Below are 57,671 nucleotides of genomic sequence, written 5' to 3'. Positions count from 1 at the left end.
TATAGCTAACCAATGGGAAGCGGTCAAGCTTCATATCTGAACGAGGCACGGCTGAAATTAGGCTGCGAGTGTATGAGTGGTCAGGATCGCCTAACACTTTTGCGGTTGGGCCAAACTCAACCAAATCGCCACGATACATAACCGCAACACGATCCGTTACGTTAGATACTACGCCCATATCGTGCGTAACCAGCATACAACCGACGTTGTTCTTGATACACAATTCGCGAATCAAGCTAAGGATTTGGTCTTGGATAGAAACATCAAGCGCGGTCGTTGGCTCGTCGGCAATGATGAGATCCGGTTCACCCGCAAGGGCAATGGCAATCACCACACGTTGACGCATACCACCAGAAAATTGGTGAGGATACTGTTTTAAGCGGTTCTCTGGTTGAGGAATCCCTACCTGCTCCATTAACGAAAGCGCGCGTTTATACGCTTCGTCGTCAGACACTTTCATATTGGCATGAATGGTCTCTTTGAGCTGCTGTTCTACGGTGAACAAAGGGTTTAGGGAAGTCATTGGGTCTTGGAAGATAAACCCAATTTTTGAACCACGAACTGAGCGCATCTGCTCTGGGTTTAACCCTGAGATTTGCTCGCCATCAAGATAAACATCACCGCTCGCGATTCGACCAGGAGGGCTAAGTAGGTCGATAACCGCGTTACCAACCGTTGATTTACCTGCACCTGATTCGCCAACTACGCCGACGATTTCGCCTCGCTCAATATTGAAAGAAAGCGATTTAACTGCGGCATGCACACCATGACGCGACGGGTACTCAATTCGAAGATTTTTAACTTCTAAAAGTGACATTACCAGACCTCTACTGCTTTGGCAGCTTTCTGCCCTGTCTGAAAAGTGAATCCATTCTTACCAGAATATCGTTCTGGCAATTTATAAGGTCATCAATTTGGCAAAAAATTCACAGAAAAGCAACAAATATAGAATAAAAAGTTGAGTTAGAACAAAAACCAAGCAGCTTATCAAAATAAATATGCAATAGAGTTAGATCATTGATTGGTACAACCTGTTGGATAACTTAATAAAACCCTAGCAATTACGTAACTTCTAGCTATTCGATAGACCTTTTGGCAACAAGGCGGAATGAATATAAATTCACAGACAAACTTAAAATAACAATTAACAAATATAAAACAAAAAACTTATTAGTGATTTATTTTTGGTTTATATGATTAGTTATAGGCCAATTACCAGAATTTATACAAATAAATAGTTACCAATAACAAACTCATGCACTAGCTTAAAATGCGTAACAGCGATATAAAGGAATGCTGATTCATGCTTAAGTATGAGGGTATGCAGTACGACAAGTCTGAAGGTTTAGCGTGACAAGAAAAGATGCAGAATCCGCAAGAGAGCGAACAAATTAGAGGCTCCAAGATAGAAAAAGAAGAGATTCCCTACTCCCTCATTCTTCGGTCTATGGAATGACGTTGAAAACACTAGAAAGTAAAAAGCCTCGTCATTTCTGAAGCGGACGGCCAGTCTAGGGCTTCAATAGTAATCCGGTGAAGAGCCATTTTTGAATATCAGGCGAACCCTACCTTGGATTCGAAAGCATTTGTGAATAGCTAGAAAGCAAAAAGCCTCGTCATTTCTGACGAGGCTTTTCAATAGTGGTCGGTGAAGAGGGATTCGAACCCCCGACCCTCTGGTCCCAAACCAGATGCGCTACCAAGCTGCGCTATTCACCGACTTATGTTTTGTTCCGAATCAAATCAGAACAGGAAACCGAAGTTACCTTAATCAATGGGGTGGCTAACGGGACTTGAACCCGCGACAACTGGAATCACAATCCAGGGCTCTACCAACTGAGCTATAGCCACCGCTATCTTTTTGTATAACCACTAAAGCGATTATTGAAATAGTGGTCGGTGAAGAGGGATTCGAACCCCCGACCCTCTGGTCCCAAACCAGATGCGCTACCAAGCTGCGCTATTCACCGACTTATGTTTTGTCCCGAATCGAATCAGAACAGGAAACCGAAGTTACCTAAATTAATGGGGTGGCTAACGGGACTTGAACCCGCGACAACTGGAATCACAATCCAGGGCTCTACCAACTGAGCTATAGCCACCACTGATTTTTTACCGATGTATTAACCTTCCGGAATATGGCACGCCCGAAAGGATTCGAACCTTCGACCTTTGGCTCCGGAGGCCAACGCTCTATCCAACTGAGCTACGGGCGCATGCCCCATCGGCGGAGTGGAATAATACGTATATCACACTATGCCGTCTAGTACTTTTTCAACTTTTTTTATCGTTTGGTTCCTTTTTCGACAATTAAAGTGTGATAAACCCCTATTTCCGATTAGATAACTGATATGAAGGGGGTAACTTGCTGTTTATTGCAACAAGTTAACAGGATATAATCACCCATTATTTACATTGATTTAACAGCAACTCGCGTATTTCACGTTGGTTGAGGTTGTTTATCAAGTCACACTCTAATAATGGGTAAGCACGAACTTACCTTCAGGAATGTAAAGTGAGTTTAATGGATATGTCTCGAAAAATGTTAACCGCTTTGGTCGCTGCGATCACTTTTTCTAGCGCCTCTTTTGCAGCAAGCGTAAGCCAAGAAGAATATGATTCAATTGCAGAACGTATTAAACCTGTTGGTGATGTTTACCTAGCAGGTGCAGAGCCAGTAAAAGCGGAGCCAACTGGCCCACGTGATGGCGCGTCTGTTTACGGTACTTTCTGTATTGCATGTCACGCATCTGGTGTAAGCGGTGCACCTAAGACAGGTGACGCAGGCGATTGGGCACCACGTATCGCTCAAGGTAAAGACGTTCTAGCGGATCACGCAATCAACGGCTTCAACGCGATGCCAGCGAAAGGTTCTTGTATGGACTGTTCAGATGACGAAATCATTGCTGCGATCGAGCACATGATTGAAGGTCTGTAATCCCTCTTTATATGGAAGAAGGGCTTGGTCAGTGACCAAGCCCTTCTTTTTTACACTTTATTCAATCCAACCAAACATTACTTCTTGTTAAACATCGCACGAATGTTGGCAATATGAGCCTGCCCTTTGGCCATGCGCTCTTCTTGCGTAACGGGCTTTTTCACCTGTTCCCACTCGACATCATCAAATGGCAATTCATCTAAGAAACGGCTTTGAGTCGGCTTAATTAACTCACCAAACTGACGACGTTCTTTACACATAGTAAAGGTCAATTCACGTTGAGCTCGAGTAATACCCACATACATGAGACGACGCTCTTCTTCGACGTTGTCTTCATCAATACTGGTTTGGTGCGGCAATATACCCTCTTCACTGCCAATCAAATACACGTAAGGAAACTCTAGGCCTTTCGAAGCGTGAAGCGTCATCAACTGCACCGCATCACTGTCATCGTCCTCTTCACCACGCTCCATCATGTCACGTAGCGTCAAACGTTGGACGACTTCTTTAATGCTCTTCTCTTCTTGGTCGTAGTTATCCCCTTCAAGGTCAGCCACGATCCAAGAGTAAAGGTCTGAGACATTCTTCATTCTCATTTCAGCCGCTTTCGGGCTGGCAGAAGTCTCGTATAGCCAGTCTTCGTAGTTGATATCACGGACCAAGGAGCGAACCGCTTCAACCGTATCCCCTCGTTCTGCTTGATCGGCAATTTTCACAAGCCAAGTGGTAAAGCGGCGTAAGTTTTCCAGACCTCGGCCTGAAAGCGATTGCTCTAAGCCCATTTCAAAACTGGCTTCGAATAAGCTTTTGCCACGCATGTTGGCGTAGCTGCCGAGCTTTTCTAACGTTACTGGACCAATTTCACGACGAGGCGTATTCACAATACGTAAAAAGGCATTGTCATCATCGGGGTTAACTAACACTCGCAAGTACGCCATGATGTCTTTAATTTCTGCACGAGCAAAGAAAGAGGTACCACCAGAAAGCTTGTATGGCACACGGTTCTGCATCAGGGATTTTTCAATCAAGCGAGATTGATGGTTTCCTCGGTAAAGCACGGCATAATCTTTGTACTCAGTACGATTAAGGAACTTGTGAGCAATCAACTCACCCGTAACGCGCTCCGCTTCATGTTCTTCATTTTTCGCCAACAACACTTTCAGCTTCTCACCGTCAGGGATTTCTGAGAATAGTGACTTCTCATAGACGTGTGGGTTGTTAGCAATCAAAATATTGGCCGCACGGAGGATTCGACTGGTTGAACGATAGTTCTGCTCTAGCTTGATTAGACGAAGGCTTGGGTAATCCTCACCTAGCAAGATAAGGTTTTGCGGCTTTGCACCACGCCAAGAGTAGATCGACTGATCATCATCACCAACGACAGTAAGACGGCCGCGCTCTCCGACGATTAACTTAACCAAATCGTACTGACTGGTGTTGGTATCTTGATACTCATCGACCAGCAAATAACGAATACGATTTTGCCAACGCTGACGCACTTCTTGGTTTGTTTTAAGCAGAAGTACCGGCAGAGAGATAAGGTCATCAAAGTCGAGTGCGTTATAGGCTTTCATCTGCTTTTGGTACATTTCAAAACAGAATGCGAATAACTGCTGCTGCTCACCTTTGGCCTGAGCTTTGGCTTGCTCAGGAGTCAGCATGTCATTTTTCCAGTTTGAAATGGTACTCAGAAGCTGACGCAGCAAATCTTTGTCACCATCAAGCTGCTTTTCAGTCAGCTCCTTCAAAAGTGCCATCTGGTCTTGATCGTCAAACAAAGAGAAGCCAGCTTTCAAACCGAGCGCTTTGTACTCACGCTTAATAATATTGAGACCCAAGGTGTGAAAGGTCGAGACCATCAAGCCCTTAGATTCATTTTTACCTAACGTTTGGCCGACACGCTCTTTCATTTCACGCGCGGCTTTATTAGTAAAGGTCACCGCTGCGATATTGCGAGCTTTGTAACCACACTGCTGAACCAGATAAGCAATCTTATTGGTAATCACACGAGTTTTACCTGAGCCCGCACCAGCAAGCACCAAACATGGGCCCGATACGTATTTCACAGCTTCATCTTGATTGGGGTTCAGCTTCATAGCTATCTCTGAGTACAAAAAGTTGGCGCATATAATAATAGTGCAATACGCAGATTGCTATGTTTAGTCTAAAAGCTAAACGCATATCAACCGATATGATTGACAATTTTTTTGCCTGAATCATGCATAGTTTGTTGCATAAGTGGTGACTCTTTAGGCTATAATGAATGAACGTTCATTCATTAACCTACTATATGTTAACTGTCTGGTTCTGATTTATGATAGATAAAAGACAAAAAATCATAGATGCCGCTGAAACTCTGATTGCAGAATCAGGCTTTCAAGGGCTCTCGATGCATAAGTTGGCCAAAGAAGCTGGGGTCGCAGCAGGAACGATTTATCGCTACTTCTCTGATAAAGAAGATCTCTTGCAACAAGTTCGTTTAGCCGTCGCAGAGCGCAACGCTGAAGCTATTCAGCGTGGTGTTGATAACGCGATGCCACTAAAAGAACGTTTTCGCAAAATGTGGTTAAACATTTTCGATCTCTCGGTGTCGAACATCGACAATTTAAAGAACCGTGCTCAGTACGACTCTTTACCTTGTGTTCGTAGCCATAAAACCAAAGAGATTGAACGCGAGATGTTTAGCAAAGTGGATCAACTGTTCACTGAAGGGCGAGAGACGGGGGTATTCAAACCTCTAAACAACCCAGTGTTGGCTGCGCTTAGTTTAGAAGTCAGTGTCACTCTGGCTCGTAAACAATCACTTGGATATTACCAACTGGACCAAGACGCCATTGAAGCGGCAATTGAAGCCAGTTGGGATGCAATCATTACACATTAACTTGGAGTTCTAACCAGAATGAAAAAGTGGACTTTTTTCATGTTACTTATCGCAATACTGCTGTTTGGCAGTGTGATAGGTTTCAATCTATTTAAACAGCAGAAGATCGCTGAATACATGGCAAATCGCCCTGAACCTGAGTTTCCGGTAACGGTAACTGAAGTTCAGCCGGTCGATTGGGTGCCAGTTATTGAAGCGATCGGTTTCATTGAACCAAACCAAGGTGTAACGGTTGCTAACGAAACAAGCGGCGTGATCGATAAGATTGCGTTTGAATCAGGTACGCAAGTAGAAGAAGGCCAGCCTTTAGTACTGCTTGATTCTGACGTTGAGAAAGCAAACCTAAAAAGTGCTCAAGCGAAGCTGCCTGCAGCTCAAGCGAAGTACAAGCGCTACCAAGGCCTGTACAAAAAAGGTTCTATCTCTAAAGAAGCGTATGATGAAGCTGAAGCAAACTACTTCTCACTACAAGCAGACATTGAGAGCCTAAAAGCATCGATTGACCGCCGTGAGATCAAAGCACCGTTCGCTGGCGTTGTCGGTATTCGTAATGTTTACCTAGGCCAATACCTTCAAGCAGGTACTGACATCGTTCGTCTAGAAGATACAAGTGTGATGCGCCTACGCTTCACTGTGCCACAGACAGACATCTCTCGTATCACGATTGATCAAGAAGTGGATATCTTTGTTGACGCTTACCCAGAGAAGCCATTTAAAGGTTCTATCTCTGCTATCGAGCCAGCAGTTAACATCCAAAGTGGTCTAATTCAGGTTCAAGCTGACATCCCGAACAGTGATGGCACGCTTCGTAGCGGTATGTTTGCACGTGCGAACATCATCCTACCTAAACTTGAAAACCAAGTGACTCTGCCACAAACGGCTATCACCTTCACTCTATACGGCGACAATGTTTACATTATCTCTGAAGAGAACGGTGAAAAACGCGTTAAGCAGCATGTAGTGAAAGTTGGCGAACGTACTCAAGATATCGCACACATCCTAGAAGGCGTAAAAGCTGGTGATGTTGTGGTGACTTCAGGTCAGGTTCGTCTAAGTAACGACGCGAAAGTTCGTGTAGTAGAAAGCGATGCGACTACTCCACCAGCTGAAACACCAATGCTGTAATTGGAGGCCTCATGCGCTTTACTGATGTTTTTATTAAACGTCCAGTTTTAGCGGTATCAATCAGTTTCTTGATCGCCTTGCTTGGCTTACAAGCGGTGTTCAAGATGCAGGTTCGAGAATACCCTGAAATGACAAACACGGTAGTAACGGTAACCACCAGTTACTACGGTGCAAGTGCGGACCTTATCCAAGGCTTTATTACTCAGCCCTTGGAACAAGCGGTCGCACAGGCGGACAATATCGATTACATGACGTCATCGTCTGTACTTGGTAGTTCGACGATTACCGTCAACATGAAGTTGAACACTGACCCGAATGCCGCCCTATCGGACATTTTGGCTAAGACAAACTCGGTTCGTTCTCAGCTTCCAAAAGAAGCGGAAGATCCAACCGTAACCATGTCGACAGGTTCCACGACCGCGGTACTCTACATTGGTTTCACCAGTGACGAGTTGTCTTCAAGCCAAATCACTGACTACCTTGAGCGTGTAATCAACCCGCAGCTATTCACCGTTAACGGTGTCTCTAAAGTTGACCTCTACGGTGGTATGAAATACGCACTGCGTATCTGGCTTGATCCAGCGAAGATGGCGGCACTGAACCTAACCGCAACCGACGTAATGAACGTACTGAACGCCAACAACTATCAGTCAGCGACTGGTCAGGCTGTGGGTGAGTTTGTTCTATACAACGGTAGTGCGGATACTCAGGTATCGAACGTTGAAGAGCTATCAAACCTCGTTGTTGCAACAGACGAAGGTGATGTGACTCGCTTGAGCGATATTGCCAAGGTAACGCTAGAGAAGAGCCACGATGTTTACCGTGCAAGTGCGAATGGTCAAGAAGCCGTTGTTGCAGCGATCAACGCAGCACCGAGTGCAAACCCGATCAACATCGCAGCGGATGTGCTAGACCTGCTACCTCAACTAGAGCGTAACTTGCCAAGCAACATCAAGATGAACGTGATGTACGACTCAACGATTGCGATTAACGAGTCGATCAACGAAGTTGTTAAAACGATTCTTGAAGCGGCACTGATCGTATTAGTGGTTATCACGCTATTCCTAGGCTCGTTCCGTGCGGTAATCATCCCTATCGTGACTATTCCACTCTCTTTGATTGGTGTAGCAATGGTAATGCAGGCGATGGGTTTCTCTTGGAACCTGATGACCCTGCTTGCGATGGTACTGGCTATCGGTCTGGTAGTAGATGATGCGATCGTTGTTCTTGAGAACGTCGACCGTCACGTTAAGCTGGGTGAATCACCATTCCGCGCGGCTATCATTGGTACTCGTGAGATCGCGGTACCGGTTATTGCCATGACATTAACGCTGGGTGCGGTATATGCGCCAATCGCGCTAATGGGTGGTATTACCGGCTCGCTGTTTAAAGAGTTCGCACTGACACTGGCAGGTGCGGTATTTGTGTCCGGTATCGTGGCACTGACGCTCTCGCCAATGATGTGTTCGAAGATGCTAAAAGCGAACGAAGAGCCAAGTAAGTTTGAACAAAAAGTTCACCACTTCCTTGACGGCATGACCAACCGCTACGCAAAAATGCTAGCCGCGGTTATGCAGCATCGTCCGGTAGTGATTGCGTTCGCACTGATCGTGTTCGGTAGCTTGCCAATGCTGTTTAAGTTCATCCCAAGTGAGCTTGCACCTTCTGAAGATAAAGGTGTAATCATGCTTATGGGTACGGCGCCGTCGAACTCGAACTTAGACTTCATGCAAAACACCATGAACGATGTAAACGCGATTCTGTCTGATCAGCCAGAAGTTGCTTTTGCTCAGGTGTTTACTGGTGTGCCTAACTCAAACCAAGCATTTGGTATTGCGTCTATGGTGCCTTGGAGTGAACGTGAAGCTAGCCAATCTGATGTGGCAAACCGCGTAGGTGGCTTAGTCGGTAATGTTCCTGGCATGGCAGTAACGGCGTTCCAGATGCCTGAACTACCAGGTGCAGGTTCAGGTCTACCGATTCAGTTCGTTATTACGACACCAAACGCATTTGAAAGCCTATTCACTATCGCGACTGATATTCTGACCGAAGTGAAATCGAACCCGCAGTTCGTCTACTCAGACCTTGATCTGAACTACGACTCGGCAACGATGAAAATCAACATCGACAAGGATAAAGCGGGTGCCTACGGCGTGACCATGCAAGACATTGGTATCACCCTAAGTACCATGATGGCTGATGGCTACGTTAACCGAATCGACCTTAATGGCCGTTCATACGAAGTTATCCCTCAGGTTGAGCGTAAATGGCGTCTAAACCCAGAGTCGATGAACAACTACTATGTTCGTAGCGCAGATGGTAAAGCGGTTCCGTTAGGCAGCTTGATCACGATTGATGTTGTCGCTGAGCCTCGCTCACTGCCTCACTTCAACCAGCTAAACTCAGCAACAATTGGTGCAGTACCTGCGCCAGGCGCAGCAATGGGTGATGCAATTAACTGGTTCGAAGGTATTGCAGCAGAGAAGCTTCCTGCAGGTTATAACCATGACTATATGGGTGAAGCACGTCAGTACGTGACAGAAGGTAGCGCACTGTACGCAACCTTCGGTCTTGCACTGGCGATCATCTTCTTGGTACTGGCGATTCAGTTTGAATCGGTTAAAGACCCACTGGTGATCATGGTGTCAGTACCATTGGCGATCTGTGGTGCTCTGATTGCCCTTGCTTGGGGCGCAGCTTCAATGAACATCTACTCTCAGGTAGGTCTGATTACTCTGGTTGGTCTTATCACCAAGCACGGTATCTTGATCTGTGAAGTAGCAAAAGAAGAGCAGCTGCACAACAAACTGAGCAAGACAGAAGCGGTAATGGAAGCGGCGAAAGTTCGTCTACGCCCTATCCTAATGACGACAGCAGCGATGATTGCTGGTCTTATCCCGCTTATGTACGCAACAGGTGCAGGTGCAGCGCAGCGCTTTAGTATTGGTATCGTAATCGTTGCAGGTCTTGCAATTGGTACTATCTTCACACTGTTCGTACTGCCTGTTATCTACAGCTACCTTGCTGAGAAACACAAGCCTCTACCAGTGTTTGTTGAAGACAAAGACTTAGAGAAGCTAGCGCGTGTTGATGAAGCAAAAGCCGCTCACCGCGAGCTTGCAGACAACAAATAATCACTGCGATTAGTCAAAGGCCACTTCGGTGGCCTTTTTTATTGTCCTTCATTGTCGATATAAGCTTCGAATTTTTACTCTCGAGGTAGCGACTTTCCCGTATCAATTACATAGAATGAGGACAAATCGAAAGGAGTTTTAGTCACATGTTTGACCCAAAGAAACTAGAGCAAATTGCTAAACAAATTCATGATTCAATGCCTGCGCCAGTAAAAGAGCTAGGTTCAGATGTTGATCAAAAGGTACGTCAAGTTATCCAAGGTCAGCTAAACAAGCTGGATGTGGTTAGCCGTGAAGAGTTCGACGTACAAACTCAAGTACTGCTTCGTACTCGTCAAAAACTGACAGAGATGGAAAAGAAGCTGGCGGATCTAGAAGAGAAGCTGGCAGATAAATAAGCTGGTCATTCACCACTTGTATTGAGGGTTGATGTTGACGCATCAACCCTTTTTATTATCAATAGAATACAGAAAGTCATTCCTCCTCTGCCTCCATTATCAAGTATCAAATAACTGCTAATCTATACTCAAGTTGCTAAAGCACAACTAGCGGCAAATTGAGTTCAACTGACTTTTATTGATTGATACCGGAGCATCCTATGACAACTTACTACTCAGTACTTGAAGTGACCCCTAACACTGACGCTTGGGTGGCAGATTATGTGCCTGTTTCCAATAAGCTGGTAACTAAGTATGGTGGTCAATACATTGCCCGCACTTCTGTCCACCAGCGTGTAGAAGGCGACCGTGAAGACCCAGCATTACGTATCATCATTTCATGGCCTTCAAAACAAGCTGCATTAGACTTTATGGCTGATCCTGAATACGCACCACACCTTGAAGCTCGTACGCAAGGCTCTGTAAGTCACCACGCCCTAATTGAAGGCATTGACCAACTGGCTTAACTCATCCAAGCAGAGACAAAAGAAAAGCCCTGAACACATTAGCATTCAGGGCTTTTTAATTAATGTTGTGTTTGTTTTTTGTATTTATTACCCCAGTCTGCCTGGAGTTTTTTGCAACCTAGAGTCTAGGTTACGAAGAAAATTACGCAGAGCTTAGTGTTCAAAGCTAAGAACTTAAGTTCGCGGAGGTAACATGGAGTTTGCGCTAGCAAATGAGTATTACCGACAAAGAAATTAAGCTCCTTAGCGAAGAAGATTAGCCGCCTACTGCGATGTTCTTCATATCAGTCATGTAACCACGTAGCTCTTCACCGATGTACTCAACTGGGTGGTTACGGATAGCTTCGTTTACAGCGATTAGCGTTGCGTTATCTACTTGGTTAGATGTTTCACCTAGACCTTTACCGATTACGTCAGTGTTTACTGAAGGCATGAACTTCTCACGTAGTAGCGGCGTTGCTACGTTAGCGAATAGGTAGTTACCGTATTCTGCTGTATCTGAGATTACTACGTTCATTTCGTATAGACGCTTACGTGCTACTGTGTTTGCGATTAGCGGCAGCTCGTGTAGAGATTCGTAGTACGCTGACTCATCGATGATACCTGATGCTGTCATTGCTTCGAATGCTAGCTCAACGCCGGCACGAACCATTGCAACCATTAGGATACCGTTGTCGAAGTACTCTTGCTCAGAGATTTCCACGTCGCTTGCTGGGTAGTTTTCAAATGCAGTTTCACCTGTCTCTGCACGCCAGCCTAGTAGGTTCACGTCGTCGTTCGCCCAGTCAGCCATCATAGTGCTTGAGAATTCACCCGTGATGATGTCATCCATGTGCTTGTTGTAAAGCGGACGCATTAGCTCTTTTAGCTCTTCAGAAAGCTCAAATGCTTTGATTTTAGCTGGGTTTGATAGACGGTCCATCATGTGAGTGATGCCACCGAATTTCAGTGCCTCTGTGATTGTTTCCCAACCGTATTGTAGAAGCTTACCTGCGTAGCTTGGGTCGATGCCATCAGCAATCATCTTCTCGTAAGATACGATAGAACCAGCTTGCAGCATGCCACATAGAATTGTTTGCTCGCCCATTAGGTCAGATTTTACTTCTGCCACGAATGAAGACTCTAGACAGCCCGCGCGGTGACCACCTGTACCTGCAGCCCATGCTTTCGCGATATCCCAGCCTTCACCTTTAGGGTCATTTTCTGGGTGAACAGCGATCAGTGTTGGAACACCGAAACCACGCTTGTACTCTTCGCGTACTTCAGAACCAGGACACTTAGGAGCAACCATTACAACAGTCAGGTCAGAACGTAGCTGCATACCTTCTTCAACAACGTTAAAGCCGTGAGAGTAACCCAGTGCTGCACCTTCTTTCATTAGAGGCATTACTGTTTCAACAACGTTAGTGTGTTGCTTGTCTGGAGTCAGGTTGATAACTAGGTCAGCTTGTGGGATTAGCGTTTCGTAGCTGCCTACAACAAAGCCATTCTCATCCGCGTTTTTGAAAGATTGACGTTTCTCATCAATCGCTGCTTGGCGTAGAGCGTAAGATACGTCTAGGCCAGAATCACGCATGTTTAGACCTTGGTTAAGACCTTGAGCACCACAGCCGACGATAACGATCTTCTTACCTTTTAGGTAGTCCGCTTCTGTCGCGAACTCTTCACGATCCATAAAGCGGCAGCGACCTAGTTGGTCTAGTTGTTCACGTAGGTTTAAAGTATTGAAATAGTTAGCCATGGTCGGGCTCTCCTTAAAAATTTTCCATTTGGTCGATATTTCACTATCGAATGACCTGATACTAATGCAGACTTTTCGTTGCTTAAAGTGATATATTCACAACTAGTAATTGCGTTTTTTGCAACAACCTATAAGTCAGTTAATTCTGTTATACCTCAAAGGGTATGGCATTCATATAGTAATCAAGCAAAAAGTCAGTTTTATTCTCTTTTCAAGATCGAAATATGAACATAAAAAGTCTGCAACTATTTATTCACTTGTGTGAGAGCCAAAATTTCTCAAAAACGGCAGCGGCGATGCACATCAGCCCATCGGCATTAAGTCGGCAGATTCAAAAGCTCGAAGATGAAATAGATCAAACCCTCTTCTTACGAGACAACCGCAGTGTGGAGCTGACGCCCGCGGCTAAAAAATTACTGCCGGTTGCGCTTAAAATCATCAGTGAATGGCAAAGTTATAACGCCCAAGTTCAAGGACATGAGGAAGAGCTACAAGGTGAGATTCGCCTGTTCTGTTCTGTGACGGCCAGCTATAGTCATTTGCCCGAGCTATTATCAGACTTTCGTATTCAGCACCCGCTGATTGAATTTAAACTGTCCACAGGCGACCCAGCTCAAGCAATCGAGAAGGTTCTGGCGGATGAGGTGGATATTGCGATCTCAGCCATGCCCGATCAGTTACCCGCCAGAATCGAGTTTGAAACCATCAGTGAAATCCCATTGTCGGTAATTGCCCCGTCTGGCGTGAGTAACTTTGCTGAGGAGCTACAAAAAGATCAGCCCGATTGGTCTAACATCCCTTTCATCGTGTCGGAATCTGGTACTGCACGGGAACGTGCCAATGCGTGGTTCAAAGCGATGAAGATAAAGCCCAACATTTATGCTCAAGTATCAGGACATGAGGCGATAGTGAGTATGGTCGCCCTAGGTTGTGGTGTGGGCATTGCACCCGACGTGGTGATTAATAACAGCCCAGTAAAAGAGAAGATACAACGCTTAAAGGTAGCATCAGTAAAACCCTTCAAGCTCGGTGTCTGCTGCAAACGTTCACAGCTCGACAACCCGCTAGTGAAAGCCCTGTGGGAAGTCGCACACGATACTTACATCGCCCCATAACTTTCCAACGGCCAGATACAACAAAGCCACCGCTTTTCAGAGATAAAGAAAGGCAGTGGCTTTAAATATTGGTAATTTTCAAAGTAGTTGGAGTCACAGCTAGGCGTCAAACAACCTTATTCCCATGAGCATAGTCCGCTATGTGATTGGGGCGGCCGGCGCTCCGGGAAGGTTGTAAAGACAACAACGCTGTGGCTTCAAATACGAAGAAAATTTAGATAACGCGAGAGAACTGCTGCTGCCTAGCCTTAGCTCTCAAATACTTATCGAAACACATACAGATATTACGAATCAGTAGGCGGCCACGCAGAGTCACACGGATTTCGCTTGCGTCGACTTCAACCAATTCATCGTTAATAAAGGTCTGAAGCAAATCTAGGTCTTCTTTGAAGTAATCGTTGAAGGTTACGCCAAACTCAGACTCAATCATGGTCTTATCTAGCTTGAAGTTACAGATAAGCTGCTTAATCACTTCACGGCGTAGTAAGTCATCACTATCAAGGGCAACACCTTTCCATAATGCATGGCGCAGTTCATCAACCTGAGCGTAGTACTTTTTCAGCTCTTTCTGGTTTTGTGCATAAGCATCACCAATCATCGAGATAGCGGATACACCAAAACCTACTAAGTCTGCTTCACCTTGAGTCGTGTAGCCTTGGAAGTTGCGGTGCAGCACGCCTTCACGCTGCGCCACAGCAAGCTCATCGTCTGGCAAGGCGAAGTGGTCCATACCGATAAACTGATAACCTGCACCCGTTAACGTTGCAATGGTGTCTTGTAGGATTGCCATCTTCTCTTCGGCAATTGGCAAGTCTTCATCTTTAATTTTACGCTGAGCCGCGAACAGCTGTGGCATATGAGCGTAGTTAAAGACTGACAGGCGACCCGGCTGCATCTCTAGCACTTGCTTTAGTGTTTCAGCAAACGACTCTTTAGTCTGCTTCGGCAGGCCGTAGATTAGGTCAAGGTTTGTTGAACGGAAACCAAGTTGCTTCGCTCGCTCAACCATAGCCACGATAAACGCTTCATCTTGTTCACGGTTAACCAGCTTCTGAACTTCTTTATTGAAGTCTTGAACACCGATGCTCAAACGGTTGAAGCCCTCTCCACGCAAGTGGTCAAGCATATCAAGCTCAATCTCACGAGGATCAACTTCAATACTAATTTCTGCACTGCCTTCGAAGTTGAATTCATCACGAAGGATGTTCATCACACGGCTAATCTGTGCTTTAGATAGGAAGGTTGGTGTCCCGCCCCCAAAGTGAAGCTGGGTCACTTTACGATTCTGCAGCAATGCAGCACGAGTACGAATCTCTTGCTCTAATACATCTAGGTACTCATCAGCTTTATGTGCGTGACGAGTGATGACCTTATTACAGCCACAGTAGTAGCAAAGCTTGTGACAGAAAGGGATGTGGATGTAGAGAGAAAGCGGTCGCTCTGGATACTGAGTACACGCCATATCATAATCTGACACCGTAAATGCTTCATGGAACTCTAAAGCAGTTGGGTATGAGGTGTAGCGAGGACCTGAATAGTTGTACTTATCAAGAACCGCTTGATCCCAGACAATTTGCTGGCTTGATACGACTGGCTGCGACATGATGGTATTCCGTTTGGGCTTTAGTGCTTATCGGCTGTTTGGGCCGTTATAAATTAGCAGGCTATTTTGCCACACCTGAATGAAGCTCGTTGGAGGGCGCTCTGCTTTTTGAGTAGTAATCATCAGAATTGATAACTCGATCACTACCCTTTAAGTGTAAGCGATCGAGCTATAATTTTTTTAAACTAGATCATCTGAATGTTGATCTGGTTGTTCAGAGGTTGAACCTTTTTCTGCAGGCGCTGTAATTCTTCAACAATAGCATCTTGAAGACGCGCTTCTGCTTTATGGCGCTCAAGGTTTTGCTTCATGCGCTCTTTCTTTTCCAGCTGCTGGCGATCTTCACCACGAGCCATCTCTTTTACGATATGGAACAGCTCTGACGTTGCTGGAAACTCTTTGTCGAAATCCACTCTGTCTTCACCTTGAACATAGTCCATGATGTTATAAAGACGGATACTGACTTCCGATAGGTCACACTGCTCTTGGATACCCGCGAGGCAAAGGATATTGACGCTTTCAAAGATATTGGCATTACGCTTTTCAATTGCGAGCTTTTGTTGCTGCAATTGCAATTCCTTTTGCTTCTTGAGTTTGAGCAGAAGGTAACCTGCATACGAGGCCAAACCGAGAATAATCGCTCCGCCTGCAATTGCTAATAAGGTTACATTCATGATCTGCTCTCTACCCTTTAAATTGGTTCAGGTCTAAATCTTCAAACTGAGAAAGTAGCTCATCGTCAGAGTTAGCCTTCTTGTTTGATTTTTTCTCTGCAACTGGCGCTTCTTCGATCTCTTCTTCAAAGTCGTCTTCTTCGACTTCTTCATAGAGACCTAATTGCTTCATCAGAACTTCAATACGTCCAAGTTTTTCATCAACGTATTTCTGTAGGCCAGCACCTAAGCTGTCACCATTGTCTAGGCGATCCAACAATACGTTTAGTTGCGCATCGTTTTCTAACATCTCTAGCTCTTTCTCAGCGCTAATTCGACGTTCCGCTTTAGTTGGCTTTTTCGCAGCTTCAACTATCAGAGGAATTTTCTTCTTGCTGCCTAAGCGAGGGTCACGTTGTTGACCTGCAGTTTGCTGCTTGCTGTTTTTTGCTTCAGAGTTACGACCGCCAGTCTTTAGACCTTTGCGCTTTTTATCTTTCTTACGTAGACGTCCTTCAACGTCTGATTCAGTGCGATTACGTACAACGATTACGTCTAGGTTACCGCCTGATCTTGCTTTCTTACTACGGCTCATTACTGGGCTTTCCTCAGTAAAATTACATCATTACCAATAAATTCTAGGTCGAGCTGATCCCGCTCTGCCAGATATTCAAACGTTTTACGGCTAAAAAAGACCACATGAGTTTGGTCATTTTTATAGTGCCAAGAGGCAAACGCTTCAACATCGATGACCATTTTAGTCATAAGACCAATCCAGCCACCTGGCTTAACTAAATTCAACCATTGCTGCCACACTTTGTTGGGCTCATAGAGATGCTCAATCACTTCAGTGGCAGTCATAAAGTCATACGCGTTATCTAACACCGAAGAATCAGGGTGATAGTAAATATCGTACAACGCCATGGAGTGTCCCTGCTCTTCCAACATCAATGAAAGTGTTGGGCCAGGGCCACAGCCAAAATCAATCCCGTGAGAGTTTGGTTCTAACCGCTCTAATATGGGGTCTGCGACCCGAGATAAAAAGCGTCGATATCCTTGGTCATTTGGATCGTTCTCATGCAGATCGTAGTGCGCTTTTTCTGCCTTTGCATCCAAGCGCTGATCTGGATTAACGAAAACCAGGTCACATTGCTGACATTGAAGGTACGCTCGGCGTTTATCTTCAAAGTAGTGCTGCGAGTCTAAGCTCTGACAAAGGGGGCAATGGTGCATATCGGTTGCGTAAACTCATCCTCAAACAGGGATGCGAAACATACCAGAAAGTGACCTTGGAGTGGAGCACTATTGTGCAAATAATCATCGATTCGTGAAAATTAAGAATAAAAAAAGCGATAGAGTGACTCTATCGCTTTCTAAACGCCTTGCGGCAAAACTGTGTTGTACTGACTTCAGTACACCAATATTCCATTTGTTTTTGGTGCTTTCCCTGCCAAAAGTGTTGTTTGCCACCATCCTGGTGAGTTTTGGCTTTCCGTTTACTTCCCGTATCTGGGCTAGTCCTTAGCCTGATCCATTGCACTGTCTTAACCGTTAGACAAGTCGACCATCCATATCAAGTAGGTGTCCTACCTACCTTAATCCATTTGAACTACCAAGCATCCTTTACTTGCGGTCCTTGGAGACTTCCTAGTCTAGATTCCATTAATTCAGCGTCCTGCCGATGAGTTCACTTTACCTTGTGTTCATTTCTCAGCAATCCGCAAACCACAATATTTAGCACTTTTTTATCAAGAAAAATCCATAGCTTTATTTTTCAACATCTTACTGAAAATTCTTAGAAAGTAACGATGACAAGTATGGACGATCTCTCACAAGCAAGATGGACAGAAAGAAGGAAGCGTATTCAACACGAGTGTGATCGAGTGCAAATGAAAAAGCCCAGACACTGGCCTGGGCTTTTTCAATACAACTTATGCTCGAACACATTAGTAGGGCTTAGTGTAGGCCACCAACGTATTTAGAAAGCGTATCAATATCTTCATCCGTTAGCTTCTTAGCGATATCTTGCATCATGGCATTCATATCGTTGTTACGTGAGCCGTCACGGAATTTTTCTAGCTGCATCTTGATGTAATCAGCGTGTTGGCCAGAAATTTTAGGGAAGCCAGAGAGTTCAGTACCATTACCACGAGGACCGTGACAAGCGATACATGCCGTCAGGCCGCGCTCTGCGTCACCAGCGGTATAAAGAACTTTACCTGCTTCAACAACATTTTCAGGTGTTGTATTGTGCGAAATTGGTAGTGATGCGTAGTACGCCGCAAGATCTTTCATATCTTGCTCAGACAGCGGCATAGCCATACCACTCATTACTGGGTCCATACGACCTTGCTTACCACTGCTTGTCATACCTAGCTTCAGATCTCTAAGCTGCTTTTCAATATATTTAGCATGCTGACCTGCAAGTTTAGGGTACATTGCGAGTTGACTGTTGCCGTCTGCACCGTGGCAGGCAACACAGGTTTGAGATTTTGCTTTACCAGCTTCGATGCTGCCTTGGGCCCATACGGAGCAGCTGGCTAAAAGACTCAATATTAGCGCTAATTTCTTCATGACATTCCATTTATAATTATCAAGCTTCCAGTACCACTCATGGTACAATAGGCGACCTTATGCCGAGCACGGTTATTTTACACAATTTCACAAAAAAGTAATCAATCGACTACACAAAGTCGAGATGGAGTTAACAGTGAGCGTAAAAATTCATTATCAAAACACTCATTTCATCACAAGTGCGCCGGATATCCGCGCCTTGCCAGAAGATGAAGGTATCGAAGTTGCGTTTGCAGGACGCTCCAATGCGGGCAAATCTAGCTCTCTAAATCGCCTGACGAACCAGCGCAGCCTTGCTAAAACCAGTAAAACACCTGGCCGAACTCAGCTGATCAACCTGTTTAAAGTGACCGATGGCTGTCACATCGTTGACCTTCCTGGGTATGGCTTTGCTCAAGTTCCACTTGAGATGAAGAAGAAATGGCAAAAGTCGCTAGGTGAATACCTACAAAAGCGCCAATGTCTAAAAGGTCTTGTGGTACTGATGGACATCCGTCATCCGATGAAAGATCTAGACCAACAATTAATTTTTTGGGCGGTTGACAGCGGAATCCCAGTACAGGTACTGCTAACTAAAGCAGACAAGCTGAAAAGTGGTGCACGTAAAGCTCAAGTACTGAAAATCAAGAAAGATGCAGTTGGCTTCGGCGGTGATGTAAGCGTTGCTGCGTTCTCATCACTCAAAGGTATTGGCGTCGATATACTTCGCGCGAAGCTTGATGAATGGTTTGCTCCAGCGTTTGCTGATTCGGTAGTCGAAGAGATTATCGAAGAAGAGAACCTAGACAACGAACAAGAATAACGTTTCTGTTATTGACCAGCCCTACTAGCAATAGTGGGGCTTTTTTATACCCGCAGAAAATAAAACGCCCCACCATCCTGGCAGGGCAACGGGAGAGAAATAATCGTTGTAAGTTATTATCTTCGTAGGATTATCGATTCAAAGTGATAAATCAACCTCTCAAGCCCCCCTCTCCTTGTCGAATACAAAAACAAAAATAAACACTATAAAACAAACACTTAAAACAATTAAAAACACAAAAACCGGGGCGCAACATCATTGATTTTTTACTCAAAATAACCAAAGTGTGAATGGAGTAAAGTTACAAACTTTGTTGAAGTTACAGATTAGAGGAATAAAACGAATTTAGTGCCAAAAGCAATCAGGTGGATTGAAACTTAAGAAGAAATTGAGGGATTATTGATAGGACTATGATTTGATTGAATTTTTCTTTGACCCAATAAAAAACGCCCCAGTCAAAAACTGACTGGGGCGGCTGAATCAGCCTAATCCAATAACGTGAAACAAAAGGTCTGAAAGATAGAACATCTTACCTCTGTACCCTACGCCGTTAAATGTACAACAATTGGTCAGAAATGAAAACTACTTTTCGTAATTTTTTTTCATGAAAGTTTTATTAAACTACATTTACCAACTTTCCCTTCAACTTATTTATAGACAAAAAAAAGCCAGCGTTTGTGCGCTAGCTCATGATATTTATTAGAATTCGACTATTTTTTGTCTAGTGCGCCTGATCCCAGTTGTCACCATGGCCAGATTCCGCCACTAGCGGTACATCTAGCTGCGCTGCAGACTCCATCAATTCTTGTACTTTACTTTCAATTTCGGCAAGTGCTGACTCTTGTACTTCAAAAACCAGTTCATCGTGCACTTGCATCAATAACTTAACGCGACCGTCACCTTGTGACTGAATCCACTCATCAACCAGCAACATTGCTTTCTTGATGATATCCGCCGCTGTCCCTTGCATTGGTGCGTTAATCGCAGCACGTTCAGCCGCTTTACGACGCATACCATTACGTGACTTAATTTCAGGCAAGTGTAGACGGCGACCAAAGATAGTCTCTACGTACCCCTGCTCTGAAGCCGCACTGCGCGTGTCTTCCATGTACTGCATCACACCTGGGTAACGCTCAAAGTACTTATTCATGTAGTCTTGCGCTTCCCCACGTGGGATACCCAGCTGCTTAGCTAGACCAAATGCACTCATACCGTAGATCAGGCCAAAGTTGACCGCTTTAGCACGGCGACGCTGTTCTGAACTCACTTGGTCGATGGTGGTACCCATGATTTCTGCTGCAGTCGCTGCGTGAATATCCTTACCCTGCTGGAACGCATCCAATAGTGCTTGGTCGCCAGATAGGTGCGCCATGATGCGCAGCTCAATCTGAGAGTAATCGACAGCCATGATCTTGAAGCCATGTGGGGCCACAAATGCCTGACGAATACGACGCCCTTCATCGTTACGAATTGGAATATTCTGCAGGTTTGGATCGGTTGAAGACAAACGCCCTGTCGCCGTTACTGCTTGATGATAAGAGGTGTGAACACGGCCTGTTTCTGAGTTAATCATCTTAGGCAGCTTATCCGTGTAAGTCGATTTCAGCTTCGCCAGACCACGGTACTCAAGAATCAATTTCGGTAATGGATAATCCAAAGCAAGCTCTTGCAGGACTTCTTCATTGGTTGAAGGTGTGCCTGAAGGCGTTTTCTTGATAACAGGTAGACCCATTTTTTCGAACAAAATCGCTTGAAGCTGCTTTGGCGAATTCATGTTGAACTCTTGCTCAGCAATCTCATACGCTTGCTGCTCTAGCTCATCAAGGCGCTGTGCAATCTCTTGAGACTGTGCTGCCAACTTCATGTCATCGATAAACACGCCTGTTCGCTCTATACGAGACAAGACGGGTACCAATGGAACCTCAATCTCTTCATAGATCGATTTGAGCTTCTCGTCTTGTTCAATGTTAGACATCAAACGGTTGTGCAGACGTAAAGTCACGTCGGCATCTTCCGCTGCGTAAGGAGAAGCTTGGTCTAACTCAATTTGGTTAAACGTAAGCTGCTTTTTACCTTTACCTGCAATTTGTTCGAACGAGATGCAGCTGTGCTGAAGGAAACGCAGTGCCAGACTATCCATATCATGCTTACCGCCTACGCTGTTATACACGTATGAAGCTAACATGGTGTCGTGCTTGATGCCTTTCATCTCAATACCATAGCGCGCAAGTACCGACGCATCGTATTTCAGGTTTTGACCGACTTTCGCCTGAGCATCATCTTCAAGAATTGGTTTTAGCTGCGCGAGCACCCAATCACGATCAAGCTGCTCTGGCGCATCAAGGTAATCATGAGCAACGGGAACGTATGCCGCAACACCTTCTTCTGTGGCGAACGACAAACCAACTAGGTTCGCTACCATGTAATCTAAGCTGTCAGTTTCCGTATCAAACGCAAAGACTTCAGCTGACTTGAGCTTTTCAAGCCAAGCAGAGAAAGTCGCTTCATCAAGAATCGTTTCGTATTGGCTGCGATCGATCGTCACCGCAGAGGTATCTATTTCAGATGCTGAGTTTGCTGTCGAGGTGCCGCTTTGGCCGCCCGACTTCTCATCAGCTTCGACAACACCGCTGCCACCTTCAAGCAATTCGTTCAACCATGATTTGAAGACCAGCTGACCAAATAATTTAATCAGCTCATCTTTGTTTGGCTCTGACTTGGTCAACGACTCTGGTGTCTCTTCTAGCTCAACATCCAACTTAATCGTGGCAAGCTCATAAGAGAGCATCGCATTATCTTTATTATCGACAAGCTTCTTCGCCATCGTTTTTGAACCACGGAACCCAAGCGGTGCGATGTCATCAAGATTTGCGTACAGTTTCTCTAGGCTACCTATACCTTGCAGTAAGGCTGTTGCTGTCTTGTCACCTACCCCCGGAACACCAGGGATGTTATCGACTTTATCCCCCATCAGCGCGAGATAATCGATGATGAGCTCTGGTGGAATGCCAAACTTCTCTACAACACCTTCACGATCCATCACCACATTTGTCATGGTATTGATCAAGGTAACGTTACCATCCACCAGCTGAGCCATATCTTTATCACCCGTACTGATCAGTACAGGCATGCCAGCTTGTGACGCTTGGTAAGCTAATGTGCCAATAACATCATCCGCTTCCACACCCGGAACACAGATTAACGGCAAGCCCATTGCTCGAATCACATTGTGCAGTGGCTCGATCTGACAACGAAGATCGTCCGGCATTGGTGGACGATTCGCTTTGTACTCTGGATACATATCATCACGAAACGTTTTACCTTTCGCATCAAAGACCACAGCAATACGATCCGAAGCAAATTGACGCATCATGCTACGTAGCATATTAACGACACCATAAACCGCGTTAGTCGGAATATCGCCATTACTCATGGTCTCAGGGTAAGCGTGAAATGCTCGGTAAAGGTAAGAAGAACCGTCAATGAGAATTAACGGATTATCGGGGATGTTAGCCATAGTCTTTACGTATCCAAAGAAAATGCAAAAAAGATCTGCTTAGGATGCCATGACTCAGTCAGTGAATCCATTTTAACTCTTTGAACTCTACTCACACATTTGGCTATTCCTTTATCAACCTGAGACCTCCTCTGTGGATAACTCTGTTTATATTATTTATTCACAGGATATAAAAATGTGCTACTCCACTTCAATAAACAACCTAAAGCATTGTAATAAAAGAACATTAACAGAGATCGATCGTGACAAGATCGATCCACAAACGATCTTGCACTGTGGAAAAGACTATTGGTGTCCTTTTATTCGATCAAAAATGACAGGCATAAAAAAAGCGACATCTTTCGATGTCGCCTAGCAAAAAGGGGTCAAAGTAATTCAGGTGAATGAGGTACTTTGCCATAAAGCTATAAATTACACTGGAAGCAATGTGAGCAATGTCGTGTCAAAAAGAACTCGTGCAAGTTCGATTAAGTTCAGTGTCATCACCGTCTCCAATCTGAATCTGGTAACTCAACATCCTTGTGAACTTCTCTCATTCCCTAAGACGAGATAAATAATAACCATTCTCATTTAATGCGTCAACACCTAAATGAGAAAAAATCTCATTTAATTTTTATGACAAGGTTGTATCTGCTTCACGAAGTGAATACGACTCTCTACCAAAGGTTCTTTTTGTTCATAATTTTCAATCATATAGCCGTTCTTTATCAGTAGTCTTAGCATCGCTGGAAACTGGTTACGAGACTTCACTTTTAACTGCTTATAACCTTGCTCTGCTACCCATTTTTCTTGTATTTCTAGCAGTGTTTGAGCGACACCCTTTTTACGAGCCAGTGAGGATACGCCTCCAAACCAGCTATAAAACGTCTTGTCGTCCAATTGATAACCAATTTTAAACCCAAGTAAGTTATCTCCCTCTTGAGCTATTTGAACAAGGTAGCGCGCTTTACCTTCTAATCGGGCTGTTAAACTGGCGACAGTCTCTTTATGGGCGAATTCACTGATCTGCTCGACCACCTGCACACACTCTTCTAGTGTTCCTTCTCGATAAACTACACTCATTCGAACTCTCCAAAACTAGAAAAGGCTGACAAATGCCAGCCTTTAGAACTTGATCAATGCAGGTGATTACTCTTGTTCACCTTTCAAGAAGGTCGCTGCTTGCGCATTTTCTTCCGCTAACCACTCCGCTACATCTTTAGCAAAATAAGTTAGGATGCCGTCAGCGCCTGCACGTTTAAAACAAAGCAGAGATTCCATCACGGTTTCACGCTCTTTTAGCCAACCGTTCGCAAACGCCGCTTTATGCATCGCATATTCACCCGATACTTGGTAAGCAAAGGTAGGCACTTCTAACTCAGACTTCACTCGACGGACAATATCTAGGTAAGGCATGCCCGGTTTAACCATCACCATGTCTGCACCTTCGTTCACATCCATGGCTACTTCATGGATCGCCTCATCGCTGTTGGCAGGATCCATTTGGTAGTTCTTTTTGTTGCCGCCTTTCAGGTTACTCGCACTGCCGACCGCATCGCGGAAAGGGCCGTAGTAACATGATGCGTATTTCGCCGAGTAAGCCATGATTTGAGTATTAATATGACCCGCTTGCTCTAGTACTTTACGAATCTCGCCAATGCGGCCATCCATCATATCTGACGGTGCGACCACATCCGCACCCGCTTCCGCGTGAGACAGAGCTTGTTTAACCAAGACTTTCGTCGTTTCATCATTCAGAACATAACCATCTTCATCAATGATGCCGTCTTGACCATGAGTTGTGAACGGATCAAGGGCAACGTCAGTAATCACACCGATTTCTGGCACGTGCTCTTTCAGAGAACGAACAGCGCGTTGTACAAGGCCTTCAGGGTTGTACGCTTCTGCTGCACATAAGCTTTTCGCATCTTGGTTTACCACAGGGAATAGAGCAATCGCTGGTACACCCAACTGAGCAAGGTATTGCGCTTCTTCTAACATCAAATCGATAGACAGACGCTCAATGCCAGGCATTGAATCCACGGTTTCGCGGCGATCTTTACCCATCAAGATAAACATTGGGTAGATTAGATCATTAACAGAGAGTTGGTTTTCAGCCATTAGGCGACGGCTAAAGTCATGTTTACGCATTCGGCGCATACGACGGCCAGGGAATTGACCTTGAATCGAAACTGACACTCTATTCTCCTTGTGTGGTGAAAGTGCTTGAAATGAATGATATCACTCCTTTGATAGTACGCTAGCAACAAACGATAAAAATGCAAAAAATGACCCAACGCTCACACTGCCGTATACTTGGCTCTCACCGTATGCCAGAACCAGAATAAGTTAGCTCAGAGAAAGACCATGATTGATACCCACGCACACATCTATGCCAGTGAATTCGACACAGACCGCGACGACGTGGTCAAACGCGCCCTAGCCCAAGGTATCGATAAGATTCTACTGCCAAATATCGACCTTGAGTCGATTGAGCCAATGCTTAAGACGGAAGCGGCTTATCCTGAGGTGTGTCGTTCGATGATGGGACTCCACCCTTGTTATGTGGATGCGAACGTAAAGCAAACGCTCGACGTGGTTCACTCTTGGTTCGATAAGCACAACTTCATTGCGGTTGGTGAAATAGGTATCGACCTATACTGGGATAAAACCTTTAAGGCCGAGCAAGAGGTGGCGTTTATCACCCAGCTAAACTGGGCAAAAGAGATGAATCTACCGGTTGTCATCCATACTCGTGATTCTATCGAAGAGACTCTGACCCTACTTCGCCAAGAACAAAACGGTTCATTGAGTGGTGTCTTCCACTGTTTTGGCGGTAGCGTTGAGGAAGCGAAAGCGATTAATGACCTTGGATTTCATCTTGGCTTAGGTGGCGTCTCGACGTTTAAAAATGGTGGGATGGATAAAGTCATCCCCCACCTCGATATGGACTTTGTGATTTTGGAAACAGACTGCCCATATCTTGCGCCAGTGCCCCATCGTGGTAAACGCAATGAACCAGCCTATACCTCTTTGGTTGCACAGCGCGTAGCTGACCTACGTGATATCTCCATCTCGGAAGTCGACAGCCTCACAACAGGCAACGCGACCAAATTATTTAATCTTTAGGTTCTTCCAGATAAAGTAAAAGGGGCTGATACCTAGTATCAGCCCCTTTTTAATTTTGCACTTTCAGCGTTGTGGTTACTCTTCCACTTGCTCGTCTTCATCTCGGTCTTTGCGTACATAGAAGCGTGCGAAGAACAATCCGACTTCAAACAGCAAACACATCGGAATTGCCAATAGTGTCTGAGAAATCATGTCTGGTGGTGTCAGCATCATACCAACGATAAACGCACCAACAACAATGTATGGTCGCTTCTCACTTAAGCTCTTAGGGTTAGTCGCGCCAGTCCAACATAGCAAGATGATCGCTACGGGCACTTCAAACGCAATGCCAAACGCTAAGAACAGCGCGAGAACGAAGTCGAGGTAGCTCGATATATCCGTGGCAAACTCTACTCCACCTAGCGATATCGCGGTAAAGAAGCCAAACACCAACGGAAACACCACAAAGTAAGCAAAAGCAACACCGCAATAAAACAGCAGTGAACTCGAAAACATTAATGGCATGATCAAGCGGCGTTCATGTTTGTATAAGCCCGGCGCAACAAATGCCCAAACTTGGTACAAGATAAACGGCACCGCAATAAAGATGGATGCGATTAACGTCAGCTTTAATGGCGTAAAGAAAGGCGATGCAACGTCTGTTGCGATCATGGTTGCCCCTTCTGGTAGTCGCTCTACCAAAGGTGCTGAGACAAACTCATAGATGTCATTGGCAAAATAGATCAGACCAAGGAACACGATTAACACCGCAACAAGTGCACGCAATAATCGGTTACGCATCTCCAACAGATGGCTGATCAAAGGCTGTGTCTGCTCAACAGAAGACATGGAAACCTCTACTCTAGAAGATCAAAAAGGAGCTACTGACGCTTGGGTTAAGGTCGTAGCTCCTCGAATGCGAGACTATTCGGCTTTTTTATCTGCCTGTGGTGATGGCTGGGCTTGTAAGCTTTCAACCTCACCAACGGAGTCATTGGCGTTTTGTGCGGATTCAACTTTCTCATCCGCAGTCTCAGTGCTGTTCGTCGCTGAGTCGCTTTTGCTCGCGTATGGGCGCTGAACGTCTTGCGCAGCTTGCTTCAATTGGTCTACTGAAGACTTGAGCTCAGGAGAAAGATCTTCCATCCCCATTTGCTCTGCTTTACGCAAATTCTCTTGTAGCTCTTGCACCTTGAGTTCGTGTGAAAGTTCATCTTTCACACTGTTTGCCATGCTTTTAGCCGCACCAACAAATTTGGATACGCTGCGAATCGCATGAGGCAAACGCTCTGGCCCAAGTACCACTAGCCCAACGACAGATATCAATACCAGTTCCCAAAAACCGATATCAAACACGAGTTACGCCTGCTCTTTGTCTTTCTTTGTTTCAGCAGTAGCGTCTGTTTTCTGTTGCTCTACCGCTTTTGGCTCGAAGTCTGCGTCTTTTTTCTCTTTGCCCGCATCATCTTCGTTCATCGCTTTCTTGAAGCCTTTCACTGCACCGCCAAGATCGCCACCGATACCACGTAGCTTCTTAGTACCAAACAGTAGAACGACAATGACAGCAATAATCAGAAGTTGCCAAATACTAATACCACCCATTCTTTTTACCTCGGGTCTTATTAAACAAAATTATTTCAAGAGTTTAACGCCTATTGACGGTAAGCTCGCCAACTAAGCAACCAAAATGTGACCCCGCCGAAAGCGCTTGCCATCGATAGTTGCTCATAAGTGCTGTTAACCAATATTGCCGAGCATACGACTAATGTGGCTCCAACACCAAATAAAAATTTACCGGTCGCCTGCTGCTTCTTACTTGCTCGATAGCCTTGGTAGAGTTGGTCCATTCTCTGGTTCATCATCTTACCTTGGCGCAAGCTGTCATAAAGCAGCTCTGGTAGCTCTGGCAGTTTTTCCGCCCAGAACGGCGCTCTGTCTTTCACCGCGTTGATTACCGCTTGAGGACCAACTTGGTTCATCATCCACTCTTCAAGGAATGGCTTGGCTGTTTCCCACAAATCTAACTGAGGGTAAAGCTGACGACCTAAGCCTTCAACATACAGCAACGTCTTTTGCAGCAGAACTAACTGTGGCTGCACTTCCATATTGAATCGACGCGCAGTGTTAAACAAGTTTAGCAGTACATGGCCAAACGATATTTCACACAGCGGTTTAGCAAAGATAGGTTCGCACACAATGCGAATCGCAAATTCAAACTCATCGATGTTTGTTTCACGTGGAACCCATCCAGATTCAACATGCAACTCAGCGACACGTCGATAGTCTCGGTTAAAGAATGCTAAAAAGTTTTCCGCCAAATAGCGCTTATCATCGCTGTTTAACGTACCGACAATCCCACAATCTAAACCAATCCAACGCGGGTTCTCTGGATGTTCAGGCTCAACAAACACATTCCCTGGGTGCATGTCTGCATGGAAAAAGCTGTCACGAAAGACTTGCGTAAAGAACACACTCACACCACGTTCCGCTAATAGCTTCATGTTGGTGCCGTTCGCTTTCAAACCTTCAATATCAGAGACTTGGATGCCGTATATTCGCTCAGAAACCATGACAGTTTCATTACTAAGGTCAGTTAATACCTCAGGAACGTACAACTCTTCACTGCCTTCAAAGTTTCGGCGCAGCTGAATCGCGTTCGCCGCTTCACGTCGTAGGTCAAGTTCATCCAATAACGTTTTTTCGTACTCACGCACTACTTCGACAGGTTTTAAACGACGTGCTTCAGGAAGTGCTTTGGCGACTATACTCGCCATGCGGTACATCAGTTTTAGATCTGCATCAATGACCGGGCGAATATCTGGCCTGATCACTTTTAATACTACTTCTTGGTTAGTCTCTTTGAGCGTTGCAGTATGCACTTGCGCAATCGAGGCAGAGGCCAAAGGCTTAATCTCAAAGTCATCGAACCAAGTTTCAACAGGCCCACCGAGTGCTTGCTCAATTTGTTCTTTCGCCAATTGGCCATCAAACGGAGAGACTTGATCTTGAAGTAACGCTAGCGGGTCAGCAATATGCGGAGGAAACAGGTCACGACGGGTAGACATCATCTGACCAAACTTAATCCAAACCGGACCAAGCTCTTGCAGTGCCAAACGTAGCCGATCGCCAAGTGGCTTGTCAGCATGCTTATTTTTAATCCAGAACAGACTTTTACGCGCCAGCAGCGGCGCCTTTGTCAATTGGTGTTCTGGCAGCAGCTCGTCCAAACCATATTCAAGCTGGACTTTTACAATGTGATATAAGCGACGCAGCTCTGTTAGGGTCATGCGCGCTCCAACAGTTTGTTGAGCTTAGCTTCAACACGAGCTGCTTGGCTTTTCACGTCATCCACTTGATCGCAGAAATGCGCGACTTCAAGCGGTGCAGGTGCAACTCGCCACTCTTCCGTCAATACTTGGGCAATATGGTTTTGGTGCTTGCTCGCCTGTGACTTAATCAATTGGCCAACACCCGTGACACCTTGCACGACGGTATGAGCAACGACATCACCTGCCACTTTCGATAGCCACTCTTCAATGTCAGGCTTGCAGTCAGTCATCAGCTGAGAGAATTTTTGCGCCAATTGAATATCACCTTCTAGAATCAGCTTATCTTGCTTGATCAACTTAGTGATGTTGGATTGGTCGCGAAGTTCTGGAAGAACCGATAGGTTCAGCGATAGATAACAATCAGGCTCGCCTTCATAGTTAGCCAAAACATCGATTTGCTGACTAAAAATAAACGTCAGGGTTTTGTTCAACTCTTTAAGGTGAACTTGAATAACCTGACCTTTAAGGCGAGAAAGACGACGCCCCAACTCTGGGTCGTCGTTAATTAGGGTATTAAGCGAGGTCTCAATCACCGCTGTTACAAGAGGTTCAAATGGCATCGTTAACCAACCTTAGAATTTGTAACCACGGTGCAGAGCAACAATACCACCTGTTAGGTTGTAGTAGTTTGTCTGCTCAAAGCCTGCTTCATCCATCATGCCTTTCAAGGTTTCTTGATTTGGGTGCATGCGGATTGATTCAGCAAGGTAACGGTAGCTTTCTGCATCATTAGCAACCAGCTCACCCATTTTAGGTAGCAGGTGGAATGAGTAGGTATCGTAGATTTTAGACAGCGGCTCTAATACTGGCTTTGAGAACTCAAGCACTAATAGACGGCCGCCTGGCTTAAGAACACGGTACATTGAGCGCAATGCTTTATCTTTGTCCGTGACATTACGTAGACAGAAGCTGATTGTGATGGCATCAAAGTAGTCATCCGGGAACGGCAGTTCTTCAGCATTCGCTTGAACGTAATGCACATTGCCCACAATGCCGTTGTCACGCAGTTTATCACGACCGACATTCAGCATTGAGTTATTGATGTCTGCTAGAACAACGTGGCCTTTTTCACCTACGATGCGAGAGAACTTAGCCGTTAAGTCACCCGTACCACCACCAAGGTCAAGAACACACTGACCAGGACGAACACCACTACAATCGATAGTGAAACGCTTCCATAGACGGTGGATACCACCCGACATTAAATCGTTCATAATGTCGTACTTGGCTGCCACAGAGTGGAAAACTTCAGCAACTTTCGTCACTTTCTCTTCTTTCGCTACGGTGCTGAAACCAAAATGCGTGGTTTCATTTGATTCTAAAGCTGTATTCGATTGCACGCTTGTATCCGTCATGATGATTCCTCTTCGAGCAGCGCTGCTAATAAATACGACCTAAGCGCTGCGGGCGATTAGTTTACTTTATCCTCAGACGGATGTCTTTCCACGAAAGAGTCATTTTTATCCATCTCACTATTTTCTGTGAGACAGTCGTGTTGAGCTAACTGAGCTAAGTCAGTAGAGATCGGTTTTTTCACCTCGACGCCCAGCTCCTTGAAGCTTTCAGCCTGACGAATCACGTTACCGCGACCAGTTGCCAGTTTGTTCATCGCGCCTTGGTAATTTTGATTCGCTTTGTCTAAAGCACCGCCCAGACTCTCCATATCATCAACAAACAAACGCAGCTTGTCGTAGAGCTTACTTGCTCGTTCAGCAATGATCTGTGCATTTTGGTTTTGTCGCTCATTACGCCACAAGTTATCAATCGTGCGCAGCGCCACCAGCAACGTCGTTGGGCTGACAAGAATGATGTTTTGCTCCATCGCGTCTTTGACTAAGCTTGGATCCGCTTGAATCGCCACTTGGAACGCAGGTTCTACAGGGATAAACATCAATACATAATCAAGGCTCTGAATCCCTTTCAGCTGATGGTAATCTTTCTGTGACAAGCCTTTAATGTGAGCACGAAGTGCAAGTAAGTGGTCACTTAGGGCTCTATCTCGCTCTGCGTCAGTCTCGGCATTAAAGTAGCGCTCATACGCCACCAGCGCCATTTTAGAATCGACCACCACTTGTTTGTCTTGAGGTAAGTGAACAATCACATCGGGTTGGTAACGCTTACCGGCGTCATTTTGCAGATTAACCTGAGTTTGATACTCGTGCCCTTCTCTTAGCCCTGATTCAGCAAGCACTCGAGCTAATACAACCTCACCCCAGTTCCCTTGCTGTTTATTGTCCCCTTTTAACGCGTGAGTAAGATTAACGGCTTCTTTGGTCATCTGTTCATTTAAGCGCTGCAGGTTTTTCAGCTCATGAACCAAGGTATGGCGCTCTTTAGCCTCTTGATTGAAGCTGTCGTTAACCTGTTTTTTAAACCCTTCTAACTGCTCTCGCAATGGAGAAAGTAGGCCATCTAAGCTCTGACGGTTTTGCTGATCCACTTTGGCGGTCTTCGCTTCAAACAACTGGTTGGCTAAATGCTCAAACTGCTGCTTTAAACGCTCTTCGGCTTGCTCAAGTAACTGAAGCTTTTCTTGGTTGGCTTGGGTTTGCTGTTCATGTCGAGCCTCTTGCTCTCGAAGCTGTGCCTCTAGCTGCGATTTGCTTTCACGTACCTGATTGAGTTCATCAGAATACTGCTGACGCTCTTGTTTCACCGCCTCGAAGTAACGCAGCTTCTCTAATACGGCCATCAACTTTCCGTGGGACTGCTTGAGTTCGTACGCCGCTTTATCGCGCTCGCCGTCAAGTTCGTCCAACTCTTGTTGAGCGTCATTCAGCTCTTTCTGCAACTGACCGATCTGACTACTAGCGAGTTGTTGGTTCGATTCTAGTTGTTGCTCAAGAAGTTGATGATCAAAGCGCATCTTCTGTTTGACCCACCAACCCACAGCGACACCGCTAGTGATAGCACTCGCCAGACCGCTGACAAGCACGCCTTGATGCTCAAGAATCCATTGCATAATAGTGATTTAACTCTTCTAAACTCGATATTATCAATGGTATTTTACCACTGGATAAATGTCCAGTTTGTAGGCTAGATATCGAGCAGATAGACTAGGCGCTCCGTACCCTGTACCACTCTCATGGCTAACGATGGATAACTCGTTGGTTTAATTAAAGGATCATCATGAACGAGCGCCGCGCTTTAGGATTAGGTTTATCTGCTGTACTACTCTGGTCAACGGTAGCCACCGCATTCAAACTCACATTGGCTGAGTTTTCTCCCATTCAAATGTTGACCATTGCCAGCATTGTCTCATCCATCGCCTTATTCGTGATTTGCGCGGTCTCAGGTAAGCTGAAGCTGATCCCAAGTACCTTTCTTGCTAACCCTTGGTATTACTTGCTTCTTGGTCTAATTAATCCACTCGCTTACTACATTATTCTGTTCAAAGCTTATGACTTGCTGCCCGCCTCTCAAGCACAGGCGATTAACTACAGTTGGGCGATCACTTTAACGCTCATGGCCGCGGTCTTCTTAGGTCAAAAGATTCGTAAGCAAGACTGGATTGCCTGCACCTTTAGCTACATTGGCGTGATTGTGATTGCGACAAAAGGGGACGTGCTAGGGCTTAATTTTGATAGCCCGCTTGGAGTTGGGCTTGCTCTGCTCTCGACTCTGCTTTGGGCAGGCTACTGGATCTTAAATGCAAAGAACAAAGCCGACCCTATTGTTGGTGTACTGCTTGGCTTTTTAGTGGCGATTCCGTTTGCTATTGGGCTGACTCTTTATGAAGGTGAGAGCTTTGCTCAAATCTCATCCCAAGGCTGGTTGGCGGTTACCTATGTTGGTCTGTTTGAAATGGGTGTGACGTTCGTGTTGTGGCTCAGCGCCTTGAAATCGACTCAGAATACAGCGCGCATCAGTAATCTTATCTTTGCATCCCCTTTCATCTCATTGATGCTGCTTGCGACCATTATCGGCGAAGAGATTCATCCATCGACCTTGATGGGACTTGTGCTGATTATCACGGGGCTTGTGATCCAGCAGATCAAATTTGGCAAAAAAGATCTCCACAAACAGTTGGCATAACAAACACTTAACATGCATTGGCGTAACGACTTAAAACAGTTGATACGCCAGTTCACTGCCCTGCCCACGTACCCCATCGATTTTACTCGCCAGTTCCGGTGACACATGCAACGCTTGCGCAGCTTTGCTATTCGCAAGATAACGCTGCTTTTCAGGCTCATCGAACATGTTATCCCAACGCTGGTGCGCATCCCTCGCTAGATACATCAAACAAGCCAGTCGTTTAGACTCGACCGCTTTTGCTGGGTGATTCACGTTTGCTATTGCATCCACCAGCTCATTGGGAAATTTCCAGCTCTCGGCCAATACTGCCCCTAATTGTTGAGCATCGACACCCAATAGTTCTCTTTGCACATGAACGGCGTTTTCTCCGTTTGAGACACGATGGGTGATCATCACTGCTTTTTCAGGTTCTAGCGTATGAATCATCAGCTCACCGATATTGTGCAAAATGCCGGTAGTAAACGCTTCATTGGGGTCGAGTTTGATATCTTTGGCAATGGTGCTGGCAATGGTCGCAACTTCGAACGTACCCGCCCAATAATCTTTAATATTGAGTGTATCGACTTTGGGGAAAGTAGAAGCAAGGATGGAAGATGAAATCAGATTACGAATTGCCCCAATACCGATGCGAACAATGGCATCATTGATATTGGAGATGCCTTTAATACCGCCAAACTGGGCCGAGTTTGCCATCCTAAGCACCCGAGCTAACAACACTTGGTCCATCGCCATTTTGTGCGAGAGTTCGCCAAAGTCGATGGATTCACGGTTGACCATCTCAAGCAGCTCTTGCAGCACGCTTTCGATTCGCGGTAACTCGTTGATACGTGAGATCAGTGCTTGTTGACTCATACTGTCACCTATTCCATGTCTAACTAGTAAATAAACTATAGTTCATTTACTGATCGGTTTCGCATAACCAATGCTCCGCTCCAACCCACAACTGAGGGTCTAGAGTCTCTTCAACAAAGCTTTTGTAGTAGAACGCTTCTTGATACTTTTCACTCTCAGACATTCTCCCCAAAAGTGGGTAATTGCGAAAATGACCAAGGAGCTTGGCGACAGTATCTACACGGTTATCCTGCTGCTGACAGCGATTGATGATAAAAGAAAGAGAGATATTGCATCGAGACAGTACGCCAGAATTAATCACTTTATGGATAAACGGCAGGCTTGCATGTAAATCCACAGGAGAAGGCTGCATTGGGACAATAATGGCATCGACAAACCGCGTATAACGCAGCATGTCATCTTCCGTAAAGTTAGACGGAGAGTCCAATATGACAAAGTCAGAGTCTCGTTTTACTTTCAGTGTAGAAGCAATACTAGAGAAGCTTTTTAGTGACGGGTTGTAACTTTGTGAACGACATTTACCGACAGAAACGGCCCAGTCATGACTCGATTTCTGTTTATCAAAATCGATCAGCTCAACGTTATAACCACTTCGTACTAAGTGGCTCATAAGTCCTGCAGTGACTGTGGACTTACCTACCCCGCCTTTTAGGTTTAATATCAGCACCTTTTTGGCGTTGCTGTACGCTAAGCTAACCGTATTTCTCCGACTTTCTGTCGTATGTATACTTTGGCTGATCATCATATTTGGTATCCTCAGCTCCATGAGATAAACTCAATATACGATACAGCATACCAATTAGGAAGTACTTTCGTTACACCCTTTGTCCAGCGGCAAAGCCTGAGCTCCAGCACCATTGGAAGTTATATCCTCCCAACCAGCCAGTAACGTCCATCACTTCACCGATAAAGTACAAGCCATTGACCTGCTTACACTCCATTGTTTTTGAAGAGATATGATTGGTATCAACGCCGCCTAGGGTGACTTCTGCGGTGCGATAGCCTTCAGTGCCATTTGGCATGATCTGCCAGTTCTCAAGCGTATGAGTAATCTCATTAAGTTGTTTGCTGTTGAATTGCTTTAATGGCTTGTCTTGCAGAACTTTTCTATCGATTAGGACTTCAACCAGACGTTTTGGCATCACCTTAGCGAGCGTGTTTTTAAGGCTCTGATTTGGATGCTTTTCAAGCGAGCGTTGTAGTAGCTCATCAATATCTGCTTCTGGAACAAGATTGATCGTCACTTTTTCGCCTGGTTTCCAGAACGACGAGATTTGCAGCACACAAGGACCGGAAAGACCACGGTGAGTAAACAACAGCGCCTCTTTAAATACCGTCCCATCTTGCGCGGTAATTTCTGCAGGGACTGCAATACCAGATAGTTCAGCGAAAGCCTCTTTGTCTTCTTTGTGCAGCGTAAATGGCACCAATCCAGCCGTGGTTGAAGTCACCTTAAGGCCAAACTGCTCTGCAATTTTGTAGCCAAATGGCGTTGCACCGAGCTTAGGCATTGAAAGCCCACCTGTCGCCACAACCAGCGACTCACACTCAATCACACTGGTATTGGCATGCAGTGTAAAGCCTGACTCGGTTTTCTCGATATGGTGAATATCTTGCTGGTAACGCTGGCTTACTGTTGGTAAGTCACACTCAGCTAGCATCATCTTCACAATGTCTTTCGAGTCAAAGTCGCCAACACAGAACAACTGCCCGTGATCGCGCTCCTCGAACTCAATGCCGTGTTTGCTCACCATAGAGATAAAATCCCAGTTGGTGTATTGCGACAGAGCCGACTTCACAAAGTGTGGGTTCTGACATAAGTAGTGGTTTGCTGTGACGTCATAGTTAGTGAAATTGCAGCGACCGCCACCAGCAATCAAAATCTTGCGACCAGGCTTCTTTGCATGGTCTAACACTAGCGTTTTACGCCCGCGTTTGCCTGCTTCTGCGGCACACATTAAACCCGCAGCACCCGCTCCGATGATGACAACATCAAACTTTTCCGTCATGACCAACTACTCATAAAAAACCAATAAAAAAGGATGTGCATAACGCACATCCTTTGCAATTTAGGCGGTCATTCTAACGGCATTTAGTGGGAATGCCAATTGAGCGTTAAAGAATCATCGCCGCCAGCAGCGTGACACCCAACAACGACGTAGAAAGGATAAACAACTCTCGCACGCGATCACACTTGCCCGTAAACACCTCATCATGGTGGTGGTGATACTCTTTACTTTTAATGTAGTGGAACAGGCGCACTTGTTTAGTGACGTTTCCATGAGTAGTAAAGAAACCATTACCATCGACTTGTTGGTATAACAGAGGGTGAGCTTCTCTCATGATGTAGATAAGAGAGCGCAATGCGGTGAGATAACGAGCCATATTAACAACTGTTACCAGCATCAGTGTGAATAGAATTGTGTCGGCGTTGATCATCTTTTCCTCCCTACATCTTCAAAGAGTGCCCGGAGAAAAAGACGATCTACTTAGAGTGTCTTTCGCTGAAAATTACTCAGCAGGGGCATCCATAATTGAAGATGAGCCTTCTTTTGCCAAAGCTGCTAAATCTTTATCGATGAAGAACAGTGCTTTACCATCTTCGCCAACAAGTTCTAGCTTATCTAAGATCCCTTTAAATAACTTCTCTTCCTCGTGCTGTTCAGCAACGTACCACTGCAAGAAGTTGAATGTAGAATAATCTTGAGATGTAAACGCGACATGAGCCAATTTATTGATCTTTTCAGTGATCATTTGCTCATGTTCAAACGTCTCGCGGAATACATCACCCAGACTATTGAACTCGTGCTTTGGTGCTTCAATCGCGCCTAAAATAGGCATTGCACCTGTCTCGCTCACGTAAGTGAAAAGACGCTGCATGTGCTCCATTTCTTCTACGGCGTGTGCGCGTAAAAATTCAGCCGCACCTTCGAATCCTTTGTCTTCACACCAAGCACTCATTTGTAAGTATAGATTGGATGAGAAAAATTCGAGATTAATTTGCTCATTCAATTGTTCAACCATTGCTTGAGAAAGCATTTGCTACTCCTACTAAGTCTATGAAGTTAAATTGACTATATCATTTTCGACACCATAACACTTTGATAACCAAATGTGGATCTGAGATCGCTATGGCAAAATTTCTTTACCTAAGGTGCTAACCTTTAGTCAGTACCCTTACAAGGAGATAGCATCATGAGTTATCAGCATATTTTGGTTGCCATAGACCTTTCTGAAGACAGTAAGTTGTTGGTCGACAAAGCGGTATCCTTGGCCAAACCCCTCAACGTGGATATTTCGTTTATCCATATCGATGTGAACTACGCTGAGCTGTATACCGGCTTAATCGACATCAACTTAGCCGAGACGCAGCACCAAGCCATTGAAGCCTCTCAACAGCAGCTACAGCACCTCGCAGAACATGCCGATTTTCCGATCAAGCACACATTGGTGGGCAGTGGAGATCTCAGCAATGAACTGTGTGACACCATCAAAGAGTTCAATATCGATTTGGTTGTGTGTGGTCACCACCAAGATTTTTGGAGCAAACTACTTTCATCAACTCGCCAGCTCATAAACTGTTCGCCCGTTGATATGTTGGTTGTACCACTCAAAGACTGATTCATCGCCAAGATTGGTATAAACTGCGCCCATAAATTTTGATAATGAGTCTTAGTTATGGGTTACCTCTCTGCCGTCACATTGTTGTGGGCATTTTCGTTTAGCCTGATCGGCGTTTATCTTGCTGGTCAGGTTGATTCTTGGTTCTCTGTCTTTATGCGCGTTGCGCTAGCTAGCTTGGTGTTTTTGCCATTCTTAAAATTCAGAGGCGTTGATAAAGGCCTTATTGCGAAGCTAATGGTCGTCGGTGGCTGTCAGCTTGGTCTAATGTACCTATTCTACTACCAATCCTTCTTACTGCTTTCTGTGCCGGAAGTTCTACTATTCACCGTTTTCACTCCGATCTACGTCACTCTGATCTACGATCTGCTTAAACGTCGCTTCTCTCCTTGGTATCTGGTCACTGCATTGATTGCCGTTGCTGGTGCTGCGTTTATTAAGTTCGCTGGTATTAACGAGAATTTCGTCGTTGGCTTTTTGGTTGTCCAAGGCGCAAACATCTGTTTCGCTATCGGCCAAGTGGGCTATAAATACTTGATGGAGAAGTATGAAGTAGATCTGCCTCAGCATACTATCTTCGGTTACTTCTACCTCGGCGCCTTGTGTGTTGCGACAGTAGCGTTCGCACTAAAAGGTAACTTAGATAACCTACCAACCACGACCACTCAGTGGGGCGTGCTAACGTATCTAGGCTTGGTGGCTTCTGGATTGGGTTACTTTGCTTGGAACAAAGGCGCGACGATGGTCAATGCTGGCGCACTTGCCGTCATGAACAATGCTTTGGTGCCTGCAGGGCTTATCGTCAACATCGTGATTTGGAATCGCGATGTCGATATCGCACAACTCTGCATTGGCGGTGCCATCATCTTGCTTTCACTTTGGGTCAATGAGACTTGGGTAAAACGCAAAGTCGAGCAGAGTTACCAATCGACAAACTGATAGAAAAAACGCTCTTCAATTGAAGAGCGTTTTTATTTGAATTTGTTAGTGGATACTCGACTGGTTCTGTAACTCAACCAGTTGGGGAAGTTGTCGAGTCAAGACTTTTGACTGAGCAATACCCGCTTCCAGCTTCTTCTGTCGTTTGAGCAACTTGCCCTGCTTCTTAGCCAGCTTAAGCAGTTTCTTTTGCTGCTTAAATTGCTTCTTGATGGCCTTTTTCGCTTTCTTGATCGCTTTCTTATCGAGTAAGTCTACCGAGCTTAGCTCCACGTCAGCTTCTTTCTTAACAGGTGAAGCTTTGGTGAGTTCAACTTTAGCTTTAACCCGTTCGACAACGCGACGCACTGCATCCGCTTTCTGCTCTGATTGTTTAGGCAAGGCTTCAGCCAGTAGGCCGCAGCTTTTCTGCTCTTCTAGCGGTTTGTTTTGACAGTGTTGAGGAGGAATCGCGGCAGGTTTACACAATGAAGACTTCTCAGCAGACGAGCGTGTGCAAGATCGACAGACATACTTAGGTGCCACAACAAGACGGTGAATCTCGCCGAGATTTTCAGCGATCTGTTTACGATTCATCTTACAAAGACGTTTAGCCACACTACTACTCCAGCTAAGAATACGAATAGTTCTTAGTAAGATATACCTGTTTAAACGTCTTTAAGCAAGAACAAAAATCAGTCGATTAAAATGCTGTGCGCTAAGTCATTGATGCATTGACATAAACATCAAAACGATTCTTTTTGGTCTCTATCGCCATGGTTGGTTTTTTCTCATTTAGCCAATTTGCGTAGTCTGGCCTTTTTACCACAACCCTTTTACTGGCAAGGGCTAGCGCAGGTTCTAATAGGCCATCGGCGTCAAGATCAGCACCAACAAGAGATTGAAATACACGCATCTCTTTCTTTACTAAGGCGCTTTTCTTTTTATTTTCAGGATGTGGATACATCGGATCGAGATAAACGACGTCAGGCTGTGAAAATTGAGGATCGCTGGCTAAGTCACTGAGTGCGTTTAGACTTGAGGCATGAATCAACGACATACGCTCTGTTACCCAGCCACCAATCTCGGCATCTTGTTTAGCACGCTCCAAACCATCATCCAGCAAGGCAGCGACGACTGGATGGCGCTCAACCATTTGCACCTTGCAACCCAATGATGCAAGCACGAACGCATCCCGGCCAAGACCGGCTGTACCATCGAGAATCGTCGGTGTACTGCCTTTGTTCAGTCCAGCCGCTTTGGCGATCGCTTGCCCTTTACCGCCACCAAATTTGCGTCGATGGGCAACCGCACCACCCGCCAAATCAACAAAGATCGCCCCCAGCTTAGGCTCATCCAGCTTACGTAGCTCCAATCGCTCATCAGTCAATACCAGAGCAAATTCACTTTGCTCGTCGTGAGTAAGCCCCCAGCGCTGCATGAGCTGTTGAAAACGTTCTGTTTGAGTGAGGTCTTCACATTGAAGTTGTAGCTGCACGGAGTGCTCCCAAGCTGAATATCAATAACGGTGCGCAGTGTACTGGATTTTCGACACTGGCACTAAGCTTTCTGTGTGGCGATAAGTTCGCTCACTAATTCCGGTAATGGTTTAGGTTTACCAATGATATACCCCTGCGCGTAGTCGACATCGAGCTCCATTAACTGCTCAATGATACGAGTATTTTCAACAAACTCTGCCACAGTCTTTTTGCCCATTTGACGGGCTAGGTCATTGATTGAACGCACCATCAAGTGGTCCATCTCGTTGACATCAATATCTCTCACAAAGATGCCATCAATCTTCACGATATCAACCGGAAGCTTTTTAAGATAACCAAAAGATGACAACCCAGAACCGAAATCATCCAACGCAATTAAACAGCCTAAGGCTTTGAGTTGAGTAAAGAACTCAATCGCTTGGTTCATGTTACTCATCGCGGCGGTTTCGGTGATCTCTAAACATATCTTGTCGCAAGGTACGGTACTGTTTTCTAACTTATCGAGTAGAAACGCAATGAACTCTTTATTGCCCATCGAATGACCCGATAAGTTAATCGCACACAAGCTGAGTTTATCGAGCGCTGAAGGGTTAGCTTCAAACCAATCAAGTGTTTGTGTCACGACCTGTTTATCAAGAAGGTGTGCAATGTTGTAGCGCTCAGACGCTGGCATAAAGATTCCCGGTGAAATGTATTTACCCTGCGCGTTCTTGATACGAATAAGAATCTCAAAGTGCATACCCACTTCACTATCATTCAAGCTGAGGATCTGTTGAGCAAACAACTCGATACGTTGATTCGCCAAAGCATCATGCACTAGATTGACGCTTTCCATCTCTTGTTCACGGCGACGTAGTTCTTTGTCATCTAAACAGTAAAGGTTGTAGCGATTACGCCCTTCCTCTTTTGCAACATGGCAGGCAGTATCAGCTTGCGCATGCACCATTTGAGGCGACGAGGCGGTATGGTCAATTAAGCGAATACCAATCGAACAGTTTAGGCTTAGGCGAATCTCTTCCCAGATGAATGGATGCTCTCCGAGAGAATTAATGATGCTAGACGCCAACTTCTTTGCATCCACTTCGGTACAATCTTTTAGCAAGATGGCAAACTCATCCCCACCCATTCTCGCAAGCACAGTATTGTAAGGCAGTACTTCCTCCAACATGCTAGCGCAGAACTGAATAGCCGCGTCTCCGGCCTCGTGCCCAGCGGTATCGTTCAGTACTTTAAGCTGATCAAGATCGATGTATAGCATGGCGTGAGTACGGGTATAACTCGACACCTCTTTGAGCGCTTTCTCTAGTTCTTGTTCGAAATAATTTCGACTATAGGTACCCGTCAATAAGTCATGTTGAGCTTGATACTGAAGTTGTTCTGATAGCTCTCGAGTTTCTGTTACATCCTCACCCACAATCAACAGATGGCCAGATTCCACTAGCGGGCGAATGTTTTCACGGATCCAGACTTTGCGACCATCAGCATGGCGATACTCGATATCTCGACGCCAAACGCCTTTCAACGCTTGTTTGGGTTGCAGTAAGACCTGTCTAGGGATCAATGCGTCTTCATGGAGATAGAACTCGCGCAGACGATGACCTAACACTTGATCAGCCTTATAGCCAAGTAGCTGCTCAGCAAAATGATTAACTTGTTGAATTCGATTCTGGTCATCCAGCGTCACCATCATGACGGGTTGCTGATCATAATAATGACTGAGGTTAGCCTCTCGCTGGAACAAACGCTCTTCTGTGATCTTACGAGAGGTAATATCGCGAGCCTCAAGCAAATACTGCTTACCTTGCCTAAGCGTAGGAATTGGCTTTAGCGACATTTCTAGAACCAGCGAGCCTTGTTCGGCGTGCCAAATTTCCGCTTCAAATTGAGCGACACCACCACGCTCCGAATCGTTGAAAAAGCGTTTAATATTATCTACTGCATCATCTTCCCAGTGAGGATGTTGCCAGATAGGTCTTTCGACACTGAAATTTTGGTCGTATAGCAATTCTTGTAGTTTTCGATTGCTCGACGCTATCGAGCCTCTTTCATCCAAGACGCCAATGTAGTGGTAGCTTTGGTCGAAGACCATTTCAATCAGAGTCTGGCTCTCTTTAGCGAGTTGCTCGCTGCGCTTTATTCGGCTCAAGTAGTAGACCAGAAACAAGATAACAATAGAGAGGAAAACTACGACGCTGCCAACAATCTTCAACTCTCTCTCATATCGTTCAGCGAAAGAGAGCGGGCGATTGAAAATCACAGAGGCGGCCTCTCCTTCTATACCTAACCCCCACTTGAGAACGGCTTGATAGTCGAGTTTGATTTCAGGGGTGCCAACTTTGACTTTTGGCATCGGTGCGCTTGGGTTAGTCAGCACATCAATTAACAGCCCTGCGGTTAGTTGACCGTGAGTTTTACCACTTTGAATGACACCGCCCACTGCGCCATAGCCGAGCCCTAAATCGTGGACCATATAGATGGGCGCATTCGAGGCCGAATTAATTTTCTTCCACTGAGCAGTCTCGGTAAATACTTCGCCTTGCTTATCTCGATAATAAACCCAAAACAGCACGCTACTGCGATGATCCAAACTCGCCACTAACGTTTGTAAATCTTCAAAGCTATCAGGAGTAACGGATACAATCGTATTTCGATATTTGGGGTAGTGATCTAGAAAAGCTCCAATCTGACTACGAACAGCTTCACCCGTGATGGAGTGGTCGCTAACAATATAGATGGATTGAATATCTTCCTGCAGGCGTTCTATGAGAGATATATTGCTGTATAGGTCAATATCTTCGATGACCCCGGTGGCATTAATATTGTCATGAAGCTGACGAGAATAGTTATTGATGCCGCCAAAGATGACCGGAGTGTCCCCCAACTGCGGGCCTAGCCTTTGCATCAGTGCCAGCGCATTGTTGTCACTGACTACGACTGCCTCAAACTGCTCTTGTTCAAATTTGGTTTTGTACAGTTGGTAGAGTTGTTCTAGGTATGCTTCACTTTGAAGGCGCTTGGTGTCGAGATACAACACTCTTGCAGAAAGCTCAGCCTGTCTTAACTCAGCGTCTAAACCTGCCTGAAACGCATCTGTCCAAAAAAAGCCTTGATGATAAGAGTGAACAACCAACACATCTTTTTCTTCTGCGTTAACAAATAAGCTCGTAATGGTAGCTAGAACTAAGAGACAAAAGCGCACTAAAATAGCTCTCGATAATAGGAAGATTAGGTATAATTGTATCACTAGTGGTGATAATTTGTCCTATATACCATAGTGTTAACGTGAACTTTAAGGCTCTTGATGCAGACTCAAAATATCAAACTCGACGACCTTGATAAGGCCATTCTCAAAACCCTGATGGAAGATGCTAAAACGCCGTATGCAGAAATGGCTAAGCAATTCCAAGTTAGCCCTGCAACGATTCATGTTCGAATCGAGAAGATGAAATCGGCGGATATCATTCAGGGCACCGAAGTCATCGTCGATACCAAAAAGCTCGGCTATGACGTCTGTTGTTTCATTGGTATCAACCTCAATGCCGCGCGCGATTATCACTCAGCACTGGAGAAGCTCAATGCCTTGGAAGAGGTAGTTGAAGCCTACTACACAACGGGCGCATACAACATCTTCGTGAAGCTGATGTGTCGTTCAATTGAAGAGCTCCAATATGTCTTGATTGATAAGCTACAAGCCATCGACGAAGTGCAATCTACTGAGACACTAATTTCACTGCAAAACCCGATCAACCGTAACGTCAATCCATAAAAAAACTCGCCGGAGCGAGTTTTTAGTATCGGGTCGATAACGCCTACTTCGACGTTAAATATTGTTTAAGCTCTTCTACCGAGATGCCTTTTTCAGCAATCTCTTTTGCTAAAGACTCAATCTGCTCATCTTTGCGCGCTTCAATCACTTGCTGAAACTGGTAAACCATGTCACGCAGTATAGGGAGTGGAACTTGTTTTGCTGCACTACGGATACGCTCACCGCTTTGATTGCCCAGCTCACTCAATACTTTGCCGAACATAATCTTTTCTGGAGTATCTTCCAACTGCTCCATTAAGCGAGCCATCTCGTAGGTAGTCATTGACATTATTGCGTTTTATCCACAGATTACGGGGTAAGAAGCTCAAATATACATCGTTTGATTACAATAGCAAAGAGCGAATCAACACATTACACGGCCGCGTAATGCCAAGTTCTGCCTGACTTTGACCACAGAATCGCCAATGCAGGTGTAACAATCAACATCAACGTTGCAATCATTACCTGAGGTTCCATTCCTAAACGCTGAACAGTACCGACAACTAAGCCTGAACCACTCATTTGAAATAGACCAAGTAGAGCCGCCGCCGTCCCCGCTTTGTCGCCGAATGGCGCTAGCGCTTTACCTGCTGCCGCGCCCAAGATCCACGCGAAACCGACTGAAGACAAGAAGATAGGTAACATAAACGCGAACGGCGTTGCGCTAGACATCATGATTAGCATTACCACACCTGCAAACGCCAAAGTCACAATGCCCACCGTCAGCGCCAAATGCGTACCAAATTTATCCATAAACTTAGGTGCACTCATACAAGCCACAATATTGATTGCTGCATTGACGCCAAACCAGAACGTGAACTCATTCATGGTTAAGCCTAGGCTTTCCATTAGAACGACCGGTGCAGAAGTGACATAGCCAAGAATCACAGCCATCGCTAACATACATAGGGAAGCATGGAAGAGGAATGACGGTGTTTTCACAACATCTAAGTAACGGTTGAGTTTGAATACCGGCTCTTTGCTCATTTGAGGGTTAGTCTCTTTTAATCCAACCCAAAGCATCACCAATACTACTGCCGCAAAGCCTGCCATAAAGCTAAAGTTTGAACGCCAGCCAAATTGCTGTGTTAACCAACTCCCTAGAATAGGCGCCAATGCAGGAATAAAGCAGATCGCACCATTTAGGTAGCTGATCATTTTGCCACTCTTTTGAGGGCCAAAGATATCGCGAACTGTTGCAAAGGCTGCTACCGATGTCGCACACGCACCTAAGCCTTGTAGCAAACGAGCTGCTAGCATCCACTCTATATTTTGAGCACTCCACGCCAATACAGCGCTCACCGCGTAGATACTAACACCTCCCAATGCAACAGTTCGACGTCCAAGCTTGTCAGCCAAAGGCCCAGCAAACAACTGACCTACACCCATGGCAAACAAGAACCAAGTGATTGTGTCTTGCGCTAATGCATGTTCCACGTGAAACGTAGAGGAGATCATTGGCAGTGCTGGCAAGTAGATGTCTATCGCTAGTGGGCTAAATAGAACTAATAGAGTCAGCAAAACGAGCTGAGTCTTTGGTGGTACTGAATGGTTTGCCGTGTGCACTGACTTTTTCTCCAAAAGCATAAGATGATTGAAGCCGTAGTTTAAGCTAGACTAGTTATGCCATCTAATGACAAATAATCATCAATGTTATTCCTAAAGAGAATTTCTAATGAATATAGAGAAACTCGCGCGTCTCGACCTAAACCTGCTGGTGTGCTTACGTGTCCTTATTGAAGAGCTCAACGTCACGCGAGCTGCCCATCGTTTATGCCTTAGCCAATCTGCGGTCAGTAAGAACTTGGCCAAGCTGCGAACACAATTTGATGACCCACTGTTTGTTCGTCATGCTCACGGTTTAAAACCAACACCAAAAGCGTTGTTTCTTAAACCTAAGCTTGAGGTACTGATCCATCAACTCGAACAACTGACCCAGCCAGAACAATTCTCGCCAAGTTCAAGTGACTATCGCTACCAAATAGCGGCGGTCGAGAGTGTTTATCCGCTTATACTTCCTCACTTTCTACCTGAGATATTTAAACGTGCTCCACGAGTGACCATCAGTACTCATGCTTGGTCAGATACAACATTTAGCCAGATCCAGCGTGGCGAAATTGACCTCGGCATTACCGGCAAAGATATTGATATCAATGACGCCAAGCTAACCATGCTGCCTCCGGCTGATATCTGTGAACAAGAGATCTACCGTGACAATCAAATGTGTTTGTTGCGAAAAGACCACCCTGCTTTGTTTGGCCAATGGACACTAGAGAAGTATTTAGAGCAACGTCATGTCCAGGTCCGTTGTGATGGTAATGACCGTTGGCTACTCGACTACCGCTTAGCTGATTATGGAAAAGAGCGTGATATTGCGATTACAGTTCCTGACTTTAATAGCGCAGCAAGCTTATGTTCATACACCGATTTTGTTTTCACAGCGCCAAGTCACTTCGTCAAACTAGCCTCGAAACAACTCGACTTAACAGTACTTCCACTACCTATGGAATTCCCGCCTATGGCATATACACTGTTCTGGCATCGAGACAGAGAAAATGACCCTGCACTTTCGTGGTTAAGACAGATTATTAAAGATAAAACTACGGCTCTGAGATAGTTTGCAGGCAAACGGTAAAAAGAGTAGCTTATTGGCATCGTCCGAGTAACGCATGAGAATTTACCAAGGACGCCATAACCATAATGAAGGATTAACACAGATGCTAACTAATACTGAGCAGCGATTAACTGCTATTCGTGAGTGGCTTGCACAAAACAATATTGATGCCCTGCTCGTGCCTCATGAAGATGAGTACCTTGGCGAGTACGTTCCAGCACATAACGAACGTCTACATTGGTTGACGGGCTTTACTGGCTCAGCAGGAGCTGCCGTTATTACTCAAGATAAAGCCGCTATCTTTGTTGATGGTCGTTACACCGTTCAGGTGACGAAAGAAGTCCCAGCAACGCTGTTTGAATACCGCCATCTCATCGAAGAACCAGCATTAGATTGGATTCTAGAATCGCTTCCAGCCCAGAGCAAAGTTGCGATTGACCCACGTATGCACAATGCGAACTGGTTAAGCCAAGCGCAAGCAAAGCTATCCGCTAAACATGAGCTAGCTATCCTTGAAAGCAATCCAATCGATAAGCTTTGGAGTGATCGCCCTTCTCCAGTGGTGTCTGAGATGATTTTGATGCCAACGGAATCTGTTGGTCAATCTAGTGAAAGTAAGCGTAAGCAAGTCGCAGAACTAGTCGTTAAATCCGGTGCAGACAGCGCAATCATCACAGCACTCGACTCTGTCGCATGGCTGCTTAATATCCGCGGTTTAGATGTTTCTCGTCTACCAGTCCTACTTTCTCATGCCATCCTGCACAGTGATGCAAGTGTAGAGTTTTTCTTAGACCCTAACCGTATCCCTGCTGAGTTTGACAGCCATGTGGGTCAAGGTGTTTCTGTTCACCATCCTGCATCCCTACAACAACAAGTCGAAGCGTTATCTGGCAAAAAAGTCTTGGTTGACCCAGTTACCTCAAACTCATGGTTTAAACTTGTTTTGCAAAATTCCGGCGCTGAAGTCATTAGCCAAGCCGATCCATGTTTGATGCCGAAAGCAGCCAAAAATGCGGTTGAGATTTCAGGAATGAAAGCGTGTCACGTTCGTGATGGCGCTGCGATGGTCAAGTTCTTAACTTGGCTTGACGCTGAGGTGGATGCAGGCAATCTACATAATGAAGCGGTACTATCGGATACTCTTGAGCAGTTCCGCCGTGAAGACCCAACACTGAAAGATCTGAGCTTCGATACCATTTCTGCTGCCGGTAGCAATGCGGCAATGTGTCATTACAACCATGAGAACCAGCCGAGACCAGGCCAACTTGAAATGAACACTCTGTACCTCGTTGATTCAGGTGGTCAGTACTTAGATGGTACCACTGATATTACGCGTACTATTGCGATTGGTCAGCCAAGCGAAGAAATGATTAAGCAGTTCACATTAGCACTCAAGGGGCATATTGGCGTTGCGCGTGCGCGCTTCCCGAAAGGCACTCGTGGTTACCAAATCGATACGCTAGCTCGCCAACATTTATGGGCTGAAGGCTATGATTATGACCACGGTACGGGCCATGGTGTCGGCCACTTCTTGAGTGTTCATGAAGGCCCGCAAAGCATCTCAAAACGTCAGATTGATGTACCGCTAGTTGAAGGTATGGTGCTATCTAATGAGCCAGGTTATTACCGCGCGGATGCTTTCGGTATTCGCATCGAAAACCTAGAGCTTGTTGTCGAAATTCCAACTAACGGCGACTTCCCTGTTCTAACATTTGAATCTCTCACTCGTTGTCCTATCGATCAGCGCAATATCAATGTTGATATGCTGACACGACCAGAGCTTGCTTGGTTAAATGAATACCATGAGAAAGTCTGGAGCGACATTAGTCCGCTTGTTGATGGTGACGTAAAAGAGTGGCTTCGCTCCGCGACACAACCTTTAACGCACAGCTAGAAGCTAGAAGCTAGAAGCTAGAAGCTAGAAGCTAGAAGCTAGAAAAAGTAGAGGGTTGACGTTTTGCGTCAACCCTCCTTCTTCTCTATGTTTCACGTGAAACATAGGAATGTCCATTTGCGTTACTCGCTAACTAACCAGAGTAAGCTGAGTGCCAGTCTCTCCACACTGGGTCAAAACCTTTCGCTCGAATCATACCTTCCACTGAACTCGCACTACGTTCATCACTGATCTCAAACTGCTCGAGCTCTACATCATCCATTGCGTAACCACCTGGCTGTGTTTTCGATGCCGCTGACATACTAGTAATACCTAGTGGTAACACGTTGTCTCTAAACTGTGGAGCTTCACGAGTTGAGAGTGAGAGTTCAACTTCAGGGTTCAACAATCGATAAGCACAGATTAACTGAACGAGCTGTTTATCTGACATTACCGATTTAGGCTGAAGAGCCCCTTCGCAAGGACGTAAGCGGGGAAAGGAAATTGAATAACGCGTTTGCCAGTATGTGCGCTCAAGGTAGTCCAAATGCGCGGCAACATAAAAGCAATCTGTACGCCACTCTTCAAGACCAATCAATGCGCCGATACCAATTTTATCAATGCCTGCCTTCGCTAAGCGATCTGGTGTATCCAATCGATACTCAAAGTCCATTTTGTTACCACGAAGATGATGCTCAGCATATGTTGATGGATGGTAGGTCTCTTGATAAACCATCACAGCATCCAATCCCAAACTCTTAAGCTCAGCATATTCACCTTGGTCTAGTGGCTGAACTTCCATGGCCAGATAGTTAAACTGCTCTTTAATCAGCGGTACCATCTCACGGAAGTACTTCATCCCTACTTTAGTCTCATGCTCCCCAGTCACCAATAGCACACTATCAAATTTCATCTGTTTAATGGCAGTCACTTCAGCAGTGATCTCTTCAGCATTAAGAGTTCGACGCTTAATACGGTTCTCCATCGAGAACCCACAATACGTGCATGCATTCGCACAAAGGTTCGATAGATAGAGTGGAATATACAGCGCCATCGTATTACCGAATCGCTTACGCGTGAGCGTGTAAGACTGTTGTGCCATCTGCTCTAAGTAAGGTTCTGCTGCAGGAGATATTAGCGCTTTAAAGTCTTCCAAGTCACGTTTGGTTTTGCTCAGTGCGCGCTCAACATCTTGTGCCGTTTTAGAGTAAATCGACATTGAGATATCATCCCAGTTGAGCTGATTAAAATGTTCAACGAAGCTCATTAGTTTCTCACTTTAATCCAGGAATGAAGTAAGCGGACTGGAAGCAACCGCGTGTGAAACCTTGCCTGCAAGGCCTGCTTCATAAGCCATTCGGCCTGACTCTACCGCCATCTTAAACGCTTTAGCCATCGCAACTGGGTTGCTTGATGCCGCAATCGCCGTGTTTACAAGTACTGCATCTGCGCCCATTTCCATTGCGCGAGCCGCATGCGAAGGTGCACCAATCCCCGCATCTACCACAACAGGCACATTCGCTTGGTCGATAATAATCTCGAGAAAGTCGTGTGACACAATTCCTTTATTAGAACCAATTGGTGCACCCAGTGGCATTACAGCAGCGCAACCAACTTCTTCTAGACGTTTACACAGAACTGGATCGGCGTGGCAGTATGGAAGAACAATAAACCCCTCTCGCACAAGTTGTTCAGCTGCAGCCAACGTTTCGATCGGATCTGGCATGAGGTACTTAGGATCTGGGTGTATCTCAAGCTTTAACCAATTTGTACCAAGTGCTTCACGCGCGAGGTGAGCTGCAAATATGGCATCTTTTGCTGTTTTCGCACCTGATGTGTTAGGCAATAGGTTAACGCCACAATCGACCAAAGGCTTAAGGATATCGTCTTGCTGATCATGAATATCAACACGCTTTAGTGCCATTGTTACAAGCTCAGAGCCCGACGCTTGTATGGCTTCTGCCATAAGTTTGCTGTTTGCAAATTTGCCGGTACCTGTAAAAAGGCGTGAGTTAAATTGTTTATCACCAATAGTAAGCATCTTGGTTATCCCCCTGCGATAGCTTGAAAAAGAGAGATGGCATCTCCCTCTGAGAGTATTGTGTTTTCCCACTCACTACGCGGCACAACATTGTTATTAATTGCAAATACGCAGCCCATATCTGGTAACTCAAACTGTTCGACAATCTGCTTTAAACTCGTTTTTTCAGCAACCTGCTGCTGCTGCTCATTTATCGTAATATACATCGACTATTACTCTTTATCGTTGGGTACTGATCTACTCAGCTTCTGGGCTACAAACTTGGCATTGTTTGTCTTTATTAATTGCCATGGTTTGCCATTGCATCTTAAGGCCGTCAAACAGGTGAAGCTTTGCCGTCTCGACATGAAATACGCCTGTGGCTAACTTCTGGATAGCCGCAAGTGCTTGATAGTTTCCTAGCGTGCCAACAACGGGGCCAACCACACCGCTCTCACTGCACTTCTTGCTCTGCTTGAGCTCATCAAACGGATAGAGACAACGATAGCAAGCTTCCCCTTGACCCGATTGATAATCGAAAACCGCGAACTGCCCTTGCCAACCGATGGCTGCAGCTGATATCAGAGGAGTGTTTTGCTCAAGACAAACTCGGTTGATTAACTGACGTGTAGGCATATTGTCCGTGCAGTCCAATACGACGTCTGCAAGCATGACTTCGAGCCCGAGTTGGCTTTTATCGAGTCGCTTGTTTATCGCACGAACTTGCACCATAGAGTTCAACTCGGAAAGCTGCTTGGCCGTTGCTTCAGTTTTGCTAACCTCAAGGTCATGCTCTCGATAGATCACTTGTCTTTGTAAGTTACTGCTATCGACATCATCATCATCGACAACAACGATCTTGCCTACGCCAGCAGCTGCCAAATACAAACTGGCAGCACTGCCTAAACCGCCACAACCAATTATCAACACATGAGATTGACTCAGCCGCTCTTGTCCGTTTTCACCAATCTCAACAAGTGCGACTTGGCGTTGATAGCGGACGAATTGTTTATCAGTGAGCACGTTAAGGCCTCTCTTCGCTAACGGTTCGCACAAATTCATCCGCAAAACCACTCGTTCTCTCGTTCATCAAACCTTCAAAATAGTCAATGACAGACTTCGGCGATGAAGACAAAGTGATTGCTCTTACCACAGCTAAACTGGACACTCCTGTTTGCCAAACTTGATTCGCATTTGACTGGTCAATACCACCGATAGCGACAGTTGGGTAACCTAGTAGGTTCTTGGTAATACCTTCACGGCTTGTAACTTCCCCATAAGGGATGCTATCAATCAATTTTTGATAAAGCCCCAATCGGACTAAACCTTGCGGCTTTGATGGCATCTGCTTGGTTGTGGTAGGGAAAATATGACCCAAAGCGATATAACTTGGGTTGATTTGAACAATCCTTAATAGCTCATAGTAGCCATGTGTTGATAACCCAAGCCTGATCCCTGCCTCACTTAACTGCGCAAGGTTTGACTCTTCGATATCTTCTTGGCCTAAGTGCACACCGTAAGCACCATGCTTAATAGCAAGTTGCCAATAGTCATTGATAAAGACTTGCGCATCATGTTGACGACCAAGTTCTACCGCGCGAATAACCTGTTGCTCCAAATCAGCCTGTGACGGATTCTTGATTCTTAGTTGGATAGTAGTAATACCCAGCGGTAACAATCGCTCAATCCATGCCACATCATCAACCACCGGGTAGAGTCCGAGACTTTGCTTAGTTAGAGTTGGAAAGCTAACGCTCTCTCCTTGTGCTGACCAACCCACTTGAATACCGAGTCGTTCATCTTCCAAAACCGGGGTTGGGAAATCATTGAACTCGCACGCCCAACGAGTAAATAGTTGAGAGTGGACGTTGTCATTCGCGAATGTTTCACGTGAAACATTCGTTTGTTGACCTGTCATACCTCGCGCAAGAGTCAGTACATCTTCTATAGGAAAGTCGAGCACTGTGAGTGTGACCACCCATGCAAAGTGTTCTTGTGGTGCAAATAGGTTATTGGATTTAGCCCGAACTGAAAGCGCTCTCACTTCATTGTTGATAGAGTGACGCCAGATATCCAGTAGAGGTATTTCATCGACTTCTTTGTTGGCCAGTTCGTCATAGACTCCAATATAAATTGAGTTTGACGACTGTTCTGCACACGCCTCTACCGATAAATCTGAGTGGTAGTAAAGCGAGAAAGTAGGCTCTAAAACCACATTATGTTTATCAATCAGATCGGTGGAGACGTATGTTATTTGTTGGTCGCGAACAAGCTGAATTGACTGAGTTGGACTTACATCCAACTCAATCTCTTCGATGCTAAAACCCTGTTCTTTCGCCAACAACAAACACTGTTGAACCAAGCCTGTTAGTTCAATCAATGATGACGGAATAAGGATTTTAATCATTAGTCACTGACCTCTGAATGTGCCGCAGGGTGATACAACTCCGAGCCTGTTGCTCTAAACTCTTGCGACTTTTGACGCATTCCTTCTAGTGGGTCATCAAGCATCTTGATCGAGATAGCTTGGTCAGCAGCGACTTGCTCTGTGTCTTTGGCGTACTCACGGACCTCTTGAGAGATCTTCATTGAACAGAACTTAGGTCCACACATAGAACAAAAGTGAGCAACCTTGCCTGACTCTTGAGGCAGGGTTTCATCATGGAATGCTCGTGCCGTATCTGGGTCTAAAGAGAGGTTGAATTGGTCTTCCCATCGGAACTCGAAGCGAGCTTTGGATAGAGCATTATCTCGAACTTGCGCACCAGGATGCCCCTTAGCTAAGTCAGCCGCGTGAGCAGCAAGCTTGTAGGTAATCATGCCTGTCTTCACATCTTCTTTATTAGGAAGGCCAAGGTGCTCTTTCGGCGTCACATAACAAAGCATTGCACAGCCATACCAACCAATCATTGCCGCACCAATACCAGAAGTAATGTGGTCATAGCCAGGTGCAACATCCGTCGTTAGTGGGCCTAACGTATAGAAAGGCGCTTCATGGCAATGCTCCAACTGCTCTTCCATGTTCTCCTTAATCATATGCATTGGCACGTGACCAGGGCCTTCGATAATCACCTGCACATCATATTCCCAAGCGACCTTAGTCAACTCACCTAATGTACGAAGCTCTGCAAATTGGGCTTCATCATTGGCATCAGCAACGGAGCCAGGACGAAGGCCATCACCTAAAGACAATGCGACATCATACTTAGCACAGATTTCACAGATCTCTCTGAAATGGGTATATAGGAAACTTTCTTGGTGATGTGCTAAACACCACTTCGCAATGATTGAACCACCTCGAGATACGATACCAGTCACTCGCTTCGCCGTCATAGGCACGTACCTAAGGAGTAAACCTGCATGAATAGTGAAGTAATCCACGCCCTGCTCTGCTTGCTCGATTAGGGTATCTCGCATCACTTCCCAATTAAGATCTTCCGCGACGCCGTTTACTTTCTCTAACGCCTGATACATTGGAACTGTACCAATTGGAACCGGACTATTACGTAAGATCCACTCTCGAGTTTCGTGAATATTACGACCAGTAGAAAGGTCCATCACTGTGTCACCGCCCCAGCGAGTGGCCCAAACTAGCTTCTCAACTTCCTCTTCAATTGACGAAGTCACCGATGAGTTACCAATATTGGCATTCACTTTAACTAGAAAGTTTCGGCCGATAATCATTGGTTCAGATTCTGGATGGTTAATGTTTGACGGGATGATTGCACGACCTTCTGCAACTTCTTTGCGGACGAAGTCGGCAGTAATGTCTTTAGGTAAGTTGGCACCAAAACTTTGCCCAGGATGCTGTTGATTCAACACTTCATCACGATACTTTGCACGTCCCATATTTTCACGCAACGCGATGTATTCCATCTCTGGAGTAATTATGCCCTGACGAGCATAGTGCAATTGAGTCACACACTGGCCATCTTTAGCACGTCGAATGCGTGGTAGATTTCCGTAACGGAGATCATTAAGTGTTTCGTCTTCTAGACGCTCTTTAGCATATACAGAGCTGACATCATCAAGTAACTCTGTATCTTCTCTCTCTGCAATCCAGTTCTCTCTGAGCTTAGGTAGACCGCTGTATAAGTCGATCGTATGTTCTGGGTCTGTGTAAACACCAGACGTATCGTAAACTCGTACAGGTTCATTAGGCTCGAAAATTGGTGAGTCTTTTGTGCCACCGATGAGGCTATCCGCTAGCGAGATTTCTCGCATTGGTACGCGAATATCCGAGCGTGAGCCCTCTACATAGACTTTGCTTGAATTTGGGTATGGTTGTACTGATAGCGTATCAATAAACTGTTTTGCTTCCAGTCTCGCTTGCTTGCGATTCGACATAGCATTTTTCCTTGCTTTGTTATTCTTAGATAAAAAGTATTTGGATAAAAATGCTTGGCGGAAAGATGCGACAAGAGGTATCGATATACAGCGACTACAGACGCAGTCTTTATCGATTAAGAATAGAAAACTGGCAGAAAGCCAGTCTAGGTATCTTCTCTTGTTCCCTTCGCAGATATTAATCTGATCAGGTTCAACGGATCCCGAATAAACGGTCTCAGCCTTAAGGCACTCCGACAAGTGAAACGAGTATATAAAATCGGCCTGGTTAAACCAAGCCGACTTGCATAAATATTGGTAGTTTTTTGAACAGCCCTAGCTTTTAATTAGCAATTGAAAGCCAATCCATGCAGCAGAAATACTAAGAACGACGTTAAGAAGCACATTTAACCCCATCTTAAAAAATGCACCTTGCTGCATAAGGAGGACATTATCCATAGAGAATGTTGAAAAGGTTGTCAGTGCACCGAGGAAGCCCAATCCGATAATTTGTCGCCACGGTTCAGTAGCGAGCATCTCATTCTCAAATGCCGCAATAAGTAGGCCCATGATAAAAGAACCTACTACGTTGACCGTAAGAGTACCGTATGGAAATCCTCTCCCAAGAAGCACCACACAAAGCTCAGAAATCAGATAACGAGAGCACGCACCAAATGCACCACCGAGTGCAATAAACCCTAATATAGAAAGTTGTCCCATTATGATCCTCTCCTGAAAGTCTTAATATTCTAGCTTGTTGTTAACCAATTTCGATAAGATTAATCAATATTCAGCCTAATAAATACCAAAACAATTAAAAAGTTACAGGAGTCACTTAACTTCGATATACCCCATCAGACCTGTCTTCATGTGCTCAATAACATGACAGTGATACATCCAACGCCCAGGATTATCAGCAACAAAGGCTGCTTTAGCACTACCATTTTTCCCGAGCAAAACGGTATCAGTATGGAATGGCTCCTGAACTTTCTTCCCGTCAATTTCAAGAACAGTGAACGTATGTCCATGTATATGAATAGGGTGATGGTATTGGGTCACGTTCTTAAGATTGAAGATGTAGGTTTTACCAAGCTCTAAACTTGCTAACGGTGCTGGAATATTGTCTTTACTCATTCCCTCCCAAGCGCGTTTGTTGGTCAGCCAAAACTTAGGCATAGATTTACCATCTTTTCCTACAGGGCTAATAGCACCTTCCCATTCGAAAACGAAGTCAACCGTCTCAGCGTTAGATATGTCCAAGTTAGGAACGGGATTCATAGGGAGTTTAGGGATCGGTTGGTGATCAGGAAGATCGGAACTGATCACTGCAAAGGAACACAGAGGGAATGGAAAACGCCCTTTCATTTGACGCACGTAAACACGCTCTCCTGCTTCTGGAGCAATGAAGGCGATATCAACTCTCATACCAGGGCCAATTTTATGCTGAGTAAGCCTATAAGGCGTTTTAACAGGATTGCCATCAATCGCTATTACCCAACCTTCAGCGCCTTCTAATGCAATTGGATAAGTGATCGTGTTATCGACGTTTGCAATACGTAAACGGGTCGTGGCATTCGCTTTAAGATTGTACTCTGGCTCATGAACACCATTAACGCTGCTCCACTCTCCTGCCGTTCCCATTCTTGCGCTGAGTCGCGGGATCATTAGGTCTTTCCACTCCCCTTGTTTATCAAGGTGCCAATATTTGAGCATAACTTCATGTTCTTCATCAAACTCAACAGGGTTAGACTCCTCTACGATAATCAGACCAACTAGTCCCATACCCAGTTGCTTCACACTATTCATATGTGGGTGACACCAGAATGTACCGGCATCAGGAGGAGTAAATCGATAAACAAAAGTCTCGCCGGGCATAATTGGTGGCTGACTTAAGAAAGGAACCCCATCCATTTCGATAGGTATCCTGAGGCCGTGCCAATGAATAGTGGTTGGCTCAGAAAGCTTATTGGTAAAGCGAATAACAACCTCTTCACCCTGACGACAGCGAATTGTTGGTGCAGGTATATCTCCATTGAACGCAAGTACATTCGATGTATAACCAGGCACTAATTCAGCCGTTGAAAGCTCTGCAGTAAGGTCATAGACATACTTACCGTCTGAATCAGTTGAACGGCGAACCGTACATGCAGGGAGGAGCGTTAGAGCGGAAATAGCCAAAGAAGACTGAATAAAGCGTCGACGAGAGATATTCATTTGTTTTGCCAAGTAATCTTAGAAGATATAAATGTAACAAAATAATAAGAACACTTCTCAATTAGAACTAAACAATGAGGCTTGGCTAGCATTCAGTTCGAGAGCAATCCTATATGGCCTTTTGGGGACGAAAGAAAGCAAAAAGGCCTTAGTCAAAAAACTAAGGCCTTAAGGACGTCTAGTTAGCCCAACATTGATTCGTAGAAGCAATAGACGTAAAAAAGCCTCAGCATTTCTGCTGAGGCTTAGTATATGGCAGGGGTGGAGAGATTCGAACTCCCAACACGCGGATTTGGAATCCGCTGCTCTGCCAATTGGAGCTACACCCCTGTAGAATCTATCAAATTGTAGATTCGAAAAAACCTCGCAAAAGCGAGGTTTTCGAAATAAGTGGCGGAGCGGACGGGACTCGAACCCGCGACCCCCGGCGTGACAGGCCGGTATTCTAACCAACTGAACTACCGCTCCGCACTGGTTAGACTTAAAGT

General features: G+C 45.4%; 51 protein-coding genes, 7 tRNA genes and 1 riboswitch (1 of these 59 running past the window's edge). Of the genes, 15 read left to right on the top strand and 43 right to left on the bottom strand.

Annotated elements, in window-relative coordinates; translation table 11 throughout:
* The 6 genes from F0231_RS17675 to F0231_RS17650 form a co-directional block, all read right to left on the bottom strand.
* On the bottom strand, positions 1–817 hold the 5' end (the start) of the coding sequence (locus F0231_RS17675; protein WP_171761019.1) for an ABC transporter ATP-binding protein. 899 nt of this gene lie to the left of the window's left edge; only the first 817 of its 1,716 coding nucleotides appear in the window; the start codon lies at positions 815–817; the stop codon falls past the left edge of the window.
* A gap of 825 nt (positions 818–1,642) precedes the next feature.
* Positions 1,643–1,719, bottom strand: a tRNA-Pro gene (locus F0231_RS17670).
* A 56-nt stretch (positions 1,720–1,775) separates the two neighbouring features.
* Positions 1,776–1,851: transfer RNA gene (locus F0231_RS17665), tRNA-His, on the bottom strand.
* A 42-nt stretch (positions 1,852–1,893) separates the two neighbouring features.
* Positions 1,894–1,970: transfer RNA gene (locus F0231_RS17660), tRNA-Pro, on the bottom strand.
* A gap of 56 nt (positions 1,971–2,026) precedes the next feature.
* Positions 2,027–2,102 (bottom strand) — tRNA-His (locus F0231_RS17655).
* 37 nt (positions 2,103–2,139) lie between these two features.
* A tRNA-Arg gene (locus F0231_RS17650) sits at positions 2,140–2,216 on the bottom strand.
* Between the two features lie 308 nt (positions 2,217–2,524).
* Here F0231_RS17650 and F0231_RS17645 point away from each other — a divergent pair.
* The gene (locus F0231_RS17645) at positions 2,525–2,938 is read left to right on the top strand and encodes a cytochrome c5 family protein (protein ID WP_171761018.1); all 414 of its coding nucleotides are present in this window, start codon (positions 2,525–2,527) and stop codon (positions 2,936–2,938) included.
* Between the two features lie 77 nt (positions 2,939–3,015).
* On the opposite strand, the gene rep is transcribed toward F0231_RS17645, so the two are convergent.
* Positions 3,016–5,034, bottom strand: coding sequence for a DNA helicase Rep (gene rep, locus F0231_RS17640; RefSeq protein WP_171761017.1), 2,019 nt, complete (start codon positions 5,032–5,034; stop codon positions 3,016–3,018).
* A 218-nt stretch (positions 5,035–5,252) separates the two neighbouring features.
* Between rep and F0231_RS17635 the strand changes: the two genes are divergently transcribed.
* The 5 genes from F0231_RS17635 to F0231_RS17615 all read left to right on the top strand — a co-directional run bounded on the left by F0231_RS17635 (position 5,253) and on the right by F0231_RS17615 (position 10,982).
* Positions 5,253–5,819, top strand: a complete 567-nt coding sequence (locus F0231_RS17635) for a TetR/AcrR family transcriptional regulator (protein ID WP_171761016.1) — start codon at positions 5,253–5,255, stop codon at positions 5,817–5,819.
* Positions 5,820–5,837: 18 nt separating this feature from the next.
* On the top strand, positions 5,838–6,944 hold the full coding sequence (locus tag F0231_RS17630) for an efflux RND transporter periplasmic adaptor subunit (RefSeq protein WP_171761015.1): 1,107 nt from the start codon (positions 5,838–5,840) through the stop codon (positions 6,942–6,944).
* An 11-nt stretch (positions 6,945–6,955) separates the two neighbouring features.
* Positions 6,956–10,078, top strand: a complete 3,123-nt coding sequence (locus tag F0231_RS17625; RefSeq protein WP_171761014.1) for a multidrug efflux RND transporter permease subunit — start codon at positions 6,956–6,958, stop codon at positions 10,076–10,078.
* 146 nt (positions 10,079–10,224) lie between these two features.
* Positions 10,225–10,476, top strand: coding sequence for an accessory factor UbiK family protein (locus F0231_RS17620; protein ID WP_126575583.1), 252 nt, complete (start codon positions 10,225–10,227; stop codon positions 10,474–10,476).
* Positions 10,477–10,676: 200 nt separating this feature from the next.
* Positions 10,677–10,982, top strand: coding sequence for a DUF1330 domain-containing protein (locus F0231_RS17615; protein WP_171761013.1), 306 nt, complete (start codon positions 10,677–10,679; stop codon positions 10,980–10,982).
* Positions 10,983–11,238: 256 nt separating this feature from the next.
* Here the strand turns inward: F0231_RS17615 and ilvC are convergent, their stop codons facing one another.
* Positions 11,239–12,723, bottom strand: coding sequence for a ketol-acid reductoisomerase (gene ilvC / locus F0231_RS17610; protein WP_171761012.1), 1,485 nt, complete (start codon positions 12,721–12,723; stop codon positions 11,239–11,241).
* 224 nt (positions 12,724–12,947) lie between these two features.
* On the opposite strand from ilvC, the gene ilvY reads away from it, so the two are divergent.
* Positions 12,948–13,838, top strand: a complete 891-nt coding sequence (gene ilvY / locus F0231_RS17605) for an HTH-type transcriptional activator IlvY (protein WP_171761011.1) — start codon at positions 12,948–12,950, stop codon at positions 13,836–13,838.
* A 214-nt stretch (positions 13,839–14,052) separates the two neighbouring features.
* On the opposite strand, the gene hemN is transcribed toward ilvY, so the two are convergent.
* The 5 genes from hemN to F0231_RS17580 all read right to left on the bottom strand — a co-directional run bounded on the left by hemN (position 14,053) and on the right by F0231_RS17580 (position 18,668).
* Entirely contained in the window at positions 14,053–15,441 is a 1,389-nt protein-coding gene (gene hemN, locus F0231_RS17600) for an oxygen-independent coproporphyrinogen III oxidase (protein WP_171761010.1), read from the bottom strand.
* Positions 15,442–15,626: 185 nt separating this feature from the next.
* On the bottom strand, positions 15,627–16,115 hold the full coding sequence (locus F0231_RS17595) for a DUF2489 domain-containing protein (RefSeq protein ID WP_171761009.1): 489 nt from the start codon (positions 16,113–16,115) through the stop codon (positions 15,627–15,629).
* Between the two features lie 10 nt (positions 16,116–16,125).
* Positions 16,126–16,689: a Der GTPase-activating protein YihI gene (gene yihI, locus F0231_RS17590; protein ID WP_171761008.1), complete on the bottom strand. Its 564-nt coding sequence runs from the start codon at positions 16,687–16,689 to the stop codon at positions 16,126–16,128.
* Positions 16,689–17,327, bottom strand: coding sequence for a class I SAM-dependent methyltransferase (locus tag F0231_RS17585; RefSeq protein ID WP_171761007.1), 639 nt, complete (start codon positions 17,325–17,327; stop codon positions 16,689–16,691). The genes yihI and F0231_RS17585 overlap by 1 nt, the downstream gene beginning before the upstream one ends.
* A 723-nt stretch (positions 17,328–18,050) precedes the next feature.
* On the bottom strand, positions 18,051–18,668 hold the full coding sequence (locus F0231_RS17580; protein ID WP_171761006.1) for a cytochrome c: 618 nt from the start codon (positions 18,666–18,668) through the stop codon (positions 18,051–18,053).
* 136 nt (positions 18,669–18,804) lie between these two features.
* Between F0231_RS17580 and yihA the strand changes: the two genes are divergently transcribed.
* Positions 18,805–19,470 carry a ribosome biogenesis GTP-binding protein YihA/YsxC gene (yihA, locus tag F0231_RS17575; RefSeq protein WP_171761005.1) on the top strand — a complete coding sequence of 222 codons (666 nt, stop codon included), beginning with the start codon at positions 18,805–18,807 and terminating at the stop codon, positions 19,468–19,470.
* Between the two features lie 721 nt (positions 19,471–20,191).
* On the opposite strand, the gene polA is transcribed toward yihA, so the two are convergent.
* From polA to hemB, 3 genes are all read right to left on the bottom strand, one after another.
* Positions 20,192–22,987: a DNA polymerase I gene (gene polA / locus F0231_RS17570; RefSeq protein WP_171761004.1), complete on the bottom strand. Its 2,796-nt coding sequence runs from the start codon at positions 22,985–22,987 to the stop codon at positions 20,192–20,194.
* A 606-nt stretch (positions 22,988–23,593) separates the two neighbouring features.
* Positions 23,594–24,049 (bottom strand): GNAT family N-acetyltransferase, encoded by a 456-nt coding sequence (locus F0231_RS17565; RefSeq protein WP_171761003.1) that lies wholly within the window; start codon positions 24,047–24,049, stop codon positions 23,594–23,596.
* Between the two features lie 66 nt (positions 24,050–24,115).
* Positions 24,116–25,165 (bottom strand): porphobilinogen synthase, encoded by a 1,050-nt coding sequence (gene hemB, locus F0231_RS17560; RefSeq protein WP_171761002.1) that lies wholly within the window; start codon positions 25,163–25,165, stop codon positions 24,116–24,118.
* 168 nt (positions 25,166–25,333) lie between these two features.
* Here hemB and F0231_RS17555 point away from each other — a divergent pair, with 168 nt between their 5' ends.
* Positions 25,334–26,095, top strand: coding sequence for a TatD family hydrolase (locus F0231_RS17555; RefSeq protein ID WP_171761001.1), 762 nt, complete (start codon positions 25,334–25,336; stop codon positions 26,093–26,095).
* A gap of 75 nt (positions 26,096–26,170) precedes the next feature.
* On the opposite strand, the gene tatC is transcribed toward F0231_RS17555, so the two are convergent.
* From tatC to rmuC, 7 genes are all read right to left on the bottom strand, one after another.
* Complete coding sequence (tatC, locus tag F0231_RS17550; RefSeq protein ID WP_171761000.1) at positions 26,171–26,923, bottom strand: twin-arginine translocase subunit TatC; 753 nt, start codon at positions 26,921–26,923, stop codon at positions 26,171–26,173.
* A 75-nt stretch (positions 26,924–26,998) separates the two neighbouring features.
* Entirely contained in the window at positions 26,999–27,430 is a 432-nt protein-coding gene (gene tatB, locus F0231_RS17545; protein WP_171760999.1) for a Sec-independent protein translocase protein TatB, read from the bottom strand.
* Between the two features lie 3 nt (positions 27,431–27,433).
* On the bottom strand, positions 27,434–27,676 hold the full coding sequence (gene tatA / locus F0231_RS17540; protein ID WP_171760998.1) for a Sec-independent protein translocase subunit TatA: 243 nt from the start codon (positions 27,674–27,676) through the stop codon (positions 27,434–27,436).
* 50 nt (positions 27,677–27,726) lie between these two features.
* Positions 27,727–29,361 carry a ubiquinone biosynthesis regulatory protein kinase UbiB gene (gene ubiB / locus F0231_RS17535; protein WP_171760997.1) on the bottom strand — a complete coding sequence of 545 codons (1,635 nt, stop codon included), beginning with the start codon at positions 29,359–29,361 and terminating at the stop codon, positions 27,727–27,729.
* Entirely contained in the window at positions 29,358–29,963 is a 606-nt protein-coding gene (locus tag F0231_RS17530; protein WP_171760996.1) for an SCP2 domain-containing protein, read from the bottom strand. Before F0231_RS17530 ends, ubiB begins: the two co-directional genes overlap by 4 nt.
* A gap of 12 nt (positions 29,964–29,975) precedes the next feature.
* Positions 29,976–30,758 (bottom strand): bifunctional demethylmenaquinone methyltransferase/2-methoxy-6-polyprenyl-1,4-benzoquinol methylase UbiE, encoded by a 783-nt coding sequence (gene ubiE, locus F0231_RS17525; protein ID WP_171760995.1) that lies wholly within the window; start codon positions 30,756–30,758, stop codon positions 29,976–29,978.
* A gap of 56 nt (positions 30,759–30,814) precedes the next feature.
* Complete coding sequence (gene rmuC, locus F0231_RS17520; RefSeq protein WP_171760994.1) at positions 30,815–32,365, bottom strand: DNA recombination protein RmuC; 1,551 nt, start codon at positions 32,363–32,365, stop codon at positions 30,815–30,817.
* Between the two features lie 167 nt (positions 32,366–32,532).
* On the opposite strand from rmuC, the gene F0231_RS17515 reads away from it, so the two are divergent.
* The gene (locus F0231_RS17515) at positions 32,533–33,438 is read left to right on the top strand and encodes a DMT family transporter (RefSeq protein ID WP_171760993.1); all 906 of its coding nucleotides are present in this window, start codon (positions 32,533–32,535) and stop codon (positions 33,436–33,438) included.
* A gap of 30 nt (positions 33,439–33,468) precedes the next feature.
* On the opposite strand, the gene F0231_RS17510 is transcribed toward F0231_RS17515, so the two are convergent.
* The 5 genes from F0231_RS17510 to ftnA form a co-directional block, all read right to left on the bottom strand.
* Positions 33,469–34,293 carry an HDOD domain-containing protein gene (locus F0231_RS17510; RefSeq protein WP_171760992.1) on the bottom strand — a complete coding sequence of 275 codons (825 nt, stop codon included), beginning with the start codon at positions 34,291–34,293 and terminating at the stop codon, positions 33,469–33,471.
* Positions 34,294–34,339: 46 nt separating this feature from the next.
* Entirely contained in the window at positions 34,340–35,038 is a 699-nt protein-coding gene (locus F0231_RS17505; protein ID WP_253825828.1) for a ParA family protein, read from the bottom strand.
* A gap of 70 nt (positions 35,039–35,108) precedes the next feature.
* Positions 35,109–36,302: an NAD(P)/FAD-dependent oxidoreductase gene (locus tag F0231_RS17500; RefSeq protein WP_171760991.1), complete on the bottom strand. Its 1,194-nt coding sequence runs from the start codon at positions 36,300–36,302 to the stop codon at positions 35,109–35,111.
* Between the two features lie 106 nt (positions 36,303–36,408).
* Positions 36,409–36,732, bottom strand: a complete 324-nt coding sequence (gene uspB / locus F0231_RS17495) for a universal stress protein UspB (protein ID WP_171760990.1) — start codon at positions 36,730–36,732, stop codon at positions 36,409–36,411.
* 72 nt (positions 36,733–36,804) lie between these two features.
* A complete protein-coding gene (ftnA, locus tag F0231_RS17490; RefSeq protein WP_171760989.1) occupies positions 36,805–37,332 on the bottom strand; it encodes a non-heme ferritin in 528 nt (175 codons plus the stop codon).
* Between the two features lie 156 nt (positions 37,333–37,488).
* Between ftnA and uspA the strand changes: the two genes are divergently transcribed.
* Positions 37,489–37,914, top strand: a complete 426-nt coding sequence (uspA, locus tag F0231_RS17485) for a universal stress protein UspA (protein ID WP_171760988.1) — start codon at positions 37,489–37,491, stop codon at positions 37,912–37,914.
* 57 nt (positions 37,915–37,971) lie between these two features.
* Positions 37,972–38,853 (top strand): carboxylate/amino acid/amine transporter, encoded by an 882-nt coding sequence (locus F0231_RS17480; RefSeq protein ID WP_171760987.1) that lies wholly within the window; start codon positions 37,972–37,974, stop codon positions 38,851–38,853.
* A gap of 45 nt (positions 38,854–38,898) precedes the next feature.
* Here the strand turns inward: F0231_RS17480 and F0231_RS17475 are convergent, their stop codons facing one another.
* From F0231_RS17475 to F0231_RS17465, 3 genes are all read right to left on the bottom strand, one after another.
* On the bottom strand, positions 38,899–39,450 hold the full coding sequence (locus tag F0231_RS17475) for a hypothetical protein (RefSeq protein ID WP_171760986.1): 552 nt from the start codon (positions 39,448–39,450) through the stop codon (positions 38,899–38,901).
* A gap of 100 nt (positions 39,451–39,550) precedes the next feature.
* The gene (locus F0231_RS17470; RefSeq protein WP_171760985.1) at positions 39,551–40,330 is read right to left on the bottom strand and encodes a class I SAM-dependent methyltransferase; all 780 of its coding nucleotides are present in this window, start codon (positions 40,328–40,330) and stop codon (positions 39,551–39,553) included.
* A gap of 62 nt (positions 40,331–40,392) precedes the next feature.
* Positions 40,393–43,530, bottom strand: a complete 3,138-nt coding sequence (locus F0231_RS17465; protein WP_171760984.1) for an EAL domain-containing protein — start codon at positions 43,528–43,530, stop codon at positions 40,393–40,395.
* Positions 43,531–43,632: 102 nt separating this feature from the next.
* Between F0231_RS17465 and asnC the strand changes: the two genes are divergently transcribed.
* A complete protein-coding gene (gene asnC, locus F0231_RS17460) occupies positions 43,633–44,097 on the top strand; it encodes a transcriptional regulator AsnC (protein ID WP_171760983.1) in 465 nt (154 codons plus the stop codon).
* A gap of 43 nt (positions 44,098–44,140) precedes the next feature.
* Here asnC and F0231_RS17455 read toward each other — a convergent pair whose 3' ends face one another.
* Both F0231_RS17455 and F0231_RS17450 read right to left on the bottom strand, forming a co-directional pair.
* The gene (locus tag F0231_RS17455) at positions 44,141–44,425 is read right to left on the bottom strand and encodes a hypothetical protein (RefSeq protein ID WP_171760982.1); all 285 of its coding nucleotides are present in this window, start codon (positions 44,423–44,425) and stop codon (positions 44,141–44,143) included.
* Between the two features lie 83 nt (positions 44,426–44,508).
* On the bottom strand, positions 44,509–45,702 hold the full coding sequence (locus F0231_RS17450; protein WP_367613484.1) for a multidrug effflux MFS transporter: 1,194 nt from the start codon (positions 45,700–45,702) through the stop codon (positions 44,509–44,511).
* 109 nt (positions 45,703–45,811) lie between these two features.
* Here F0231_RS17450 and F0231_RS17445 point away from each other — a divergent pair, with 109 nt between their 5' ends.
* Together F0231_RS17445 and F0231_RS17440 are read left to right on the top strand one after the other, a co-directional pair.
* A complete protein-coding gene (locus tag F0231_RS17445) occupies positions 45,812–46,753 on the top strand; it encodes a LysR family transcriptional regulator (protein ID WP_171760980.1) in 942 nt (313 codons plus the stop codon).
* Between the two features lie 100 nt (positions 46,754–46,853).
* On the top strand, positions 46,854–48,644 hold the full coding sequence (locus tag F0231_RS17440; protein WP_171760979.1) for an aminopeptidase P family protein: 1,791 nt from the start codon (positions 46,854–46,856) through the stop codon (positions 48,642–48,644).
* 133 nt (positions 48,645–48,777) lie between these two features.
* Here the strand turns inward: F0231_RS17440 and thiH are convergent, their stop codons facing one another.
* The 10 genes from thiH to F0231_RS17390 all read right to left on the bottom strand — a co-directional run bounded on the left by thiH (position 48,778) and on the right by F0231_RS17390 (position 57,651).
* Positions 48,778–49,890 (bottom strand): 2-iminoacetate synthase ThiH, encoded by a 1,113-nt coding sequence (gene thiH / locus F0231_RS17435; protein WP_171760978.1) that lies wholly within the window; start codon positions 49,888–49,890, stop codon positions 48,778–48,780.
* 12 nt (positions 49,891–49,902) lie between these two features.
* Entirely contained in the window at positions 49,903–50,664 is a 762-nt protein-coding gene (locus tag F0231_RS17430; RefSeq protein ID WP_171760977.1) for a thiazole synthase, read from the bottom strand.
* A 5-nt stretch (positions 50,665–50,669) separates the two neighbouring features.
* Positions 50,670–50,870 carry a sulfur carrier protein ThiS gene (gene thiS / locus F0231_RS17425; RefSeq protein ID WP_171760976.1) on the bottom strand — a complete coding sequence of 67 codons (201 nt, stop codon included), beginning with the start codon at positions 50,868–50,870 and terminating at the stop codon, positions 50,670–50,672.
* Between the two features lie 31 nt (positions 50,871–50,901).
* Positions 50,902–51,666, bottom strand: coding sequence for a thiazole biosynthesis adenylyltransferase ThiF (gene thiF / locus F0231_RS17420; protein WP_171760975.1), 765 nt, complete (start codon positions 51,664–51,666; stop codon positions 50,902–50,904).
* Between the two features lies 1 nt (position 51,667).
* Positions 51,668–53,050, bottom strand: a complete 1,383-nt coding sequence (locus F0231_RS17415) for a thiamine phosphate synthase (protein ID WP_171760974.1) — start codon at positions 53,048–53,050, stop codon at positions 51,668–51,670.
* Positions 53,050–54,990 carry a phosphomethylpyrimidine synthase ThiC gene (gene thiC, locus F0231_RS17410; RefSeq protein WP_171760973.1) on the bottom strand — a complete coding sequence of 647 codons (1,941 nt, stop codon included), beginning with the start codon at positions 54,988–54,990 and terminating at the stop codon, positions 53,050–53,052. The genes F0231_RS17415 and thiC overlap by 1 nt, the downstream gene beginning before the upstream one ends.
* 147 nt (positions 54,991–55,137) lie before the next feature.
* Positions 55,138–55,236: riboswitch (TPP riboswitch) on the bottom strand.
* A gap of 69 nt (positions 55,237–55,305) precedes the next feature.
* Positions 55,306–55,689: a fluoride efflux transporter CrcB gene (gene crcB / locus F0231_RS17405; RefSeq protein WP_171760972.1), complete on the bottom strand. Its 384-nt coding sequence runs from the start codon at positions 55,687–55,689 to the stop codon at positions 55,306–55,308.
* A 111-nt stretch (positions 55,690–55,800) separates the two neighbouring features.
* Positions 55,801–57,183: a multicopper oxidase family protein gene (locus F0231_RS17400; RefSeq protein ID WP_171760971.1), complete on the bottom strand. Its 1,383-nt coding sequence runs from the start codon at positions 57,181–57,183 to the stop codon at positions 55,801–55,803.
* 253 nt (positions 57,184–57,436) lie between these two features.
* Positions 57,437–57,513: transfer RNA gene (locus tag F0231_RS17395), tRNA-Trp, on the bottom strand.
* A 61-nt stretch (positions 57,514–57,574) separates the two neighbouring features.
* Positions 57,575–57,651, bottom strand: a tRNA-Asp gene (locus F0231_RS17390).
* Between the last annotated feature and the right edge of the window lie 20 nt (positions 57,652–57,671).

Origin of the sequence: Vibrio sp. RE86, from assembly GCF_013114545.1 — a bacterium.
Classification (GTDB): Bacteria; Pseudomonadota; Gammaproteobacteria; order Enterobacterales; family Vibrionaceae; genus Vibrio.
This window is presented reverse-complemented; position numbering and strand designations above follow the sequence as displayed.

What these genes read in the sequence shown, in the direction of transcription:
- F0231_RS17645 (WP_171761018.1), top strand. Translation starts at nt 2,525, where the DNA reads ATGGATATGTCTCGAAAAATGTTAACCGCTTTGGTCGCTGCGATCACT.
- rep (WP_171761017.1), bottom strand. Translation starts at nt 5,034, where the DNA reads ATGAAGCTGAACCCCAATCAAGATGAAGCTGTGAAATACGTATCGGGC.
- F0231_RS17635 (WP_171761016.1), top strand. Translation starts at nt 5,253, where the DNA reads ATGATAGATAAAAGACAAAAAATCATAGATGCCGCTGAAACTCTGATT.
- F0231_RS17630 (WP_171761015.1), top strand. Translation starts at nt 5,838, where the DNA reads ATGAAAAAGTGGACTTTTTTCATGTTACTTATCGCAATACTGCTGTTT.
- F0231_RS17625 (WP_171761014.1), top strand. Translation starts at nt 6,956, where the DNA reads ATGCGCTTTACTGATGTTTTTATTAAACGTCCAGTTTTAGCGGTATCA.
- F0231_RS17620 (WP_126575583.1), top strand. Translation starts at nt 10,225, where the DNA reads ATGTTTGACCCAAAGAAACTAGAGCAAATTGCTAAACAAATTCATGAT.
- F0231_RS17615 (WP_171761013.1), top strand. Translation starts at nt 10,677, where the DNA reads ATGACAACTTACTACTCAGTACTTGAAGTGACCCCTAACACTGACGCT.
- ilvC (WP_171761012.1), bottom strand. Translation starts at nt 12,723, where the DNA reads ATGGCTAACTATTTCAATACTTTAAACCTACGTGAACAACTAGACCAA.
- ilvY (WP_171761011.1), top strand. Translation starts at nt 12,948, where the DNA reads ATGAACATAAAAAGTCTGCAACTATTTATTCACTTGTGTGAGAGCCAA.
- hemN (WP_171761010.1), bottom strand. Translation starts at nt 15,441, where the DNA reads ATGTCGCAGCCAGTCGTATCAAGCCAGCAAATTGTCTGGGATCAAGCG.
- F0231_RS17595 (WP_171761009.1), bottom strand. Translation starts at nt 16,115, where the DNA reads ATGAATGTAACCTTATTAGCAATTGCAGGCGGAGCGATTATTCTCGGT.
- yihI (WP_171761008.1), bottom strand. Translation starts at nt 16,689, where the DNA reads ATGAGCCGTAGTAAGAAAGCAAGATCAGGCGGTAACCTAGACGTAATC.
- F0231_RS17585 (WP_171761007.1), bottom strand. Translation starts at nt 17,327, where the DNA reads ATGCACCATTGCCCCCTTTGTCAGAGCTTAGACTCGCAGCACTACTTT.
- F0231_RS17580 (WP_171761006.1), bottom strand. Translation starts at nt 18,668, where the DNA reads ATGAAGAAATTAGCGCTAATATTGAGTCTTTTAGCCAGCTGCTCCGTA.
- polA (WP_171761004.1), bottom strand. Translation starts at nt 22,987, where the DNA reads ATGGCTAACATCCCCGATAATCCGTTAATTCTCATTGACGGTTCTTCT.
- F0231_RS17565 (WP_171761003.1), bottom strand. Translation starts at nt 24,049, where the DNA reads ATGAGTGTAGTTTATCGAGAAGGAACACTAGAAGAGTGTGTGCAGGTG.
- F0231_RS17555 (WP_171761001.1), top strand. Translation starts at nt 25,334, where the DNA reads ATGATTGATACCCACGCACACATCTATGCCAGTGAATTCGACACAGAC.
- tatC (WP_171761000.1), bottom strand. Translation starts at nt 26,923, where the DNA reads ATGTCTTCTGTTGAGCAGACACAGCCTTTGATCAGCCATCTGTTGGAG.
- tatA (WP_171760998.1), bottom strand. Translation starts at nt 27,676, where the DNA reads ATGGGTGGTATTAGTATTTGGCAACTTCTGATTATTGCTGTCATTGTC.
- ubiB (WP_171760997.1), bottom strand. Translation starts at nt 29,361, where the DNA reads ATGACCCTAACAGAGCTGCGTCGCTTATATCACATTGTAAAAGTCCAG.
- F0231_RS17530 (WP_171760996.1), bottom strand. Translation starts at nt 29,963, where the DNA reads ATGCCATTTGAACCTCTTGTAACAGCGGTGATTGAGACCTCGCTTAAT.
- ubiE (WP_171760995.1), bottom strand. Translation starts at nt 30,758, where the DNA reads ATGACGGATACAAGCGTGCAATCGAATACAGCTTTAGAATCAAATGAA.
- rmuC (WP_171760994.1), bottom strand. Translation starts at nt 32,365, where the DNA reads ATGCAATGGATTCTTGAGCATCAAGGCGTGCTTGTCAGCGGTCTGGCG.
- F0231_RS17515 (WP_171760993.1), top strand. Translation starts at nt 32,533, where the DNA reads ATGAACGAGCGCCGCGCTTTAGGATTAGGTTTATCTGCTGTACTACTC.
- F0231_RS17510 (WP_171760992.1), bottom strand. Translation starts at nt 34,293, where the DNA reads ATGAGTCAACAAGCACTGATCTCACGTATCAACGAGTTACCGCGAATC.
- F0231_RS17505 (WP_253825828.1), bottom strand. Translation starts at nt 35,038, where the DNA reads ATGATGATCAGCCAAAGTATACATACGACAGAAAGTCGGAGAAATACG.
- F0231_RS17500 (WP_171760991.1), bottom strand. Translation starts at nt 36,302, where the DNA reads ATGACGGAAAAGTTTGATGTTGTCATCATCGGAGCGGGTGCTGCGGGT.
- uspB (WP_171760990.1), bottom strand. Translation starts at nt 36,732, where the DNA reads ATGATCAACGCCGACACAATTCTATTCACACTGATGCTGGTAACAGTT.
- ftnA (WP_171760989.1), bottom strand. Translation starts at nt 37,332, where the DNA reads ATGCTTTCTCAAGCAATGGTTGAACAATTGAATGAGCAAATTAATCTC.
- uspA (WP_171760988.1), top strand. Translation starts at nt 37,489, where the DNA reads ATGAGTTATCAGCATATTTTGGTTGCCATAGACCTTTCTGAAGACAGT.
- F0231_RS17480 (WP_171760987.1), top strand. Translation starts at nt 37,972, where the DNA reads ATGGGTTACCTCTCTGCCGTCACATTGTTGTGGGCATTTTCGTTTAGC.
- asnC (WP_171760983.1), top strand. Translation starts at nt 43,633, where the DNA reads ATGCAGACTCAAAATATCAAACTCGACGACCTTGATAAGGCCATTCTC.
- F0231_RS17455 (WP_171760982.1), bottom strand. Translation starts at nt 44,425, where the DNA reads ATGTCAATGACTACCTACGAGATGGCTCGCTTAATGGAGCAGTTGGAA.
- F0231_RS17445 (WP_171760980.1), top strand. Translation starts at nt 45,812, where the DNA reads ATGAATATAGAGAAACTCGCGCGTCTCGACCTAAACCTGCTGGTGTGC.
- F0231_RS17440 (WP_171760979.1), top strand. Translation starts at nt 46,854, where the DNA reads ATGCTAACTAATACTGAGCAGCGATTAACTGCTATTCGTGAGTGGCTT.
- thiH (WP_171760978.1), bottom strand. Translation starts at nt 49,890, where the DNA reads ATGAGCTTCGTTGAACATTTTAATCAGCTCAACTGGGATGATATCTCA.
- F0231_RS17430 (WP_171760977.1), bottom strand. Translation starts at nt 50,664, where the DNA reads ATGCTTACTATTGGTGATAAACAATTTAACTCACGCCTTTTTACAGGT.
- thiS (WP_171760976.1), bottom strand. Translation starts at nt 50,870, where the DNA reads ATGTATATTACGATAAATGAGCAGCAGCAGCAGGTTGCTGAAAAAACG.
- F0231_RS17415 (WP_171760974.1), bottom strand. Translation starts at nt 53,050, where the DNA reads ATGATTAAAATCCTTATTCCGTCATCATTGATTGAACTAACAGGCTTG.
- thiC (WP_171760973.1), bottom strand. Translation starts at nt 54,990, where the DNA reads ATGTCGAATCGCAAGCAAGCGAGACTGGAAGCAAAACAGTTTATTGAT.
- crcB (WP_171760972.1), bottom strand. Translation starts at nt 55,689, where the DNA reads ATGGGACAACTTTCTATATTAGGGTTTATTGCACTCGGTGGTGCATTT.
- F0231_RS17400 (WP_171760971.1), bottom strand. Translation starts at nt 57,183, where the DNA reads ATGAATATCTCTCGTCGACGCTTTATTCAGTCTTCTTTGGCTATTTCC.